Source organism: Rhizobium phaseoli (genome assembly GCF_010668805.1).
Taxonomy (GTDB): Bacteria; Pseudomonadota; Alphaproteobacteria; order Rhizobiales; family Rhizobiaceae; genus Rhizobium; species Rhizobium phaseoli_A.
This window is the reverse complement of record NZ_WUFT01000002.1, coordinates 344172-401485: the sequence shown is the minus strand read 5'-3', so window position 1 is coordinate 401485 and position 57314 is coordinate 344172. Positions and strand designations below refer to the sequence as shown.

Annotated in this window: 57 protein-coding genes and 1 pseudogene (2 of these 58 cut by a window edge); 26 read left to right on the top strand and 32 right to left on the bottom strand. The window is 59.6% G+C overall.

Translation table 11 applies throughout. The features are described 5' to 3' along the window. The 15 genes from GR197_RS05015 to ltnD all read right to left on the bottom strand — a co-directional run. Positions 1-335 carry the start of an alpha/beta hydrolase gene (locus GR197_RS05015; RefSeq protein ID WP_164007165.1) on the bottom strand. 679 nt of this gene lie to the left of the window's left edge, so 335 of the gene's 1014 nt are visible here — the first part of the coding sequence; its start codon is at positions 333-335; the stop codon falls past the left edge of the window. Between the two features lie 133 nt (positions 336-468). Then, on the bottom strand, positions 469-864 hold the full coding sequence (locus GR197_RS05010) for a hypothetical protein (protein WP_164007163.1): 396 nt from the start codon (positions 862-864) through the stop codon (positions 469-471). Next, positions 864-2063, bottom strand: coding sequence for a trypsin-like serine peptidase (locus GR197_RS05005; RefSeq protein ID WP_164007161.1), 1200 nt, complete (start codon positions 2061-2063; stop codon positions 864-866). The genes GR197_RS05010 and GR197_RS05005 overlap by 1 nt, the downstream gene beginning before the upstream one ends. After that, entirely contained in the window at positions 2060-3760 is a 1701-nt protein-coding gene (locus GR197_RS05000) for a hypothetical protein (protein ID WP_164007159.1), read from the bottom strand. Before GR197_RS05000 ends, GR197_RS05005 begins: the two co-directional genes overlap by 4 nt. Positions 3761-4097: 337 nt before the next feature. Beyond that, positions 4098-5933, bottom strand: coding sequence for a cell wall hydrolase (locus GR197_RS04995; RefSeq protein ID WP_164007157.1), 1836 nt, complete (start codon positions 5931-5933; stop codon positions 4098-4100). Further along, positions 5930-7129, bottom strand: coding sequence for a hypothetical protein (locus GR197_RS04990; RefSeq protein ID WP_164007155.1), 1200 nt, complete (start codon positions 7127-7129; stop codon positions 5930-5932). Before GR197_RS04990 ends, GR197_RS04995 begins: the two co-directional genes overlap by 4 nt. 1053 nt (positions 7130-8182) lie before the next feature. Then, positions 8183-9508, bottom strand: a complete 1326-nt coding sequence (locus GR197_RS04985) for an NAD(P)/FAD-dependent oxidoreductase (RefSeq protein WP_164007153.1) — start codon at positions 9506-9508, stop codon at positions 8183-8185. A 64-nt stretch (positions 9509-9572) separates the two neighbouring features. Then, positions 9573-11228: an ABC transporter ATP-binding protein gene (locus GR197_RS04980; protein WP_164007151.1), complete on the bottom strand. Its 1656-nt coding sequence runs from the start codon at positions 11226-11228 to the stop codon at positions 9573-9575. Continuing rightward, a complete protein-coding gene (locus GR197_RS04975) occupies positions 11225-12091 on the bottom strand; it encodes an ABC transporter permease (RefSeq protein WP_164007149.1) in 867 nt (288 codons plus the stop codon). The genes GR197_RS04980 and GR197_RS04975 overlap by 4 nt, the downstream gene beginning before the upstream one ends. Then, complete coding sequence (locus GR197_RS04970) at positions 12088-13038, bottom strand: ABC transporter permease subunit (RefSeq protein ID WP_164007147.1); 951 nt, start codon at positions 13036-13038, stop codon at positions 12088-12090. Before GR197_RS04970 ends, GR197_RS04975 begins: the two co-directional genes overlap by 4 nt. A 91-nt stretch (positions 13039-13129) precedes the next feature. Next, positions 13130-14740 carry an ABC transporter substrate-binding protein gene (locus GR197_RS04965; RefSeq protein WP_164007145.1) on the bottom strand — a complete coding sequence of 537 codons (1611 nt, stop codon included), beginning with the start codon at positions 14738-14740 and terminating at the stop codon, positions 13130-13132. 62 nt (positions 14741-14802) lie between these two features. Further along, the gene (locus tag GR197_RS04960; protein WP_164007143.1) at positions 14803-15516 is read right to left on the bottom strand and encodes an HAD-IA family hydrolase; all 714 of its coding nucleotides are present in this window, start codon (positions 15514-15516) and stop codon (positions 14803-14805) included. Positions 15517-15946: 430 nt separating this feature from the next. Further along, positions 15947-17227 carry a 3-oxo-tetronate kinase gene (gene otnK, locus GR197_RS04955; protein ID WP_164007141.1) on the bottom strand — a complete coding sequence of 427 codons (1281 nt, stop codon included), beginning with the start codon at positions 17225-17227 and terminating at the stop codon, positions 15947-15949. A 3-nt stretch (positions 17228-17230) separates the two neighbouring features. Further along, the gene (gene otnI / locus GR197_RS04950; protein ID WP_164007139.1) at positions 17231-18007 is read right to left on the bottom strand and encodes a 2-oxo-tetronate isomerase; all 777 of its coding nucleotides are present in this window, start codon (positions 18005-18007) and stop codon (positions 17231-17233) included. A gap of 15 nt (positions 18008-18022) precedes the next feature. Further along, entirely contained in the window at positions 18023-18967 is a 945-nt protein-coding gene (gene ltnD, locus GR197_RS04945; RefSeq protein ID WP_164007137.1) for an L-threonate dehydrogenase, read from the bottom strand. 297 nt (positions 18968-19264) lie between these two features. Between ltnD and GR197_RS04940 the strand changes: the two genes are divergently transcribed. Then, positions 19265-20263, top strand: coding sequence for a LacI family DNA-binding transcriptional regulator (locus GR197_RS04940; protein ID WP_164007135.1), 999 nt, complete (start codon positions 19265-19267; stop codon positions 20261-20263). 16 nt (positions 20264-20279) lie between these two features. After that, positions 20280-20948 (top strand): aldolase, encoded by a 669-nt coding sequence (locus GR197_RS04935; protein ID WP_164007133.1) that lies wholly within the window; start codon positions 20280-20282, stop codon positions 20946-20948. 59 nt (positions 20949-21007) lie between these two features. On the opposite strand, the gene GR197_RS04930 is transcribed toward GR197_RS04935, so the two are convergent. Then, positions 21008-22051, bottom strand: coding sequence for a tartrate dehydrogenase (locus GR197_RS04930; RefSeq protein ID WP_164007131.1), 1044 nt, complete (start codon positions 22049-22051; stop codon positions 21008-21010). A 402-nt stretch (positions 22052-22453) separates the two neighbouring features. Here GR197_RS04930 and GR197_RS04925 point away from each other — a divergent pair, with 402 nt between their 5' ends. Next, positions 22454-22675 (top strand): hypothetical protein, encoded by a 222-nt coding sequence (locus tag GR197_RS04925; protein ID WP_164007129.1) that lies wholly within the window; start codon positions 22454-22456, stop codon positions 22673-22675. 51 nt (positions 22676-22726) lie between these two features. Here GR197_RS04925 and GR197_RS04920 read toward each other — a convergent pair whose 3' ends face one another. Beyond that, positions 22727-23038 (bottom strand): hypothetical protein, encoded by a 312-nt coding sequence (locus GR197_RS04920; protein ID WP_164007127.1) that lies wholly within the window; start codon positions 23036-23038, stop codon positions 22727-22729. Between the two features lie 215 nt (positions 23039-23253). On the opposite strand from GR197_RS04920, the gene GR197_RS04915 reads away from it, so the two are divergent. The 12 genes from GR197_RS04915 (at position 23254) to GR197_RS04860 (ending at position 33877) form a co-directional block, all read left to right on the top strand. Further along, a complete protein-coding gene (locus tag GR197_RS04915; RefSeq protein ID WP_348643243.1) occupies positions 23254-23709 on the top strand; it encodes a helix-turn-helix domain-containing protein in 456 nt (151 codons plus the stop codon). Between the two features lie 201 nt (positions 23710-23910). Then, positions 23911-25041: an HPP family protein gene (locus GR197_RS04910; protein ID WP_164007125.1), complete on the top strand. Its 1131-nt coding sequence runs from the start codon at positions 23911-23913 to the stop codon at positions 25039-25041. A 116-nt stretch (positions 25042-25157) separates the two neighbouring features. Continuing rightward, a complete protein-coding gene (locus tag GR197_RS04905; protein ID WP_164007123.1) occupies positions 25158-25820 on the top strand; it encodes a response regulator transcription factor in 663 nt (220 codons plus the stop codon). Next, entirely contained in the window at positions 25817-27184 is a 1368-nt protein-coding gene (locus GR197_RS04900) for an ATP-binding protein (RefSeq protein WP_164007121.1), read from the top strand. Before GR197_RS04905 ends, GR197_RS04900 begins: the two co-directional genes overlap by 4 nt. Positions 27185-27274: 90 nt before the next feature. After that, the gene (locus tag GR197_RS04895) at positions 27275-27955 is read left to right on the top strand and encodes an MtnX-like HAD-IB family phosphatase (RefSeq protein ID WP_164007119.1); all 681 of its coding nucleotides are present in this window, start codon (positions 27275-27277) and stop codon (positions 27953-27955) included. 12 nt (positions 27956-27967) lie between these two features. After that, complete coding sequence (locus GR197_RS04890) at positions 27968-29380, top strand: aspartate aminotransferase family protein (protein WP_164007117.1); 1413 nt, start codon at positions 27968-27970, stop codon at positions 29378-29380. Between the two features lie 4 nt (positions 29381-29384). After that, positions 29385-30338 (top strand): arginase family protein, encoded by a 954-nt coding sequence (locus GR197_RS04885; protein WP_164007115.1) that lies wholly within the window; start codon positions 29385-29387, stop codon positions 30336-30338. Continuing rightward, complete coding sequence (locus tag GR197_RS04880) at positions 30338-30685, top strand: permease (protein ID WP_164007251.1); 348 nt, start codon at positions 30338-30340, stop codon at positions 30683-30685. Before GR197_RS04885 ends, GR197_RS04880 begins: the two co-directional genes overlap by 1 nt. Beyond that, positions 30682-31557 carry a fatty acid desaturase family protein gene (locus tag GR197_RS04875; protein WP_164007113.1) on the top strand — a complete coding sequence of 292 codons (876 nt, stop codon included), beginning with the start codon at positions 30682-30684 and terminating at the stop codon, positions 31555-31557. The genes GR197_RS04880 and GR197_RS04875 overlap by 4 nt, the downstream gene beginning before the upstream one ends. After that, positions 31547-32362, top strand: coding sequence for an alpha/beta hydrolase (locus GR197_RS04870; protein WP_164007111.1), 816 nt, complete (start codon positions 31547-31549; stop codon positions 32360-32362). Before GR197_RS04875 ends, GR197_RS04870 begins: the two co-directional genes overlap by 11 nt. A gap of 70 nt (positions 32363-32432) precedes the next feature. Further along, positions 32433-33515 carry a GNAT family N-acetyltransferase gene (locus GR197_RS04865; protein ID WP_246724474.1) on the top strand — a complete coding sequence of 361 codons (1083 nt, stop codon included), beginning with the start codon at positions 32433-32435 and terminating at the stop codon, positions 33513-33515. Further along, on the top strand, positions 33512-33877 hold the full coding sequence (locus GR197_RS04860) for an EamA family transporter (RefSeq protein ID WP_348643242.1): 366 nt from the start codon (positions 33512-33514) through the stop codon (positions 33875-33877). Before GR197_RS04865 ends, GR197_RS04860 begins: the two co-directional genes overlap by 4 nt. An 18-nt stretch (positions 33878-33895) precedes the next feature. On the opposite strand, the gene GR197_RS04855 is transcribed toward GR197_RS04860, so the two are convergent. After that, positions 33896-34723 (bottom strand): MipA/OmpV family protein, encoded by an 828-nt coding sequence (locus GR197_RS04855; protein ID WP_348643241.1) that lies wholly within the window; start codon positions 34721-34723, stop codon positions 33896-33898. A 128-nt stretch (positions 34724-34851) separates the two neighbouring features. Between GR197_RS04855 and GR197_RS04850 the strand changes: the two genes are divergently transcribed. The 4 genes from GR197_RS04850 (at position 34852) to GR197_RS04835 (ending at position 36189) form a co-directional block, all read left to right on the top strand. Continuing rightward, positions 34852-34992 (top strand): hypothetical protein, encoded by a 141-nt coding sequence (locus GR197_RS04850; RefSeq protein ID WP_164007107.1) that lies wholly within the window; start codon positions 34852-34854, stop codon positions 34990-34992. Positions 34993-35144: 152 nt separating this feature from the next. Continuing rightward, positions 35145-35435 carry a hypothetical protein gene (locus GR197_RS04845; RefSeq protein WP_164007105.1) on the top strand — a complete coding sequence of 97 codons (291 nt, stop codon included), beginning with the start codon at positions 35145-35147 and terminating at the stop codon, positions 35433-35435. Positions 35436-35504: 69 nt separating this feature from the next. After that, positions 35505-35858, top strand: coding sequence for a hypothetical protein (locus tag GR197_RS04840; protein ID WP_164007104.1), 354 nt, complete (start codon positions 35505-35507; stop codon positions 35856-35858). A gap of 55 nt (positions 35859-35913) precedes the next feature. Further along, a complete protein-coding gene (locus GR197_RS04835; protein ID WP_246724470.1) occupies positions 35914-36189 on the top strand; it encodes a DUF2934 domain-containing protein in 276 nt (91 codons plus the stop codon). A gap of 47 nt (positions 36190-36236) precedes the next feature. Here GR197_RS04835 and GR197_RS04830 read toward each other — a convergent pair whose 3' ends face one another. Next, positions 36237-36506: a cyclase gene (locus tag GR197_RS04830; protein WP_164007101.1), complete on the bottom strand. Its 270-nt coding sequence runs from the start codon at positions 36504-36506 to the stop codon at positions 36237-36239. 45 nt (positions 36507-36551) lie between these two features. Further along, entirely contained in the window at positions 36552-36815 is a 264-nt protein-coding gene (locus tag GR197_RS04825) for a hypothetical protein (RefSeq protein WP_164007099.1), read from the bottom strand. Between the two features lie 250 nt (positions 36816-37065). Between GR197_RS04825 and GR197_RS04820 the strand changes: the two genes are divergently transcribed. Next, positions 37066-37575: an HIT family protein gene (locus GR197_RS04820; RefSeq protein WP_164007098.1), complete on the top strand. Its 510-nt coding sequence runs from the start codon at positions 37066-37068 to the stop codon at positions 37573-37575. Here the strand turns inward: GR197_RS04820 and GR197_RS04815 are convergent. The 7 genes from GR197_RS04815 to GR197_RS04785 all read right to left on the bottom strand — a co-directional run bounded on the left by GR197_RS04815 (position 37562) and on the right by GR197_RS04785 (position 45673). Then, complete coding sequence (locus tag GR197_RS04815) at positions 37562-39421, bottom strand: DUF2264 domain-containing protein (protein ID WP_164007097.1); 1860 nt, start codon at positions 39419-39421, stop codon at positions 37562-37564. The genes GR197_RS04820 and GR197_RS04815 overlap by 14 nt on opposite strands. 78 nt (positions 39422-39499) lie before the next feature. Next, entirely contained in the window at positions 39500-40774 is a 1275-nt protein-coding gene (locus GR197_RS04810) for an ABC transporter substrate-binding protein (protein ID WP_164007095.1), read from the bottom strand. A 40-nt stretch (positions 40775-40814) separates the two neighbouring features. Continuing rightward, positions 40815-41540, bottom strand: coding sequence for a YesL family protein (locus GR197_RS04805; RefSeq protein WP_164007093.1), 726 nt, complete (start codon positions 41538-41540; stop codon positions 40815-40817). Positions 41541-41558: 18 nt separating this feature from the next. Further along, positions 41559-42668, bottom strand: coding sequence for an ABC transporter ATP-binding protein (locus tag GR197_RS04800; RefSeq protein ID WP_164007092.1), 1110 nt, complete (start codon positions 42666-42668; stop codon positions 41559-41561). Between the two features lie 15 nt (positions 42669-42683). Then, a complete protein-coding gene (locus GR197_RS04795) occupies positions 42684-43856 on the bottom strand; it encodes a glycoside hydrolase family 88 protein (protein WP_164007089.1) in 1173 nt (390 codons plus the stop codon). 3 nt (positions 43857-43859) lie between these two features. Continuing rightward, positions 43860-44696 carry a carbohydrate ABC transporter permease gene (locus GR197_RS04790; protein WP_164007087.1) on the bottom strand — a complete coding sequence of 279 codons (837 nt, stop codon included), beginning with the start codon at positions 44694-44696 and terminating at the stop codon, positions 43860-43862. After that, positions 44693-45673, bottom strand: a complete 981-nt coding sequence (locus GR197_RS04785; protein ID WP_246724466.1) for a carbohydrate ABC transporter permease — start codon at positions 45671-45673, stop codon at positions 44693-44695. The genes GR197_RS04790 and GR197_RS04785 overlap by 4 nt, the downstream gene beginning before the upstream one ends. A 221-nt stretch (positions 45674-45894) precedes the next feature. Here GR197_RS04785 and GR197_RS04780 point away from each other — a divergent pair, with 221 nt between their 5' ends. Genes GR197_RS04780 through GR197_RS04765 form a run of 4 tightly spaced genes read left to right on the top strand, consistent with a single transcriptional unit; the run spans position 45895 to position 50659 of the window. After that, positions 45895-47685: a heparinase II/III domain-containing protein gene (locus tag GR197_RS04780; protein ID WP_164007085.1), complete on the top strand. Its 1791-nt coding sequence runs from the start codon at positions 45895-45897 to the stop codon at positions 47683-47685. 16 nt (positions 47686-47701) lie between these two features. Next, positions 47702-48547, top strand: a complete 846-nt coding sequence (locus GR197_RS04775; protein ID WP_164007083.1) for a carbohydrate-binding protein — start codon at positions 47702-47704, stop codon at positions 48545-48547. A 53-nt stretch (positions 48548-48600) separates the two neighbouring features. Beyond that, positions 48601-49269: a response regulator gene (locus GR197_RS04770; RefSeq protein ID WP_164007081.1), complete on the top strand. Its 669-nt coding sequence runs from the start codon at positions 48601-48603 to the stop codon at positions 49267-49269. Beyond that, positions 49259-50659, top strand: a complete 1401-nt coding sequence (locus GR197_RS04765) for a sensor histidine kinase (protein WP_164007079.1) — start codon at positions 49259-49261, stop codon at positions 50657-50659. Before GR197_RS04770 ends, GR197_RS04765 begins: the two co-directional genes overlap by 11 nt. Positions 50660-50909: 250 nt before the next feature. On the opposite strand, the gene GR197_RS04760 is transcribed toward GR197_RS04765, so the two are convergent. The 4 genes from GR197_RS04760 to GR197_RS04745 all read right to left on the bottom strand — a co-directional run bounded on the left by GR197_RS04760 (position 50910) and on the right by GR197_RS04745 (position 54744). Further along, a complete protein-coding gene (locus GR197_RS04760; RefSeq protein ID WP_164007077.1) occupies positions 50910-51791 on the bottom strand; it encodes an ABC transporter permease in 882 nt (293 codons plus the stop codon). Between the two features lie 11 nt (positions 51792-51802). After that, on the bottom strand, positions 51803-52621 hold the full coding sequence (locus GR197_RS04755) for an ABC transporter ATP-binding protein (protein ID WP_164007075.1): 819 nt from the start codon (positions 52619-52621) through the stop codon (positions 51803-51805). A 95-nt stretch (positions 52622-52716) separates the two neighbouring features. Next, complete coding sequence (locus GR197_RS04750) at positions 52717-53730, bottom strand: ABC transporter substrate-binding protein (RefSeq protein ID WP_164007073.1); 1014 nt, start codon at positions 53728-53730, stop codon at positions 52717-52719. A 285-nt stretch (positions 53731-54015) separates the two neighbouring features. Further along, on the bottom strand, positions 54016-54744 hold the full coding sequence (locus GR197_RS04745) for a FadR/GntR family transcriptional regulator (RefSeq protein ID WP_164007071.1): 729 nt from the start codon (positions 54742-54744) through the stop codon (positions 54016-54018). Between the two features lie 260 nt (positions 54745-55004). Between GR197_RS04745 and GR197_RS04740 the strand changes: the two are divergent. Beyond that, positions 55005-55139: pseudogene (locus tag GR197_RS04740) on the top strand (CopG family transcriptional regulator); the annotation flags it as partial. A 6-nt stretch (positions 55140-55145) separates the two neighbouring features. Here the strand turns inward: GR197_RS04740 and GR197_RS04735 are convergent. Further along, on the bottom strand, positions 55146-56153 hold the full coding sequence (locus tag GR197_RS04735; RefSeq protein WP_164007069.1) for a LacI family DNA-binding transcriptional regulator: 1008 nt from the start codon (positions 56151-56153) through the stop codon (positions 55146-55148). 205 nt (positions 56154-56358) lie between these two features. Between GR197_RS04735 and GR197_RS04730 the strand changes: the two genes are divergently transcribed. Beyond that, positions 56359-57314, top strand: the 5' portion of a protein-coding gene (locus GR197_RS04730) for an alpha-L-fucosidase (RefSeq protein ID WP_164007067.1). Its footprint extends 373 nt past the window's final position; only the first 956 of its 1329 coding nucleotides appear in the window; the start codon lies at positions 56359-56361; its stop codon lies beyond the right edge, outside the window.

Below are 57314 nucleotides of genomic sequence, written 5' to 3'. Positions count from 1 at the left end.
GGGACGACTATTACGGCTCGTTCCCGAGAATGTCCCCGCGAATACACATCGACATGCACGCTGTCGTTTGCGGACCCGTCCGCAAAGACGCTCTTGTATGTCAGGCGTGTTCCTTCGACACGAAAGCTGGCCTCATCGCTGATCCCGGCATAGAATTCGTCGGCTCGATCGACCGCATGCTGCACGGCTGCCGACATGCTTTCGATGCTGTCGAATTCATCGTCGCCAATTCCGGTAAATGCGCCCAGACGGAACCGCCCGCAATCTTTCTGGTCTTCATCGACCAGGGCAAGCTCCTCTTCCTTTCTGCGTAAGTACCTCTCCAAAAGAAACACGATCCCGCTCCAATCGTCGTCTGACGTCCGATCGACCTAATGTTCCGGATTGTAGGCTCATGGGCATTCGGGCCTCATCGGGCGATGAAGCGGGCCGATCGATCGTCGACCATACCGAAGGCTCGTTCATCGTTTAATGAGGGTCGATCAGACCGACGACCAGGGTATAGGCGATCAAAAGGAGCGATCCGTAGAGCGGGGTGAAGCCGTCAAATGGCGGACTGTTCAAGGCTATCGTCCACACGACAAAGGCAGCCGTCGCGATAGCGATCTGGCGCTTTACGGGCGGAGCGCCTGCTAAGGACGTCTGTTTCCATGTCCATAACGGAGTCAGGATCACGCCTACCGCGAAGGCAATCCACATCACCATCTGCACGTTGACGCCTGCCGCCCCTTTGACCAGCCCGACCACCGTCACCCAGGCTGCAATTATATCTGCAGGAATATATTTGACGACCTTATCGAAGTAAGTATCAACCGGTGCGTTGATAGGCCCCATTAATTGTACTGTTACAACACGTCTGCCCATTATTCTCCCCCATCAAGATATTGTTTTACCTGTTCATCTTCGTAGAGAGCAGAGATAAGAATCCCTTCTCCAGCCACACCCCATAGCTTCGAACGTGCGGCGTGATGGATGGCAATCACGGCAAAGTCGTCGTTGAAGCAAGGGGATCCGCTCGAACCGCCGGTCGTGCGGCTGGCATATTGAAGCTTTCCCTGCGGCTCCATGACCGTGGAAACGCCACTCGGGCTGAACTGAAGCCGCATGGCCTGGCCGCCCGAATGGTGAATGACGCTGAGATTCGAATCCTGCGCCGGAGCCGTCTTTTGCAATGTTACCGGCTTCGTGCCCTTGCATTTTGAGGTATCGGTCCTCAGCACGACGAAATCGTGCTTTTCGACAGGGCTCCTCGATAATACCGGCGACGCAGCATCCAGCGCTGCCAGCTGCCCTTCATCCTCTTGTGCTGCTTCGTTGGTCAAGGCGCCGAAGCGCAGCTTGACGTTCGGTGCCGTGGCGTCGATCTCGGCATCTGTTTTTCCGAGAACGTGATAATTGGTGACCACGAGATCCGGTGAGATAAGGAAGCCGGTTCCTCCGGGTGCACCGTTGATCTCGATGCGGCAGACGCCGGACGAGGCGGTGATCGCGCGCGTAAGAAATCCAACATCCCAGTCAAGCGGATCGGGGTGAAAGAGTTTTTGGAGTTGCAGGGCATCGTTGCTGCCGCTCCAGGAGAAATCCGGGCCGACCGCGAGGTCGCTCGCGGCAGAATCCTCTCCAGTCACAGGCACCTGGACAGGCACCTGAAATCTGGCTGTAAAAAGCCGGCGCTCCCCTGGGTCAACGATGAGCTTGTACTTCACGATGAGAGCGGCAGTTAATCGCGCCTGTTCCACCCCGAAGCTGAAGAGGGTTGGATACATGATGCTCCCGAGCGTTGTGTATTTTGGATTTGCCGGGTTCACTCCCTTTCCCTGAGCCCAGACGAACAATGTTCTCGCGTCGTCCCTGGCACCGCCCTTGAACGGGTTGGCCATCTCCGCTCGAAAATCGTCGTTTAATTCGGCGGCATCAACCATCGCCCTAAAAAAAGGAATCCCTTTCTGCTCAGGGGGCGCTTTGATGGCCGCGCTCATCCACAAATCGATCAGCCCTTCTTTGTCGCTGTGCTTCCATTCCATGCTTTTGATCAGGTCCCTGATTGATAAATCCATATTCATGGGTATGGCCTTGGTAACAAACCGCAGGTTTGCTGGTTCAGTTGGTAAAGCCAAAGTTGATTGGCGATTAGACTGCATTTTTGGAGTTTTTCAACAACAATACATTGAAAATCTAGCCCAATTTGCTCCTTGAGTGCGATAAGTATGCTTCCCAATATGGTGGAATTCTTTTTATCGACATCCAACTGCGGAATATTCTGCCCTTGATCGATGGTTGCGTCTACCAATGCAACGGCAGGATCTTGGCTTTTCTTCAATTTCATCTTTATGTTGTTTTTGTATTCGGCGGGTATGTCTGCCCTGTCGACAACGTTGACATAGAAGCCGTCTGACAATGGGATTGTGGAAGCCTGATGCTGCAGCAGAAGAATGATATCTTCCCGGTCGTTGTCGCTTATATCCAGCGGCTTGAAATGCGGGGAATCTTCGGGCTCCGCTTCCGGCAGTGCGCGATTCCATTGGTTGGGGTTGCCGCGCACCAGGGTCACCGCGGCATATAAAACGGCGAGGACGAACAGGGTGCCCACGTTGGGAAACACGATCGCGGCAATCATAAGGATGATCGGTATTGCCAGGTGAGGGTAGTGGGGAATGACCGCCCTCAGGAAGCTCTCTTTTTTCAAATCGGAAATAAATTCCGCATCATACCTGATCCGCATCGTCCGGCGCCACGCGGGGTCGCCTATCTTCTGCAGGTAATAGCGCTTCGACCGCGAATATGTCCTGGCGAGTTCCATGATGCAAACCGCCAGCATGATAAGCGTGTACGTGGCCTCCAGCAGGCTTGTGAAAGAAGAAGCTGTTATTTGAAGTCCCGATATTGAATTGCATTGCGTGTAAAGGACACAACGAACATCGGAAAACCAATAACGAACAATGGTCGTTCGGTCTGAACTCAGATACGACGCCTGAAGCCGCATGAAATAGCCGGCACACAGGCCTAAAAAGGCAAGCGTGTATACATAGGTAAAAAATTCCGCGAGGAAATTCGTCGGCTCTGTCCCGCGAATGACCAGACGCAATCTATCCGTATCGTCAGCCAAGCGCGAAATGAACGATGCAAAATAAGCGCAATAAGCCAGGATGGCCAGATAGATAAACAGTGCGAGAGCCATGTAAAAATAGGCTATGCCGGTAAAGATAACTGTCGCTTCGGGGGTCGCCTGAGTTTTGCGCTGATAGGGCACCGTCGACCAGTCCCAAACCTCACCGCCAAGAAAGTCGGGGACACCGTGCCTCGCTTTCCAAAACGGCTCGAAACAGGCGTAGAACCACTGCAGCCCCGAGGAGACTGTCACTCCAAGGAAAAGCACCAAGACAAGAATTGACAGCCTTTTCAGCTGAATGTCCCAAGCGCCCGCAACCGTTTCGGCATCGACAGCTACCCCTCCCGGACCGGTAATGACGCGTAACTCGGGATAGGCGACAGAATTATTGAAAAATGCCTTTATAGAAGAAATGATTGTAGAGAAAAAGGCCAAGTATAATGGGAACAGGACCATATATACGATGGTCCAGTTTGGTGCGGAAAGAAATCCCACTTCCTTATTAGGAATATCTGGGTTGTAGACGTAAATTCCAATCTTAATGAAAAAGCTGAATAGGCATAGAAGAAAGCTTATCGTGAGGGCTATACCTACCGCTCCGACAAGCGTTAATTTATCGATCGCCCTTTCCAGGTGTTGAGCCAAATTCATTTATGGCTCCCCCAAAAAAGCCGGAATTACCATTTGGCAAGCACATTAGAAGCGTACTTCTTCATCTAGTCAAGTAAAAGTTGTTATAGCTATATCGTCGACGAGGTAATGCCTTACGCGAAACCGTTACATTCGTGACGTTTATCCCTCATTCTGCACCATCTGCGCTCTTCTCAACCAGAGAGCGGAGGTTCATCATGTCATTGGTCATCGGTGGCCCATCAGGTGTACTTGAACAACCCGACCCCAGCGGAAAAAGCCGATGACCGCCGCCATCGAGCTACACCCTTACGCCACCCCTCCATGCTGACTATTCGACTGGTATTGCGGACCGCGGCTACGAAATTCCGCTATAGAACAGGTGATGCCCGATTTTCCTCTCCATCACCGCATGGGGTGAGTCGATCACCCAACTGGGCTTGCTGATATAATCGGCGTGGTAGTGTAAGACGCCATCGGTGAAGTGATGGATCGTTCCACTCAGGGCGCGGCCGGCTACATCGAAACAGACGTCGAAAGCCCTATTCCCGTTACCGGGAGACAGGGACAATATCTTCCTCCGATTCGTATCGTTGGCGTTCCAACAGGAGAATTGATACGGTTGCAGACAGACGGACGAAACTGACTTAGGATATCGTCCGGAGGCTGCCCTATTCACAACGACTTCGGCAACGGCCTCTTTGCCTTCTACGGGTTCACCTGCAGCTTCGCCGAAAATCGTCCGGGCCAAAATGAGCTGGTCGTCGCCGGTTGGAGGAACGATCGGGACCAGCAACCTGATCGATGCGATGCGGCTGATATCCAACGAGTCGGTACGGACCGTGTTCCTCTGGTTGCCGCCTACACACTTTATCTTGTCGGACGTCTCCAGGCGATTGATAGCGAAGCATACATGCCCCGTTGTTCCTGTGTCCTTGCTGGCATGCAAGATCACAACTGCGCCAGCCAATGTCTTCTGGATTCCCTGCTCGTAAAGCGAGCCTTTGCGTAGTTCCAACGTTCCCCAATTCTTCCAGTTCGCTGCCGTGGCCGCGCCTTCCACCGACGGTGCTTGGTTTTGCGACATGCACCAAGCGGCAAACGCGCCACACCACGGTTCAACGGAATCCGGATGATAAGACGTTGCACTGAAGTACTCTTTGATCCGCTTCTTGCCGGCCGCCGTATCTTCGGTGAGCTGACTGTCTTTCCATAGAAGTTCCTCAGCTTGGGCCGTTGCAAGCCACGGCTTATCGTCGCTGGCCGTCGGCAGCGCGACAAACTCCGGAAAATGAATTTTCAGTAGTCCGAAGGCTGACTTGAAGGCGTCCGCAAGGATATTGGCGGTCTTTTCCACGAACTCGTCGACCGTTGTGACAACATCAATCGAACCTTGATTCAGAAATCTGCGGCGTCTCTTGATCAAAGCACCGAGATCGGCGGCGTCCGGGTAGAACTTAGCCAACGCATCTTCGAGGGGCTGGTGCAACTCATCGCTCGCGTGGATCTTGTTGATAGCAAAGGCAGCTTTCGCTCCGACTAAACGAGATTGAAACAATAAAAGGAAGCTAGGTATGTACTCCTGTTGGGGCTCTTCGATAGCCGCGGTGCTGGCTTCCTGTTGGAGAAGTTTCCAATCTCGTTGGGTCAGGTAAGCGGCACACTGCACCTGCGCTAAGGCTTGAAAGCGCTGAAAGGGAGAGAAGTCGCCATCGGGGTTCGCCTGCAGGAATTCTGTCCATTCTTCTTCCGATATCTGAAAGGGGCCGACTGCCGATGTTCCGGCTAGGCGATTCTCGAATTTCGTAAATTCGGATTCGATTTCCGCAAGGGCTAGTAGATAATCGGCCAGGATCGCGGGCGCACCATGTGCCCCGCCAGCGTTGGCCGCAATTTCGGCACGTCCGCACCGACGTACGAAATCGGCGATGGCCACCGGAGGCACCGCCATCACCGCAGGGGAACCTATAAATTTCGTCTGCAGCCAGCCGGGTGAGCCCAGCGCCGTAGGTGTCGGTCGGTATTCTGCTTCCCTCCATCCGGAGGGAGTTGTTGCCTCAGATTCAATGGTCTCTTCGATGTATACAAGGTCGCCTGCGGTGAGTACGTCGATCGGATCGGCATCCACTCTGGCTTCCGACAAGGTGCAGGGCGAGTCGGCGTCCGGCACTATCACGACAAATGCCTGTTTCATTGTGCCCCCTGAGCTGAGCTGCTCGCTGTTCGTGCCGCCTGATTAATCCGTCTTTCGAGATCGCGGGACATAAGACCATCACGTGTCGCATCTCCCGTTTTCAGATGATATGCCACGCGTGCTAGTTTGATTTTTTCCCTGAGAGCTTGCGAGGTGAGATCAGTAGCGTCTTGGTCCAAGAGCGGCGAGGGCTGCAATGTGTTCAAGCTCTTCACCAGCAGCTTCAGTCTGTCTGGCTTGTCACGATAGCTAACCGCCTCGAAGAAGTTGCCGATGCCCTTAGCCAAGTCTCCAGGTTGGCAACCGTAGGTGACGATGTCGGAATATTCCGCTTCGGTAATCGGCCCGGTCCGATCGCGCCCTTGCGTTTGCCGATAATTTTCAACTCCCGCCAGCGTGCTTTGTCCTGGCTTTCCGTCGTCTGGAACGCAGACGCCCGCCTGCACAGCTTTGACGTCCGTCAAAGTGAAGCCAGCATCATCCGGAAACAAGCCCTTACATTCAGAGCATTTTACCGCTTGGCGACCGACCCGCTGGTTTCCCGGACTATAAGGTGAGACCGGTTTTTTGCCGGTTGAAATGTTGAGCGCGTCGACCTCTTGGCCGATAGTTTCTTTCAGCGATGGAGATTGCGTACCAGTGGCTGCCGACAGCGCGTAAGTATTGGCGTCCAAGACGATCGTTTGAGGGGTGCAAATGCGGAGGTAGCCGCGCAGCGCGAAAACCATCTCTGGTGTCCGTTGATAATTCAATCCGGAGAATTGGCGACGGTACTCGAGCCGGCGCTGGTACACGATCTGCTTGATCGTGGTACTCTCGAGCCCGATAAGAAGCGAGTTATTGTAGTTGTCATAAAGGGAGACCGCGAGCCCGAGAGCTGCCGCGACGTAACCGATCGTGTCCAATCCGGCATTCGCGATAGTGAGTACCGTGGTGGAGGTGAAAGCGAGCGATGCGATGCCGGATTTGACGCGCAATGCTTCGGTTCGCTTGATATCTATCCAAGCAAGATAGCGATCGCACCTTTGGTCAATGTCATTAAATCCTGTCTGAACAATTTCTCCATAGTCGGAACACGTTTCGGACGAGTTGCTTCCAGTCAAACGCGCTTGCGCGCACAATTGATGGAAGTAAGATGATAGATTGTTTGTATCCAAAGGCGTCTGCCTTGAATACAAATCTTGTCCGACGCCCACATCTTTGCTCCCGAAGGTGCATCCGGTAACAAGCAGTATAATAGACAATAAAAATGCGGCCACCCTCAACACGATAACTACCCCTCTATCGCGCAGACCGAAGGAGAATTTGCATTCATCCTATACGCGTGTCAACAATAAAAAAAACTATTGCTTGTCTCGCTTGGAGAGTATTGGCTTCAGGGTGCTCGATCACGGTAAACAGTATCAATCGACGTCCAAAATTGGCTCTTAGTTAGTTTTTTGACGCAGTTGTAACGGTGCTGCTTGCTGGTTCCACAAAGGAATCAGCCTGATGCACCACGTGTCGCCCCTCTGATTGGTGCCGGCTGGTTTCATCGCCGAACGCATCACCCACATTGACGATGGGGCCTGCATCTTGCTTTCCCGAGCCGGCCACGTGCGGACGAATGTCGCGAACGGTTCGAAGCCGCTATTTCCGCCAGATTGCGGACTTCCCCTTTTCGGGAAGGCGCTCAGGCTTCTCGTGCGCACGGGAAGTTCACCTGTGACGCGGTGCTCTGCGGCAGGCAGATATTCGCTGAGCGGTTTGGAGATGTGCTACCTCCCTACCCAGAAACCGGGCGTATCAAGCATCTCGTCCATCATCTGGCCTCGCGCTTGGAGGACGCCGGGCGGCGCGTTTTGCATAGCGACTCATGCCTCCCGTCAGCAACGACACCTTGCTCCGCGTCATCCGCAGGCAGGGATTGCCCCGTCGATCACGCCCTCGGTGATTGGCATCGACGACTAGGCCCGGCGCCGCAATCATCGCTATGGCACAATCGTGTGTGACCTGGAGCATCGGCGACCGATCCGTCTGCTGCCCGACCGTGAGCCAGCGACGGCAGAGGCCCGGTTGCGGGGAAATCCCCAAATCCAGATCAATCCAGCCCGGCCTCCTTACTGGCCAGAAGCATGAATCTGATTTGTGCCAAAAAGGGAATCCTAATTGCGATCCCACCAAAAATCATCCCGCACTAAAGCGGCAAGCGCGTTATCGCCGGTACGGAATTTGTCGGCGTTTCCATGAAGTTCTCTTGCGAGCCGCGTTTAGAAATCCGCCACTTTGCCCCAGGCCGACGTTCCGAAACGGGCGGGATGATAGGGCCGGGGATCGACGATCGGCTCGTCGCCCGTGACGATATCGGCAATCAGATGACCGGCACCCGGCCCGATGCCGAAGCCGTGGCCGCTGAAGCCCGCAGCGATGATGAAACCCGGAAGCGTGGCGATCTCGCCGATCCCCGGCACGCCGTCTGGCGTGCTGTCGATATAACCCGCCCAGGCCGCGCTGATGCTCGTTTTCTTCAAGGCGGGCAAAAGCGCGAGTGCCCGCGAATGCGTAAGCGCAATGGTGGCCTGATTGACCGCAGGGTCGAGGATGCGCATGCGCTCCATCGGCGTCGGCCTGTCGAGCCGCCAGCGTGCCAGAGACTCGTGACCGGAGCGAAACCCCTCCAAGCCGCCGGGTGCGAGACTGCGCCAGCGCCGGGCAAACATCGGCAGAAATTGCGGCGCGAAGCGGAACTGCTGCGCGGTGGGATCGACGCGGCCGCGGCCGCTGATCGCCAGCGTGTAGCCGCCATCGCTGCGACGCGTGACGGAAACCGCAGATGTGTGCAGCGCATCCGGCAGGCCGCTCGCGCCTGGTGAAACGGAAAGGATCGACGAACGGATCGATGCCTGCGGAAATCGAATACCCATCTGGCGGCAGAAGGAGGAGGCCCAGGCGCCGCCGGCCAGAATCGCGATTTTTGTCCGGATGGTCCCATGCTCGGTGACGACGCCGGAGAGCCTGCCGCCTTCGACGGCAATGCCGCGGGCCGCACAGGACTGATGCACCGTGCCGCCGAGCTTCAGGATCGTCCGCGCGACGGCCGGCGCGGCACGGGCCGGATCGGCGGTGCCGTCGGTCGGCGAAAACACCCCGCCTTTCCACGAGGTGCCGGTGGTGCGCCCGCGTTCGGTCGCTTCTGCGCCGCTCAGCATATGCGTCGTGACCCCGACCGAACGGGCGAAATCGCGCCAACGTGCCCAGCCGGCCAGTTCCTCGTCGCTATTGCTGAGATAGAAGAGGCCGCAGCGGCGAAAGCCGGTGTCCTCCCCGGTCTCGGCGGCAAAGCGCTCCCACAGATCGAGGCTCTTTGTCGACATCGGCAGTTCACGGGTGTCCCGGTTCTGCTGCCGGCACCAGCCCCAATTGCGGCTCGATTGTTCGGCACCGATCAGGCCCTTCTCGACGAGGGCGACTTTCAATCCGCGCCGGGCCAGATAATAGGCCGCGAAAACACCGACGATGCCGCCGCCGATCACCACCGCATCGGCGGCAGCAGGCAGCTCCGGCGTGGTGTCCACGCGATCGAGCGGTGCAGGCATGGCAGGGTCTCCATTTTATACTTTAGGTGGGCCGGGTCACGAAGGCGGATCGCTACGCCGACCCTCATTGCCGACAATAGGCCCGCACCAGTTCGGGATCCTGCTGGAGCCCATCGAGCCAGGCCGGATCGAGCGTCGGCACAGATGAGAACAGCAGTTGCGAATAGGGGTGCGTCGGCGCCTTCACCGTCGAATGGGTGATTTCCTCGACCTTCCGGCCCCCATACATCACCACGATCTCGTCGCAGATCGCCTCCACGACCGAGAGATCATGGCTGATGAAGATGTAGGAGAGGCCGAGTTCGCGCTGCAATTCCTTGAGCAGGTCGATGACCGCGGCGGCAACCACCGTGTCGAGCGCGGAGGTAATCTCGTCGCAGAGGATCAGCTTCGGATCGGCGGCGAGCGCCCGGGCGAAGTTGACGCGCTGCTTCTGCCCGCCCGAGAGTTCTCCCGGCCGGCGATGGCGCAGGTTGCGGGGCAGGCGAACCATGTCGAGCAGTTGATCGATCCTGATGTTTCGGGCCTGCCGATCCATGCGGTGGTAAAAAACCAGGGGTCTGGCGAGGATGTCCTCAACCGATTTTGCCGGGTTGAGAGCGGTATCCGCATATTGGAAAACGATCTGCATCTCGCGCAATTGGTCGCGCGAGCGCTCGCGAGCGCTGCGGCGCAGTTCCGTTCCGTCGAAGACAATCTTGCCGACTGCGGCCGGCAGGATGCCGGCGATAGTGCGGGCGAGCGTTGACTTGCCGCAACCGGATTCTCCGATGATGCCGAGATTGCGCCCTTTTTCAACTTTCAGGCTGACGTGCTCGACCGCGCGAACGAGGGGCAGGCCGTCGGCCTGGCGCTGTCCATAGCCCGCAACGAGATCGTCGATCTTCAAAAGCGGTGCTGCCGCGCTCCCCATAGCACCTGCTACGCCGCGCGATTTCGGCTCGAAGGCTGCGAGCAGCTCTCTGGTATAGGGATGCTTCGCATTGTTGAGGATTTCCTTGGTGGTGCCGGTTTCCTGGGTCTCTCCGCCTTTCAACACGACGATGCGATCGGCGATCTGCGCGACCACGGCAAGGTCGTGCGAGACGTAGACGCCTGATATGGCGCCCTTTTTCATCACCGACTTGAAAGCGCGCAGCACTTCGATCTGGGTCGTCACGTCGAGCGCCGTCGTCGGCTCATCGAAGATGACCAGGCTCGGGTCGCCGATCAGCGCCATGGCCGCCGCCAGACGCTGCAGCTGGCCGCCGGAAACCTGGTGCGGATAACGGCTGCCGATCGTCTCAGGTTCGGGAAGCGACAGCGCCCGAAAGAGCTCGACCGCGCGGACACGCGCCTCGTCCGGCGACATCAACTGATGAATGCGCGTGACTTCGATCACCTGGTCCATGATCGATATGGCCGGGTTGAAGGCGGCGGCGGCCGATTGCGGGACATAGGCGACTTCGGTGCCGCGCACCTTGGCGCGCTCCTTCTCGCTGAGCGTAACCATGTCCTTGCCGCCGACCGAAACACTGCCGCCGCTGATGCGACAGCCCGCACGGGTATGGCCCATCAGGGTCAGGGCGATGGTTGTTTTGCCCGAGCCGCTCTCGCCGATCAGCGCAACGATCTCGCCCTTAGCAACGTCGAGGCTGACACCCTTGATGATCTCGACGCGTCGGCCGGAATCGGTGGTGGCCTCGATCTTCAGGTCACGGATTTCAATGAAATTGCTCATGACACGCTCCGGTCGCGAATTTTATGCGGCAGGTTGTCTATCAGCAAGTTGACGCTGATCGTCAGGCTGGCGATGGCAAGTGAGGGAAACATCACCGCCGGCGCACCGAACGGCAGGCCGCCGATGTTCTCGCGCACGAGCGCACCCCAGTCGGCATAGGGCGGCTGGACGCCGAGGCCGAGGAAGGAAAGCCCGGAAAGCAGCAGAACGATGAACACAAAGCGGATACCGAGATCGGCAAGCACTGGTCCGACGATGTTGGGCAGGATTTCGGAACGAATGAGATAGAGGGTGCTTTCTCCACGGATGCGCGCAACCGTAATAAAATCCATCGCGTTGATGTTGACGGCGAGCGCCCGGGCGAAGCGATAGGCGCCGGGGATGTAGATCACCGATAGCGTCATGACCAGAACCGGCACCGAGGAGCCGACGGCCGCGACGACGACTAGGCCGAACAGCTTGCTCGGGATGGAATTGAGGGCGTCGAGGAGGCGACTGAGGATCGTGTCCAGCCAGCCGCCGGCAACCGCCGCGATCATGCCGAGCACGACGCCGCTGAAGCAGGCGATCGTTACCGCCGCCAGCGAGATGCCGACCGTGTAGCGCGCGCCCATGAGTATCCGCGAGAGCATGTCGCGGCCGAGATAGTCGGAGCCGAGCCAGAGTTCCCGGCTCATCGGGCCGAAATAGTCGAGATCGATAATCTCGCCGACGGGGTAGGGGATGATCAACGGCGCGAAGATCGCGATGAGCGCCCAGGAGAGGATGACAGCAAGGCCGATCGCTCCGACGATATTGAAGCGGTAGCCAAACCGGGTTCCGGACAGCCGGCCGGACGTGGTTTCGGAACTGGTCATGGTCATCGGAGCCTCGGATTGGAAAGGATGGCGATGATATCGGCGATGGTGATCAGCAGCAGATAGCCCAGGCAGAAGATCATCGCGCAGCTCTGGATCAGCGGCAGGTCGCGGGTGGCTACCGCGTCCAGCATCAGCTTGGCGATACCGGGATAATTGAAAATGGTCTCGACGATGATGACGCCTCCGAGCAGATAGGACAGTGAAAGTGCAACGGCATTGACGATCGGACCCAGCGCATTGGGCAGTGCATGGCGAAAAACGATGCGCGGCCGGGAGGCCCCCTTGAGCAACGCCATCTCGACATAGGGTGTGTTGAGGGTCTCGATAACAGCCGCGCGCGTCATGCGGATCATCTGCGCCGAGACGACGAAGGTGAGGGTGATCACCGGCATGGCATAGACCCGCAACATGTCGGCCAGGCTGTGAATTTCATTGGCGAATGACAGCGCCGGCAGCCATTTCAGATAGACGGCGAAGATCAGCGCGGCGGAGGTCGCGACCATGAACTCCGGCACGGAGATGACGCCGATGGTGATTACGGTGACGATCCGGTCGTAAACCGTGCCGCGCAGCATCGCCGCGGTGATCCCGAGCGTCAACGCAATCGGCACGGAGAAAAGCGCGGTAACGCCGGCGAGTTTCAGCGTGTTGACGAAGCGGCCGGCAATGAGGTCGGCGATCGGCATTTGGTTGGCATAGGACGTGCCAAGGTCGCCCTGCAACAGCCCGACGGACCAGCGCAGGAAACGAAAGAGCGCCGGCTCGTCGAGATGCATGGCCGTGCGAAGACCTGCGACGGCTTCCGGCGTGGCCGCCTGACCGAGCAGGATCGTCGCCGTGTCTCCCGGCAAGAGCGTTGTCGCGAAGAACACGGCGAAGGAGACGATCACCAGGGTGATCAGGGCGATGAGCAATCTGCTCAGCACAAGGGATAAGACCTGGTTGTTCACGCGCGGCTCCCTTTGGCGTTCGAGTTGAGTTTAATCAATGAAAATGGAAGCCGGGGGCGCGATTGCAGCCCCGGCCCCCCCGGGTACTTTGTCAGGCTTCGAGCCAGACATATTCGGCAAATGCGTATCCCATCTGGCCGCCGAACGGGCTGGGTTCCAAACCCTTGAGCTTGGCGGTGGTGGCATCGACATTTGATATGTAGGCTGGAATGATGGTGCCAGCTTCCTGGGCGACCATGACCTGCATCTCATTGTAGATCGCCTTGCGCTTCTCCTGGTCGAGCGTACCGCGGGCCTCGATCAGCATCTTGTCGAATTTCTCCGACTTGTATTGGCTTTCGTTCCATGGAGCGTCCGAGGTGTAGAGCAGCGAGAATAGGATATCAGGGGTCGGCCGTGGGTTGATATTGCCGAAGTGGATCGGCGCCTTGAGCCAGTAATTGTCCCAGTAACCGTCGGACGGCACGCGCTGGACATCGAGCTTCATGCCGATTTCAGCGCCGGCGGCCTGGATGATCATGGCCATGTCGATCGACGAGCTCGCTGCATCGGAAGCAATGATCGGAATGGATTGGCCGAGGACGCCTGCCTTTTCGAAGTGAAACTTCGCCTTCTCGGGATCGAAGTCCCGAGCTTTCAGGTCGGCATTGTGATAGAAGTTCGCCGGTGAAATGGGTTGGTCGTTGCCAACCTCGCCGAGACCGCGCAACGCCGACTTGACGATCTGTTCGCGGTTGACGAGAGACTTCATGCCTTCGATGAAGTCCCGCTTGTTGCCGGGCTCCATATCCAGCCGCATATTGAGGTTGGTATAGTTGCCGGAGGTCGTCTTCGACAATGTGAACCCGTCGCCCTGAGCCTCGATGAGGCGCATGGAGCGCGGATTGATCGTGGCTGCGAGGTGGATATCGCCTGCAAGCAGGGCGTTGACGCGGGCATTGTCGTCGCTGATCGCGAAATATTCGAAGGAATCGACGTTCGGGCCCGATTTCCAGTAGTTCTTGTTCTTGATCCCGACCGAGCGCACGCCGGGTTCGAAGACCTCCTTGACGAAAGCGCCGGTGCCATTCGCCTTCGAAAAGTCGGTCGTCCCATCGGCAACGATCATGAAGTGATGGATCGACAGGATGGTCGGCAAGTCCGCATTTGCGCTGGCGAGCGTGATCTCGACGGTCTGTTTGTCGACTGCCTTGAAGCCCGTCATTTGGGCGGCGATCTTGGCGACCTTCGAACCGACGGAGGGGTCGAGATGGCGCTTCAGAGAGAAGACCACATCGTCGGCGGTCAGCGGCTTGCCGTCGTGAAATGTGACGCCGCTCTTCAGCTTCACCGTCCAGGTCTTCGCATCCTTGGAATCGATCGCCTCGGCAAGCTCCATCTGCGGCTTGCCGCTTTTGTCGAGGATGGTAAGGCGGTTATAGAAGGAGCAGCACCGGACATAATCGGTGGAGAGCGACGCCTTGGCGGGATCGAGCGTATCGGCGGTGGAGGACGACCAGCCAGCCGCCTTGAGCGCGCCGCCTGAAACGGGCGTCGCCGCAAGCGCCTTGCCGGCGCGGCCAAGCACCAGCCCGCCGGCGGACATGGCTACGCCGCCCGCGAGCATCATATGCAGCAGCTCGCGACGGGTCGCGCCACGACGGATGGCGGTTTCGACCATGGCGTCGTCAGAGCTGGTCCAATTGGTAATTTTGTTGTTCATCTCATTCCCCTTTTCTTCTGTGGCGAGCTGCCGTTTCGGGCAGGCCCGATCCGGTTTTAAAGTCAGGCGCGTGCAGCAGCCACGGCATCTGAAAGGCCTGCCATGGACGTGAAATGGAAATCGGGTTTGGTGAACTCGACCGGCTCGATCGTGCCGCCGTAACCCTTTTGGGCATGTCGCCGCTCGATCCAGCAATTGGCCAGCCCGAGTTCCCGGGAAATCCCGATATCGTGGTACTGGCTCTGGGCGACATGCAGGATGTCGTCCTTCGAATGCCCTTCCGCGGCAACGTAGGCAAAGACCGTCTCGAAGAATGTAGGATCGGGTTTTTCGGTGCCCGTATCGTCGGCCGTGAAGGCAGCATAAAACGGATTGCCGAGTTCCTTCTCGAACAAATCGAATGCCCAGCGGCGGGCATTGGTCATCACAATGAGGCGGTAATCCTTCGCAAGTTTAGTCAGCGCTGCGGCGCTGTCTGCAAAACCCTTCCAGCTCTTCACAGAGTCCCGTAGCCGTTCGCCATATTTTCGATCCACAGGCAGGCCGAGCTTCGGCGCGATCGCGAGGTAAACGCGCACGAGGTCGTCGGGAAATAGGCCGGCATCCTCGGAGTAGCGGGCTGCGCGATAGAGGCTCAGCGCCTGCTCGCCGTCGACGGTCGTTCCCGCCTCGGCGGCGATCTCGGCGAAACAGGTCTTGAGGCCGCTCTCGAAGTCGATGAGCGTACCGACGACATCGAATGTCATATATTTGAATTCCGGAAGGCTCTTGCTCACGTGAATTCCCCAGTGTTCGGCTCCAGTGGGAGCACGGTGAAGAAGAATATTCTGTTCCCGCTGGCGAGATCGTTGCCCCGCTCTTCTATGGAAGGCCTCGCATTTGCCGGGATCCGAGCCCTTCAGTGACCGTAGTGTGTCACCTGCACCGCGCCGGATTCTCCTGAAAGGCGTCGTATGGCGGCACAAAATACCGAATCTGACCGTTTCGCGATATTCTGAGGCTTGCATCGCCCGCGCGCCGGTCTGCGTTGTTCATTGTTTGTTCCTTGGCGGAAGCGGCGCGCGGCAGCGCATGGCAAGGACGCCATTGCCGAAGGCGGTAGATAATGAGGTCGAATACCGCGCGTTCAAGCGCCGTGCTGGTAGGGAGATCGGCGGTGCCGGCGGGTTCTGTTTCCGCTGGCACTTCTGTCAAGCTGGCGACAGGTCAGTGCATCATCGCCAGCGCTGCCGCAAAGAAATCCTCGCCTCCGAAGTTGCCTGATTTCAAAGCGAGAAGCATATCGCCCTGGGCATTGCCGACCGTGCGCAGCACCGGCACGCCGGCCGCAATCTCCGGTCCGATCAGAAATGCCGGAATGGCGAGCCTGTCGACCGCTGCGCCCGACGTTTCGCCGCCTGCGACCACGAGCCGGCGCACGCCTCTCGCCACCAGTTCGGCGGCGATGATCGAGGTTGCGGTCTCGATCGCGTGGCCGGAGGCCTCTCGTCCATAAAGGGATTGCAGCCGGGCCACGGTTTCGGGTGCAGCGCTTGCGGCGATCACGACGGGGCCGGCGGCGATGCGGTCTCCGGCCCAGGAAATCGCCGCGGCGATCTCATCCGGACCGGCGAGCAGCCGCTCCGGGTCGAGCCGCAGGACGGGCATCGACCGTTCGGCGATGTCGAGCTGGCGCAGCGTTGCCTTGGAACAACTGCCGGCAACGATCGCTGAAAGCCCGCCGACCGGGCGAATGGCATCCGCCGGCGCTGCGCCGCTGGACGATATCCGACCGGAGCGGACGAGCGCGCGGGCAAGGCCTAGGCCGAGCCCGGAGGCGCCGGTGGACACCGGCGTTTCGAGCGCGATCTCGCCGAGCGTTTCAAGATCCCGCTCGAGAATCGCATCGGCGACGGCAGCGGTGACGCCGGCTGCGCTGAGGGCCTCGAGCCTCGTTTTGACGGTGCCGGGTCCGGCGGCGATGGCGGTGAGATCGATCAGCCCGACAGCGCCATGCGATTGCCGGGTGAGAACCCGCACGAGATTGGCGTCATGCATCGGGTTGAGGGGGTGGTCCTTGAGCGGGCTTTCGTTCAACGGCTGTCCGCCGACGAAGAGATGGCCGAGATAGACGGTGCGGCCCGTTTCCGGGAAGGCTGGTGTAACCAGCACGATGCCGCCGCCCGCAGCATCGCTCAATGCCTCGGTGACCGGCCCGATATTGCCGACATCGGTGGAATCGAAGGTCGAACAGATCTTGTAGAGAACGTGGCTCGCGCCCCGCTGGCGCAGCCATCGATCGGCGCTGGTTGCGGCCGTCACGGCGTCCGAAGGCGGGACGGAGCGGATCTTCAGAGAAACGACGACGGCGTCCACGTCAGGCAGAGCGAGCGACGGATCGGGGATGCCGACCGTCTGCACCGTGCGCAGACCGTTCTTCGTCAGCGTATTGGCGAGGTCGGACGCGCCCGTATAGTCGTCGGCGATTGATCCGAGCAAAATGGCCATTGTCTAGCTCCGTGCAAAAGGTCTGAACCAGCCGAGGCCGTCCAGTGTGTGGCCGCGCGGGATGTATTCGCAGCCGATGAAACCGTCGTAACCCAGGCGGTCGATTTCGCCGAAAAGGTAGGGATAGTTCAGCTCCTCCCCGTCTGGTTCGTTGCGGGACGGCACGCTGGCGATCTGGATGTGGCCGGTGATCGGCAGCAGGCGCCGCAACGCCATCGTCACGTCGCCATGGATGATCTGGCGATGATAGATGTCGAACTGGAGTTTCAGGTTGGCCAGGCCGGATTCGGCAATCAGCTTTTCGGCGACGCCGAAGTCGTTGAGGAAATAGCCCGGCATGTTTCGCCAGTTGATCGGCTCGAGCACGAGATCGATGCCTTTTTCCGCAAGCCGCCCGGCAGCATAAGCGACGGAGCGCCGGTACGATGAGGAGGCGTCTTCGTCACGAGGGTCGGCAATGCCCGCCATTAGGTGCAGCCGCCTGACGCCGGTCGCCGCCGCATAGTCGAGTGCCCGCTCGACATCGGCTTTCAGCGCATCGAACCGTCCGGGAAGAGCCGCGATGCCGCGCTCGCCGGCCGCCCAGTCGCCCGGCGGCAGGTTGAACAAGGCCTGCTGCAGATTGTTGCGGGCAAGCCTTTCGGCGATTGCCTCCGGCGCAGCTTCGTAGGGAAAAAGATATTCGACGGCGGCAAAGCCGGCATCGGCTGCGGCGTCGAAGCGATCGAGGAATGTCCATTCGTTGAACATCATCGTCAGGTTGGCGGCGAAAACCGGCATGGTGGCGTTTCCTTTTTAAAGCGTCTGCGGCTCTTTGCCGGAACCGGGCAATTGCGCGCCGGAAAGCTTGGCATAGAGCCGCGCGAGCGAGGAATCGTCATCGCGGCCCATGCCGGCGCCGGCGGCGGCCAGATACATCTGCAGCGCCGCTGCCGCGAGCGGCACCGGATAACGCTCGGAGCGGGCCATGTCCTGGACGATACCGAGATCCTTGACGAAAATCTCGATGCTGCTGAGCGGCGTATAGTCTCCGGCCAGCACATGCGGCACGCGGTTTTCGAACATCCACGAGTTGCCGGCCGAGGCGGTGATCACCTCATAGACCTTGTCGAGGTCGAGACCTTGTTTGGCGGCAAATGTTATGGCCTCGCAGGCGGCCGCGATGTGCACGCCGGCGAGAAGCTGGTTGATCATCTTGAAGGCGGCACCTGCTCCGGCGGCGTCGCCGAGCTCGTAGACTTTGCCGGCCATGGCGTCGAGACCCGGACGGGCGGTGTCGAATGCATGTCTGGAACCGGACGCCATGATCGTCAGCTGGCCCAGCGCAGCCTTGGCCGCGCCGCCTGAAATCGGCGCGTCGAGATAATGCAGGCCGAGAGCCTCCACCCTGCGTGCCAGGTCGCGGGCGACGGCGGGATCCATGGTTGCCGAGGAGATGAAGACGGCCCCGGGCTTCATCGTGTTCGCGACGCCTTCCGGCCCGAATAACACGGCCTCGGTCTGCGCGCCGTTGACGACCACGGAGACGACGATGTCTGCGTGCTCAGCCGCGCCGGCGGGGGTCGCTGCGCCACGTCCGCCATCGGCGATGAAGCGGTCAACCGCGGCCGGCGTGATGTCATATCCAACGACATCCAGTCCCGCGCGCTTCATCGACCGGGCCATTCCGAGCCCCATGGAACCGAGACCGATCACGGCCGCGACGACGGCATTCCCGAAGTTTTCAGCAAATGGCGACATCAGGAAGTTCTCCAGTCCTGTGAGAAAAGTCTGCGCCCCTCCGGGTGCGATCCCGGAGGTGCTTTAGAGCGCCGTGCGTCTGTAAGACGCGCCAAGTACGCAGATTGCGGCACGTCAAGCCATTTGTGGCAGCGCTGCCATTTTCTCTAAACCATTTTGGCAGCGCTGCCAACGGTAAATTGGTAGCGCTGCCAAAAAAACCTTGCTTCTCGGCAGGAGCAGTGAAAAATGGTGCCAGCGCGGTGGTTGCCGGCCGACATGTAGCAGCCATCCCAAAAGCGTGGGTTCAGACATACCATGGAATTCAAACATCAGGTGACGGTAACGCTTGCCGAGGTCGCGGAAGCTGCCGGTGTCGGCGAGAGCACGGTGTCGCGTGTGCTGCGTGATCACGGCTCGTTTTCCGGCAAGACGCGGGAACGGGTGATGGCTGCCGTCGAGCGGCTGGGCTATGTGCCGAACCGGATCGCCGGGACGCTGGCCTCCACCGGCTCGCGTCTCGTCGCCTTCGTCATCCCCTCGCTGTCCAACATCGTCTTCCCCGATGTGCTGCGCGGCGCCAGCGCCGTCCTGGAGGAAAACCGCTATCAGGCGGTGTTCTCAGTCACCGACTATGATCCGGGCAAGGAGGAAGCGCTCGTCGCCGCGATGCTGGCCTGGCGGCCGGCGGCGGTCATGCTGGCGGGATATGAGCATACTGACGGGACAGTGAAGATGCTGCGCGCCAGCGGGTGCCGGGTTGTGGAACTGCTCGATCTCGACGGTGATGCGCTCGATATCGCGGTCGGCTTCTCGAACCGCGCGGCCGGGCGGGAGAGCGCTACCTTCCTGCTAAAGCGGGGCTATCGCCGGATCGGCTATGTCGGTCACGATCTCAATCGTGATACCCGCGCCGGCAAGCGGTTTTCAAGTTTTTGCGAGACGCTCGATGTCCGTGGTCCATCCCTCGTCGCCCACGAGATTCTCGCCGGCGCTTCATCCGTGGAAAACGGCAGGCTGGGGCTGGAGCGGCTGCTTGCCCGGACGGCCGATCTCGATGCGGTTTATTTCTCCAACGACGATATGGCGCTGGGCGGCTATTTTCACTGTCTGGCTAAGGGGATCGCCATCCCCTCGAAGCTCGCCATTTTCGGCTATAACGGCCTCGATATCGGCCGGGTGATGCCGCAGTCCCTGTCGACCATCCGAACGCCGCGCGTGGCAACGGGAGAAATAGCCGCAGAGCTGGTCGTCGCCAACGCGCCGTCTCAGGCCGTCGATCTCGGTTTTGAACTGATCGAAGGGGCAACGGCTTAATATGCGAGGAAGTGTCATGTCCGACGCGCTCCAGCGTGAAGAAATCTGCCGATACGGCCGCTCGCTGTTCGAGCGCGGGCTGACGCCCGGTTCGTCGGGCAACATATCGTTGCGGCTCGAGGATGGCGGCTGGCTGGTGACGCCCACCAACGCCTCGCTCGGTTTTCTCGACCCGGCGCGGATCTCCAGGCTCGATGCCGAAGGCCGGCTCTTGTCCGGCGACAAGCCGACCAAGGAAATTCCGCTGCATACCGCCCTCTACGACACACGCGGCAGCGCCCGCGCCATCGTCCACCTTCACTCGACGCACGCGGTGGCGCTGACCATGCTGCCGGAGATCGATCCGCGCGCCGCCCTGCCGCCGATGACGCCCTATTATCTCATGCGCGCCGGCGAAACCGCTCTGGTGCCGTATTATCGACCCGGCGATCCGGCCGTGGCCGACGCCATCCGCGGGCTGGCAGGCAAATATTCGTCGGTGCTTCTGGCCAACCACGGACCTGTCGTTGCCGGTGACAGTCTGGAGGCGGCGGTCTTTGCAACTGAGGAACTGGAGGAAACGGCGAAGCTCTATCTGCTGTTGCGCAACCTCAATCCCCGTTACCTCAGCCCGGGGCAGGTGGCCGACCTGGTCAACACGTTTGGCCTCGACCTTCCATCGCATCACGATCACGACGACCACTAACGGCCAAAACAGGAATCGGGTCGGGCGGTCGACCCCGCTCACTTCGTCGGCATCATGGTCTAATCGAGCGCCGAAAGCACCGATACCGTGATCGCGTCCGTCTTGTCCTTGCCGGGACTTGCGCCGATGCCGCGCGCCGTCGTCGCCTCGATTGCGGCCATCACCTTTCCGGCGGCAGCCGTTTCTCCCAGATGCTCCAGCATCATTGCGCCCGACCAGATGGCGGCAATCGGATTGGCGATGCCGAGATGTGCGATATCCGGGGCCGAGCCGTGCACCGGTTCGAACATCGACGGCGCTGAGCGATCGGGATTGATATTGGCGGAGGCTGCAAAGCCGAGCCCGCCCTGAATGGCGGCGCCAAGGTCGGTCAGGATGTCGCCGAACAGGTTGGACGCGACAACCACATCGAGGCTTTCCGGCGCCATGACCATGCGGGCGGCCATGGCGTCGATATGGTAGCTGGTCACTTCGACATCGGGATAGTCGGCGGAAAGCCTCTCGGTGATCTCGTCCCAGAAAACCATCGAATACTTCTGCGCGTTGGACTTCGTCACCGAGGCAAGCTTGCCGCGTCGCGCCCGCGCTTGCTCAAAGCCGAAACGCAGGATGCGCTCGACCCCTTTGCGGGTGAAGATCGAAGTCTCCACCGCCACCTCGCTGTCGGTGCCCTGATGGACGCGGCCGCCGGCGCCGGAATATTCGCCTTCGGTATTTTCGCGGATGCAAAGGATGTCGAAGTTCTCCGACCGCAACGGTCCCTGCACACCCGGCAGCAGCCGGTGTGGGCGGATATTGGCATATTGGACGAAAGCCTTGCGAATCGGCAGCAGAAGTCCGTGCAGTGACACGGAATCCGGCACTTTGCGAGGCCATCCGACCGCCCCGAGCAGGATGGCATCGAAGGACCTCAGCGTTTCGATGCCATTGTCGGGCATCATGCTGCCGTTCTCCAGATAGTAATCGCAGGACCAGGGATAGCTTGATGTCGCAAGCGAAAATCCGTTTCGTGCAGCCGCCTTTTCGAGCACTGCCATGGCTGCCTCAGTCACATCGCGGCCGATGCCGTCTCCTGGCAGAAGGGCGATCTTGTAGGTCTTCATGGCAGGTCCTCACAGGCTGATGAGCAAGATCTTGCTCATGCGTTTGGATAGGCTTCTCGTCCGAATCTTGTCGACACAGGACTGCGTGTTGCGCCCCGCGGCAATGACTTTAGAGGGAGACTCGGAGTTTATTTGCCGAAAGCGGCCAGGATTTGGTCGATTGTTGTGTTTGCACCGGCCTCACCGGTGAATTGTATCGAGCGATCTGTTCTGGTCTCGACCAGGACATTTCCCGGCGCGCCCACCTTCACTGCGACCCGGCGAAATGCGCAGGCTGGCGAGAGTGTTCAAGTCGGCAAGCACATGCCGGAATCGGTTGAGCGAGATCCTCTGCCTGCGTATCTTGAAAATATATCGTAATACGATATATGTGAGCGACGTCGATCGTTGAGGAGTGGCTTAATGGAAAGCCGATTGCATCCCGCCTTGCACCGCCCCGCGCCTTATCCCGCTGATGAGGCGTTTGAAAATCTCAGGCAAAGGCTTCGTGCCCTGCTTGATAGTGGAGAAGCAAGCCGCTGGGAGCTTTTACGGGCGGAGTGGCTGTATGATGTGGCCCTGCTCATGCATGATTTTCGTCTTTGGATACAGCATCTTGACCGAGGCTTCGATGCCGCCAAATAGGCTGCAATCTCGATCATCGTTGAGCGCGCATAGTTGGGAAAGCTGGATGGTTCAGCTGATCGAACGCAAACTCAAATAGGCCGCCAGGCTTATGGCGGAGAGGGCGATCGTCAGCCTTGGGCGCCGATCGTCGAACGTGGCCGCCAGGAACAGGCCAAGCGTCAGAATGGCGGATTTCGCCCAAAGGTCCTGATCGGAGACGGTGAAAGCCAGTGTCGCCAGGAAGACAGCGCTTGCAACGACCGTCACTGGCGCGGACGTCTCGGCGAGATCGCCGCCTGGGAAATACGGCAGAAGAAAGCGCCGCATGCTCAAGCCGGAAGCGATGCTCAGAAGAAGACAGGTCAAGACGAGGTGCAACATGGGTCGGCGCCGATCGATCTGCAGATGGAATTGCAGACGCAAACCTCGTGCCAGCCTCAAGCTATTGAATCGTCACGCTGCAGAGACAATGTCGCGGCATGCTTGGCTATTTCATCGGCGTCGCGACCTTTTTTTCGGCAACCGCTCTGGCTTGCTTGAGCGACCGAAACGCATCGCGATCACGAACGTGAAGCACTGCAAAGCTGGAGGTGATAATGGCGATGAAGCAGCAGGAGCGTCTGCATGACGGAGATTACGAAGCATTGGCCAACTTGCGCTACCGCATCCGCCGGTTCCGGCAATTCAGCGCGAAGGAGGCACGGAGGCTTGGCCTCACGTCGCAACAACATCAAGCGCTGCTCGCAATAAAAGGACAGCCGACTGCAAAGAAAATGAGCGCTCGAATGCTGGCCGAGCGCCTCCTTATGGACAGGAAGGCGGCGGATGACCTCGTTCAAGAGCTCATCGACAAGGCTTATATAGAAGTAGGCCCTGGGGCAGCGGGCCCTGGCAAGCAGTTCATTCGCCTGACTGATAAGGCTGAGGGTGTCCTCGACCGGCTGGCAAGCGCCCATCTGTTCGAGATCCGCAAAATGGCGCCTGAGCTGATGCAGGCGCTCCGCGTCCTGCAGGATCGCCAGAACATGCAGCGTATCGCCTGGATGCAGTGACAAGTGGTTTTTCGATGTCGAAACCGGCTTGAGCTGGGGCAATGATTTTTATAAGAATGATCGCCCGAGTGCGTTCAATGCATTCCATGAAGTCCTCAACGCGACAAAAGGCAGAGATATCAGGCTGATAACTCATTAGCCCGCCCCTCTTCTTCTTCCCTCAGTCCGCCAGATAATCCTCGCTTAAAAATTGGTGTTGTCATGCCTTATCCCGTTTCCCCGAAGGTGGGATTAAGCCGCCTCCGCCGCTTCCGGTTGTTTTCACCAATTCTGGCCGGCGCGACCTTACGAGAGCGTTTGATTGCATGTGTCGGCGCTTTGCTGGCCATTGGTTTCACCGGCGTCATCAGCGGTTATCTGTTCGGGCAGGGGCCGCATCTTCCGCTGATCGTCGCGCCGATGGGGGCGTCCGCCGTGCTGCTTTTCGCGGTGCCTTCAAGCCCGCTTGCACAACCTTGGTCGATCATCGGCGGCAATACGATTTCCGCCCTCATGGGCATCATTGCCGCCTACTTCATTCGTGATCCGATCATCGCGACCGGTGTCGGCGTTTCGCTTGCCATCGGCGCGATGTCCTTTACGCGCTGCCTTCATCCGCCAGGCGGAGCGGCGGCGCTGACCGCCGTGCTCGGCGGTCCTGTCGTTGCCGGCTGGGGGTTCCTCTTTCCCTTCGTGCCTGTCGCTTTGAACTCCTGCATTCTTGTCGGCCTCGGCCTGCTGTTCCACAAGCTTTCCAAGCGGAATTATCCGCATGTCGTTCCGAAACCGGCGGAGAACACCCATCAGACGATCGATCTGCCATCGGCCGTGCGGGTGGGTTTTCGCGAGGAGGACGTCGATGCCGCCCTCGAAGCGCTCGACGAAACCTTCGATATCGATCGGGCGGACCTCAGCCGGCTGCTGCAGCAGGTCGAGCTGCAGGCAGCCATCCGCTCCAACGACAAGATCAGTTGCGCCGATATCATGTCGCGAGATGTAATCGCTATTGGTGAAGCTGCAGAACCGGCTGCCGCGCGGCATCTTCTGCTGAAGCACAATATTCGTACCCTGCCGGTGAAGGATCCCGAGGGTCGTCTCGTCGGCACCGTCGGCTTGCGGGAATTATCCGAAGGCACGGAGACCATCGCGCACGCGATCTCGAGACCGGCGGTAGCGAGACCTTCGGATGCCGCTTTGTCGCTATTGCCCGTTCTGACCGACGGCCGTACGCATGCCGTCATCATTGTCGATGACGACTACCGCATCCTTGGCCTGATATCGCAGACGGACCTGCTCAGCGCCGTGGCGCGGCTGCTACCGAAGGACAGCGCACCGATCTCGGCAGTGGCCTGAGTGGTGGCGCAAACTTTATGCGCTTTCGAGCAGCAGTCCGTGGCCCTCGTAGCGGACTGATTAAGGCCTCAATCGCGGAGATAGATGAGTGCGTTGCCAGAACTGAGGGAATCGTGTTGCGCATACTTTTGGTCGAAGACGACTATATTCTCGGCTCATCGCTCAAGAAGGCATTCGAGAAACATGCTTATGGCGTCGACTGGTTCCGCGATGCCGAGACGGCGTTGGATGCGTTGCGTGACAGCGAATACGGATCGGTGGTCCTTGATGTCAATCTTCCGAAGGCGAGCGGCTTCGATGTGGTGCGCACGTTGAGGCAGGGTGGAAATGACGTGCCGATCCTGATGCTGACGGCGCTCGACAGTGTGCGGGATCGCGTGACCGGTCTTGACGAAGGCGCCGACGATTATTTGATCAAGCCGTTCGACCTTGACGAATTGCTTGCCCGGCTGCGCGCTCTGCTCCGCCGGCGCCAGGGGCGTAACGAGACCATCATACGCTGCGCCGATGTCGAGATCGACCCTGCCGCGATGGTCGCTCGTCGCAATGGCGTCCAACTGCACATGGCGGCCAAGGAGTTTCACCTGCTTCGACTGCTGATGGAGCGCAGCGGGCGCTATGTTACAAAGACTGACATCGAATATGCGCTCTACGACACGGATGTCTCGGTCGAGAGCAACACGATCGAGGTAACGGTCTACAATTTGCGCAAGAAGCTGGGGACCAACTTCATCCGATCGATCCGCGGCGTCGGCTATATGGTCGAGCGGCAGCAGTGACACTCAGCCAACGCCTTTTCCTGCGCATCCTGCCGACGCTGATCATCACCATCGCGGTTGTCGGCTTTTTTGCCTATCGCAGTGCGACGCGCGAGATCGACAATATCTACGATGCCCAGCTGATCAACGATGCCAATGTTTTATGGTCGTTGATGAAACATCCGCTGACGCGGCCCTTTGCCAAGCCGACGGTGCGGGTTCCAGACCTCGACTTTAACATGGACAACCAGCTTGCCCTGAATGATGATGCCGACGACTATGCCGATGCGCACTCGTTTCGCGCCTGGAAGGATGGGGCGCTGGCCTTTGCCAGCAGCAATGCATTTCCAGCCGACGTCAAGCGTTTCCGAGCAGGTTTCTCCGACGTGTCCTATCGGGAGGAACTCTGGCGGATCTATTCCCTCCCGATCCCGAACAGCGACATCACCATTGAAGTCGCCGAGAAGATCGTGCTTCGCGAGGGGTTGGTCGAGAATATCCTTCTCAACCTCGCCTTTCCGCTCATGGTGCTGGTTCCCGTTATCGCCATTATCATCTGGCTTGCCATCAATAACGGCCTCATCAACATTCGCGAGCTGGTATCGCAGATAAGGGCCCGTACGCCGGACGACCTGTCGATAATCGCGACAAGAGGCCTGCCGCGGGATCTGGCGCCGCTTGTTCATTCGCTCAACAATCTCCTCAGAAAGCTTGGCCGATCGCTGACTATGGAGCGGCGCTTTTCCGATCTGGCTGCCCATCAGCTGCGCACGCCGCAGGCCGGTATCAAGCTGCTGCTGCAGCTTTTCGACCGGGCCGATTCCGATGACGAGCGCCGAGCCCTGCTGAAGGATCTCGTCGTCAGCAACGACCGCGCCATGCATCTGATCGAGCAGCTGCTGCGGCTCGCGCGGGTGAGCCATCAGCCGCTGCAGCTCGAACCGCTGCCGTTGCCGGAAATTGCTGCCGCAGCACTGGGCGATTTCGGCGCCATGCTGCACAGCCGCAGCTTCGATGCCGGGCTTGTCGGCGTGAAGGATGCCATTGTCCTCACCGACCGCGCGCTGCTGCGTGTCATGATCGACAATCTGCTCGACAATGCGATCAAATATTCGCCTGACGCCGGCAGGATTGAGGTGCGCATCGAGCCGAGCCCACGCGGTTGGCGGCTCTCCATTATGGATAGCGGCCCCGGCATCCCGCTCGAACAGCGCGACGTAGCGTTCCAACGGTTCAACCGTCTCGATGCCCGCGCCGGCGAGGGAGCGGGATTGGGATTGCCGATCGTCGCCGATATCGGCAACAGGCTCGATATCGCCATCACGCTCGGATTACCCGCCTGGGGCCGAGGTCTGAGGGTCGATCTGGATATTCCTGGCATTTGAGCTGCGAATTCAGTTTCGCTTCATCTTTACCTCATTCTGCCTTCAGTTCGCGGCGCTAAACGCTTCGTCACAATGCTGACGGAGCATGCGATGCAGGTGTTTTGCGATTTCGACGGGACCATTTCGAAAGAGGACGTGACCGATCGCGTCCTCGAGCGTTTCGCGCTTCCCGAATGGCACGAGATCGAAGACCAGTGGACTCAAGGCAAGATTACTTCGGCCCAGTGCATGGAGCGCCAGATCCGATTGATCGAGGCAACACGCGAAGAGCTGGATGCATTTCTCGATACGGTCGCGATCGACAGCGCCTTCGTGGCCTTTAAGGAATTCTGCGACAGGAAGGGGCTGAGCCTCACCATCATCAGCGACGGCGTCGATTATTTCATCAGGCGCGTGCTTGTCCGGCATGGCCTATCCGGCATTCCGATCGTTGCAAACAGGTTGGTCTGTGGCGCGGATGTGGGCAAACCGAGATTCGATCTCGATTTTCCCTTCCTGAGTGCTGCCTGCGTCGCCGGTTCCGGCGTCTGCAAATGCGGTGTCGTCAGCCGCTCGGGCGAGCACATCTATGTTGGCGATGGCCGCAGCGATTTCTGCGTTTCGAACGAGGCGATGCTGGTCTTTGCCAAGGCGAAACTTGCCGACTACTGCCACGCGCAGCGCATCCCTTTCATTCCCTATGCCAGCTTTGCCGATGTTCAGGCCTCGGTCGCAGGCATGCTTTCCAGCCCACGGCAGCCATTCGGGCTGTCCGCGGCAAAATCTGCGTGAGAAGAGGACTTCATGCGTTCCAATCTGAAACTTGCCGACACCACGGATCTCGTCAGCTCCGAGGACGAGCTGCGTCTGCTCGAAGAGACCTATTGCTCGCACGGCGATACGGTTCACTACTCGGAAAAGCCGAAATTCTTCGACAGCTGCGAGGGTTCCTTCGTTTATGACACAGCGGAGACGCCCTTCCTCGATCTGCAGATGTGGTACTCGGCCGTCAATTTCGGCTATCGCAACGAGCGCTTGAACAATGTCGCCCACCGCCAGCTCGATCGCCTGCCGCAGGTCGCCTCGCAATATCTCCACCGCGAGAAGGTCGAACTCGCGGCGATGATCGCCAAGGATGCCGAGCAGAAATTTGGGTCCAAGGGCCGCGTGCATTTCAACGTCGGCGGCTCGCAGGCGGTCGAGGATTCGCTGAAGATCGTACGCAATTACACAGGCGGCAAAAGCCTGATGTTCGCGTTCGAAGGAGGCTATCACGGGCGCACGTTGGGTGCGACATCAATCACGTCGAGCTACCGCTACCGTCGTCGCTACGGCCACTTCGGCGAGCGCGCCCAGTTCATCGAGTTTCCATACCATTTCCGCGGCCCCAAGGGCATGTCGAAGGAGGAATACGGGCATTATTGCGTGCAGAAATTCGCCCGGCTTTTTGAGAGCGAATATAATGGTGTCTGGGATCCGAAGGTCGGAAAGTCAGAATATGCCGCCTTCTATGTCGAGCCGATTCAAGGCACCGGCGGTTATGTCATTCCACCGATGAATTTCTTCACGGAGTTGAAGAAGGTGCTCGACGATCATGGCATCCTGCTCGTCGTCGACGAAATCCAAATGGGCGTCTACCGGACCGGCAAGCTCTGGTCGATCGAGCATTTCGGTGTCTCGCCCGACGTGCTGGTGTTCGGCAAGGCCATCACCAACGGCCTCAATCCGCTTTCCGGCATTTGGGCAAAAGAAGAGATGATCAATCCGACCATCTTCCCGCCGGGCTCCACCCATTCGACCTTTGCCAGCAATCCGATGGGCACATCGGTCGCGCTTGAAGCGCTGAAGATGGTTTCCGAAGACGATTTCGGTGCCAGCGTCATGAAGAAGGGTGCCCATTTCCTGGACGGTCTCAAGGACCTGCAGTCGCAGCACGCCATCATCGGCGAAGTCGACGGTCTCGGCCTGGCGCTGCGCATGGAGATTTGCGGGCCGGATGGGTTCACACCAGACAAGGCGACGCTCGACTGGATGTGCGACGAGGGCATGAAGGGCGATCTTATTGTCGACGGCAGGAAATACGGGCTCGTGCTCGATGTCGGCGGCTACCACAAGAACGTCATCACTTTCGCTCCGAACCTGATGATCAGCGACGACGAGATCAAGCTTGCGATCTCGCTTCTCGGTCAGCTGCTGACCCGCGCAGAACGGAGATAGTTTCGTGCAACTCCTTCTTCTTCATCTCGATGATGCATTGGAGTTGCAACCCGACTTCGTGCACTCCTGCGTGATGGCAGGGGCGCGCGAAGTCGACGACAAGAAAAGCGGTCGCGCTATTCGACTTTGGGCGCGCCCGCAGGCGCTCGATGAGGTCTGGCGCAATCTCGTAAAAGCGGCGCCGCTTTCCAATGACGGATCGCGCCTCTGCTTCATGGGCTCTGGCGATTTTCATCACGTCACCGCGCTGTTGCTGTCGCTTGCGCTTGAGAAAAACCGCCGGCCGGTGACCGTTATCCATATTGATAACCATCCCGACTGGGTGCATTTCGACAACGGCATGCATTGCGGTTCCTGGGTCAACAAGGCGCTGGAGCTGCCGCTCGTCGAGAAGGTGATAACGCTTGGGGTCTGCAGCCACGACCTTAAATCGCCAGAGCGCAAGGGCGCCAATCTCGTGCCTCTGTCCAACGGTCGGCTCGAACTCTACCCCTATGAGCATCCGCCTAGCAAGGTGAAGTCGGATTATGGCACCGGACCGAGCTTCAGCCAGATCGGCGGCGCGCTGCATTGGCAATCGATATGTGAACTCGGCGAGAGCAACTTCGTCGACCGGCTGCTTGGCCGCATCCAGACCGAGGCGGTCTATGTCACCATCGACAAGGATGTTCTGTCCGACGCCGATGCCGTAACCAACTGGGATCAGGGCTCCATGCGGCTGCCCTATGTTCTTTGGCTGCTGAGCGAGATCGGCGAGCGCCACCGCGTCATTGGTGCTGACGTGACGGGAGACTATTCGACGCCGAATTACGGCGGCGATTTCTACACACGTACAATGAAGAAGGCCGAGGTGCTGATCGACCAGCCTTTCCGGCGCCGCGACGTGATGGCGACGCGCAATATCAACAGCGCGGCAAATCATGCTCTGCTGGAAGTACTGTCGGAGCTGATGCCATGATGACCGGAGTGACCGGATGGACGCTCGCGCTCATCCTCCTCTGCATTCTTACGGAGACCGGGCGCGAGCTATGCTTCAAGCACGGCGCGACGAGCGTGCTTTTTGAGACACTGCAGAAACCGGTGATCTGGCTTGGCATCATTTTCTGGGCCTTCGAGTTGGTAATGTGGACGCGGGTGCTGGAGGAGGTGGCGCTGTCGGTGGCTTTTCCGCTGATGGCGCTGAGTTATGCGGCGATCGCTTTTGCCGGCGCGGTCATTTTCAAGGAAACCATCAATTTTCGCCACGCGCTCGGCATTGTCCTGGTGACGCTCGGCGTAATCTGTGTCGGAGCGACCGGACTATGAAAATCTTCGCACATTCGAAATGGGATATCGTGCCGGTGCTTGCCGCCGTCGCACATCTGGCGTTCAACATCTATCTGATCGTCGGTTTCGAAAGCCGGCCACTCTGGCTGTCGGGGGTCCTCGGTGCGGTCTATGCCGTGTCGATATCCTGGAACATCAACAGCATCTCGCACAACTTCATCCACACGCCGTATTTCAAGCCAAAATGGATGAACTACGCGTTCAGCCTGCTTGAATCGGTAACGATCGGCTTTTCGCAGGTCTATTACCACTGGGTGCATATGCGTCATCATTCCGGCAACAGCGACCGTCCGGACGAAAACGGCCACACGGTCGATCTGCTGTCGATCTACAAGCACGGAAAGAATGGCGAGCCGGAGAACGTCTTCTCCTATACCTTCCTCAGTTTTTTCCGGGACGATATCGGGGACATCCATAAGGCCATCGCCGGCAAGAGGCCGTTTGAGGCGAAATGGGGCCGAATAGAGCTGATCTCCTTCATCGCCTTCGTGTTTCTTGCCCTTTTCTATGATTGGAAGGCGGCATTTTTCTTCCTGCCGTTTTATTATCTCGGCAACTGCTTCTCTTCCCTCAACGGCTATTACGAGCATCTGAACGGCGATCCCGATGAGCCGATCGCCTGGGGCGTCAGCAGCCATAACAGTTTCTATAACTGGCTCTGGTTCGGCAACGGCTATCACGCCGAGCATCATTATCGGCCGAAGACCCATTGGACGAAGCTCAGCAATTTCCACGAGCAGATCAAGCAGGAGCAGGAGGCCGCGGGTACGCATGTGATCAGCACCTGCCATGCGCTTGGCTTCATGGCGAAGGAGAACCGGCATCAGGGAGAATTTCCGCATGCCGGCTGACAGGTTTTCCTTTTTTCTGGAAGGCACCAACGGCAAGGGTGTCGTCCTCGTTCACGGATTGACCGGCGCCCCCGCAGAGATGCGGCTGGTGGCAAGGCAATTCCACCGCCGTGGCTTCAGCGTGCTTGCACCGCTTCTCGCCGGCCATGGCGAGAGCGAGGCGGTGTTGCGCCGCTCACGCTGGGAAGACTGGCTCGGCAGCGTCGAGGCGGCGGCCGAGTGGCTTTCCGAACGTACCGGTACGGTCTTTGCCGCCGGCATTTGCGTCGGCGGCAAATTGGCGATGATGGCGGCGGATCGGAACCCGCTGACAATCCGTGCCGTCGCCCTCTATTCGCCCTGCTTTCATTACGATGGCTGGGACGTGCCGCGCTATTATTCGCTTTTCTCCCCGCATATCCGCTGGATCTCGCTTATCCCCTTCATCGATAGGCTGAATTTCCGCGAGACGCCTTCGCTTGGCATCAAGGACGAGCGCATGCGTCGGATGGTGGCTGGCATGACAGGCGAAGGCATGTTGGAAACATTCCCGGGACGCGGATTGATCGAGATGCACGAGCTTGGTCGGGTGTTGAAAGCGCGCCTTCCAGAGATGCGCACGCCGACGCTGATCCTGCATTCGCGCGAAGACGATCTCAGTAGCCCCGCGCACGCGCAATATATCGCGGCGCATATCGGCGGACGCCGTGAGCTTCGCTGGCTCGACGACAGCTATCACATGATCCACGTTGACCGGCAACATAAGCATGTTGCGGACACGACGGCAGAATTTTTCGAGGCGGAATATGCAGCAGCAGGCGCTTAAAGTGCGGCCACCCCAGGACGCGGCCTCAATCAATACAACAACAGGTGCCGCAGTCGTTCCGAGCATTCGCATGCTGGGTCGTGACGCCTGGAATGCCTGCTTTCCCGATGATATCGAGACCTATGACTATCTGCTGACGGTCGAGGACGCCGGTATCGACGGCTTCGACTGGCGCTATGTCGTCGTGCGCGAAGACGGCGAGATCGTCGCCGCCATGCCGGCATTCCTTTGTCGCTATGCGCTCGAGACGACACTTGAAGCCGGCGGCATCAAGCGAACGGTCGAAAGGATCCGTAGCAGTTTTAGCGGATTCCTGACGCTCCGTCTTGCCTGCCTGGGCTCTCCCTGCACAGAGACCGGCGCGATCGGCTTTCACCCCGAAACCGCCCCGGCCAGCCGACCTGAGCTCTTTGCGCAGTTGCTGGATGCCTTCGAGGCGCATGCGCGCGCGGAAGGATGCTCGCTGATGGCGTTGAAGGACCTGCCACGGCCCATCCCGCCGCATATCGAGCCGGTCCTTTCGTCGACAGGCTATGCCGAGATCGGCGGCATGCCGACCGCATGGCTGGATATCGGGTTCGCCACGATCGACGAGTATCTCGCGACGCTCTCATCCTCGACACGCAAGGATATCCGCCGCAAGCTCAGAGGCCGGCAGCAGGTAAGGGTCGAGCACCGCGCGGAATTCGGCGATCTCCTGCCGCGGGTCATGCAGCTCTATCTCGCAACGCGCGAGCGCAGCGACTGGCAGTTCGAAGAGCTGACGCCAGCCTATTTCGACGGCATTCTGCGGAACATGCCGGGACATTCCTTCTGCACGATGTATTTCGTCGACGAAGAATTGCTAGCTGCCAATTTGCTGGTCCACGACGGCAACAGACTGATCGACAAGTTCTTCTGCATGGATGCGGAGAGGGGTCGGCCCTATAACCTCTATTATCTCAGCTGGTTCAACAATATCGAATATTGCCTGCGCCACGGGATCGGCTGCTATCAGAGCGGCCAAGCCTATTATCACAATAAGGTGCGGCTCGGCAGCCAACTGACAGAAAATGCGATGTATTTCCGCCATCGCAATCCAATATTGCAGTTCATCTTGAAGACGATATCGCCATTGCTTGCCGCCGGCGACAAAGGCAGGGTCGAGGCGTGAAGAGGATACGGCTGATCTGGTTGGCTGTACCGCTGCTGAACACGGCGCAGCAGATATTGCTGAAGCGCGGTGCCGAGGACGCAGGCAGTGTCGGTGGAGACAGACTGGTCCAGATCCTCTCCTCGCACTGGTTTTTGGCGGCGATCGTGGCGGAGATCATCTGCTTTGCCATCTGGATGACGGTGCTTTCCGACCTCGATCTGAGCAGGGCCTTCCCGCTCTCGGCGATCAGCTATGTCTTTATCATGGTGATCGCCTGGTTCGGTTTCGGCGAGCCTTTGCCGCTGCTTCAGCTTGCTGGCAGCGGTCTGATCCTGATCGGCATCTGGTGCATTGCCACCGCCTCGAAATCGGCCACGTAGCGTGCTGCCTCGGGGCGATCAGAAGCTGACGTTGAAGGCCTTGCTTAGCGAAATGCCGGTCACATTCTGGTTCTTGCTGCCGAGCTTCGAGGTGATCGGACTGCCGGCCGCGTCGCCGGTGAGGCGGTCGAAGCGGTCATAGAGCTGCAGCGTCCAGGTCGGCGATACATCATAGGCGGCCGAAGCGGTGAAGCCGATCGATTTCAAACCGCTCTGGGCATCGAAGGCGGGCAATGCGCCGTTTCGCGCAGCCTCGGTCGACGAAATGCCGAAATATTTCTGCATATAGACGCCGTTGCCGACTGAGAGCCGTGGGCCGGCGGAGAACAGCAATTTGTCGCCGAGCGGTTTGAACCAGTCGGCGCCGAAGTCGACGACCAAGCCGCTGCCGTTCGATACCGCTTGGCGGGTTTCAGAACGGAACCGCAGATGGTCCGGGATCGCCCAATATTGCATGAAGACGCCGGCATCAACACCCCAATGTACAGGATGCATGCCTTCTAGTCTGGCGTCATCGGATTGGGAACGACTGTCGCGCAAGCCGAGCACTGGCCCGATTTCGAAGCCGCCGATATCGATGAGGCCGTAATCGATATTGTCGTCCGGCGCGCTGTTTTCATCTGGCGTGTCGAACCGTCTGACATCGAAAGACGGCATGGCGCTGAGGCCGTCATGTTTGGAGCCTGGAAATTTCGGGCCGTGCTCGACGCTTCCACCAAGTGTTACGATCCAGGTCGTGGACGTGCCCGTATTTATTGGCGTCTCGCTTGCCTGCGCGACCGATGCCGTGAATTGGAGTACCGAAATAACAGTCAGAAGCCCAGTTATTCCGTCACAGTTTCTCAACAAAGATGATTTCCTCGACAAAACTCTGCTTCGAGGCGAGATGAAGCTGCCCAAGAATGGATGGCAACGGTTGACCCGTCAATAGCAAGCCTCCTTAGCTTAATCGGCATGACAACGCTATTCTTCGGGTGCCGCCTAGGTCCTTTGCCCAGGAACGCGCCAAGGATCAGATCCTTGTCAGCGAGATCGACATCAACCTCGAGGCGCCGATGCATGTGACCGGCGTATTCCTGCCGGGCATGGTCGAACTGAAACGCAGGAATCAGTAAGCCTCCCGCTGCAGTATTTCGGCTATCCAGCGCCTCGATCGGGGCAATCGATACCGACATCGAGGCGCTGGTCTCGCTCATCCAGGGAACCGAAGCTCTGTTCCGGCGTTCGAATAAGGCGACGGTGTCCACGTCTTTTTGGAGTGTGCAATATGGAAGAGAAGACCAATCTGATCAAAGACCTCAGCATTGAGGAACGCGAGGAAGTCTTCGTCGATATCGCTCGTACGCTGGAAGACACGGCACGTGAGGCCCTTGTCGAGGGCGATGCGCAGTTTGCGGAACTTTCCATCAACATGGCTGAAGCGATCTGGGGCAACGCCGATGAATTGGCCCGTGACGATCCCGACAATGCCGAGTGCGTGCTGCTGCAGGCAACGGCGATGATCTCGCAGTTCGAGGCCGTGCACCCCTATCGGATGGTGAGCATGGCCGTTCATTGATGGCGGGAACTATCGCTGACCGCGATTTCGGATTGCAACATCCTTTGAACGAATGGAAGGACAAGTGGTATGACATCCAGATCCGCTGTGCCGCCGGAAAGCGGCACTGACGACGCGCGCTCCGCCGATACGCTGCAGGCCGCGAACGATCGTCGCAGGACAATGGAGAATGCCCGCAGCAATGTAAGCGCGGTGATAGACGAAGACAGCGACACCGAAACCCCGAGCCTGAAGCTTGCGAAGGAATATCTCAGCCTCGGCGGTCGCCGCCGGTCAAAGATTGACGACAACATCACCGATGTCCGCCAGTGGGATGAGGATCCGCCGGAGGCTGAGCGTTTCTGGACGGAAAGGGTGGAAACCCTTTCAAAGGATGAGCGCAAACAGGTGGAGGATTTTCTTCCAACCATCAACACGCCCTGAGCGGCGGTCCGACCGTATATTCGAACGGCACACTCGAATGTGCTTGGAGGAAGCTATGGCTACAGACAAGCACGAGCAGATACGTCGCCGCGCCTACGAAATCTGGGAGGCCGAGGGCCGGCCAGATGGCGCGGACCAGCGCCATTGGCTGCAAGCAAGCGACGAACTGGCAGGCGAGGATGAGCATGAGACGCTGCAGGATCTGCTCGATGAAGACGACAGGGATGATGCGGCGCTGCTTCAAGGTGCCGGCGAGAGCGGCGACAGGCAAGGGCGGGACAAATACCAGCGCGGCCTGGATCTCCTGCGCGATCCGAAAAGCGGGCAATAAATCGCCTGGTTCGATAGCAATCGCCCCGGAGCTCGGCACGAGTGATTTCACGTTTTCTTGGTAAACCACACCGTCGGAGCGCCGAGCACGCCTCCGGTGCGCATCGCCGTTTTCAGCTCGTCGAGCTTGCTGAATGCCTGAGCCGCCTCCAGGGTGGCAAACTCATGGGTGACGGTAATATCGTTCGGATTGTCGATCGCGCGATAAACGGCTTGCGCCGTCACCCCGTTGGCCTTCTGCACCGGAGAAAACCCATCATATATCTTTCGCCAGGCGGCGTAGTCGGAGACTTCATGCCGCACGAATAAAGTCGTCACATCATCCTCCCGCGTTGAATTTTTCAGGTTTGGTCGGGGCGCGTGTTACGATTGAATGAGCAACACCAGGTTCTCGGGCAAGACACCGTCATGCGCCATCGCATCGGCAGCTGCCTTGGTCTGCATGAAGGCCATCAACTTTTCCATATCGGCGACATCCATGACCAGGCCGACGCGGTTAGACGTTTGCGGGTCTATAAACGTGCGAATGTTGGTGACGCCTATCGGTTCGAATACCTGTTTACGCATAGGTGAAGCGAGCCAGTGTTTTGTGTCTTTGACATTGTGATAGGCCATGATTGTAGGCATTGCGTTCTCCTCTGGCATTGGAAAATGAAAGCCGAGTACATCACTACGCTTTGCTGAGTTTTAGTTCAATAATATTGCGTTGACTGGATGTTTGCGATCGGTACGTCAAATATATAAGTATAATTATCTGGGGTAATCCGAATATACTATGGTCGGCGGGTTTGGCCACTGCTGCAGTTTCCCGAGAACGGCTTCTTTGATAGTTCGGGGTCCGCGACCGCAGCCGCACGTGAGATGGCAGAGGTTCAGAATGATCGAACGCGAACCATTTGATCTCAAAGCCTATGTGCACGACATCGGAACAAGGCCATGCTTTGTCTGCGGCTTGGTTAGGAACGACCCTGCTTTTTTTCACCATCGCGTTTTTGAAGACGATGAAACGATCATTTTCCTGAGCAAGTACCCCACCTTGCCCGGCTATTGCCTTGTCTGTCCGCGGGAGCACCGCGAGGATCTGACGCGAGACATGTCGACTGATGAATATTTGCGACTACAGGAGAAGGTGCATGTCTTATCTCGCGCCCTCAAAAGTGTGTTCGATGCCGAGCGAGTTTATGTGCTTTCGCTAGGCAGTCAGCAAGCCAATAGCCATTTACATTTTCACGTCGTTCCCTTGCCTTCGGGCGTGCCCCTTGAGGAGCAGCAATATCACGCGTTGATGGCCGAACATGGCGTTCTGCAGATACCCGACGATCAAATGGCAGAACTGGCGCAGCAGATCGCTGAAGCTTACTATTCCGAGTGGACTAATCGCGGTTAGGCAGGAGAGCAAAGGCCGGCACACGCACGCCGTTCTCACGGAAGTGACGCTCCACCTCGTCAAGATCCGGACGAGCGGGTCGATTGCGCAGCGCCCCTGCCCAGTTCTCGCGGCCTGGAAGAGCCATCGCCGCGGTGACGAGCACGGTAGTTCCCGGGTCGATTGCGCCGCGCAGTTGCGGCAGCAGGGTCTTGGCATGGATAAGGTTGGTGTTCGGGATCGGGCTCATCGCATGGCCGGCCCTCGGGCTGAGCGACAGATCCACGATCGCGCTGACATCCGTTTGTCCGTACCAGACCGCCCGGCCTTCGCCCTGTTCGGAGCGATCGGCATTGAAATCGGCTCGTTCGATCGCAAAACCGCCCTCGATGGCGCTCAGCGCCCGCGGCGTGGCGATGCGATGAATGCGGAGGTGCCAAGGGTTTGCGGGAATGAGCCAGGTCTCGATGACGACATCGTTCCAGGGGCGCCAACGGGAATAGAGCCGGTCGCCTGCTATCAGCGCCTCTTCGAGGGTTTCCCGCGTCCGGAAATGAACGCCGTCGTCGGAGAGGCCGAGCATGCCGTCAAAGCTTGCGGCGGTAAAATTCCGGTCGTCGGCCTCGATGTTGAAGGCGTAGCGGGTGGAATAGACGAATTTCGAATATTTCTCGTTGGCGCCGCGCATCTTGTCGTGCTGCTGGCCGGAGGAGAGCACGACCACGTTTCCCGGCGTGTGCATGGCGACCATTCCCGCTTGCTTCAACGCCACCGGCTCCGGAAATTCCGGCTGCGGCGCTTCCTCGGCGGTCCAGAACGGATGATCCGCCGCAAGTGCGAGCGGCAGGAAGAATTTCAGCGCCCAATAGGGTGAGCCCGGAGAGTTGTAGCTCTCGCTCATCAGCAGGTTCGGATAGCCATAGCCGATGGAGAGAATGCCGTCGCGCTCGGCAATCGGCATGGCCGACCACCAGCGGATATGGCGCATGTAGTAGCCCTTGATCTCGGCCCAGGGCAGCGCCTCGATGCCGGCAAAGGCAAGTGCGCCCCAGAAACCACCGGCCGCGAAGCGGTAGGTCTGGCTGCGGCCGAAGGCAAGGCATGCGCCATCCGGACTGAACCAATGGCGGATATCCCCGGCGAAGGTCCGGGCGCGATCGCGGAAGCGGTCCTTGCGTGCCTCGTCGCCAAGCGCCAGCACAGCATAGATCAGGCCATAAAAATGCATGGCGAAGGGGATGTAATGATCGACCCGCCGCACCGGCCCGTCGCGATACCAGCCTTCGCCGAGATCGAAAGCCTCGAGCTCGTCGAGATAGGTCAGGGTTTTCCCACGGTCGAACGCGACACCCACGCGCTCCAGCCCGAGATCGATGAGGACGCGGAAGAATTTCCAGTTGTTGTCGATGAATTCGAGCTCTCGTGCGGCGACGAGATAGGCGGCGACCGTCTTCTTCTGGCTATCGCTCAACGGCTCCCAAATATGTTCGGGCACGAGCGCCAATGCGAAGCCGACGGCCGCCAGCTCGACCAGCCGCTGATTGCGGTCGGCAAGATCGCCCCAATATTCGGGATGATCAGGATTGGTCCCGTTCGCCAGCCCGCGTCGATAGAGATCCCAATGCGGGAAATGGCCGCCGCCGGCGGCGAGTGGGACGATGCCCCACAGTGGCCGCGCAAATCCTTCCAGGTCCGCCGCCGCCCGGTCGAAGATCGCGCCGGTAGCACCCAGGCGCACACGGGCGCCGCCTTCGGAAAAATAGGGCAGAAGCGGTGCGAAGAGGTCGTTGACGGCCTTCGCCAGGTCGTCGCGTGTCTTCACGGGATTGCCGAAAAGTGGGTTGGCTTTGGTGGGATCATATATCATCGTCAGCTCAAAATTTTCCTGAAACAGGATCGGCCGCGGGCCATGTTCTGGTCCGCGGCCGTCGGCATCTCGTGAAGTCTACTTGATGGCCTTCACGCCGTCGGTCATTTCCTTCAAGCCGTCGTCGACGGAGGTGTTGTCGGTCATCATCGCGTCATGGACGCGGTTGAGTACGACCTCGATCTTGGCGGCGTTCGGGTTGACCGCCATCTCCAGATAGGCTTTCGACGGTATCAGCGCCTCCTTGCTGGCCGCGTCTTCCGGGAAGCCGGGTGTTGCCGCGATCTTTGCGCTGACGTCGGCGGTCTTGAGCGCCGGGAAGGTGCCCGTCGACGCGATGACGGCAGCGCCCTCCGGACCGGTGACGAACTTGATGAAGTCGAGCGCCGCATCCTTGTGCTCGGAGTTGGCGTTGACGGCGAGGCCCGAGATCTGCGCAGCAGTCGTGCCGGCTGCCACGCCGTCCGGATGCGGGAACTTCACGATGCCCCAGTTCTTGCTCTTCGATTCACCCGATTTCACCTTGGCGATCTGGGTGCCGACGAACCAGGTTCCCATGGGCAGCATGCCGATCGTGCCGTTGAAGAACAGCGCCGAATAATGCGTGTTCGACGTCTTCAGGAAGGCATAGGAGGGAATTGCGCCATCCTTCTGCAGGGTGAGCGCCCGCTCGTACCACGGCTTCAGGAAGGCGTAGTCGCCGTCGACAAGCGTGTGTTGTCCGTCGAGGATGCCGGGCAGCTGAACGGTCGAACGCCAGGTGTGCAGCAGCGCGCCATAGGTCTTGTTGGTGCCCATGCCGCCGGTCAGCTTCTCGGCGGTCGCGTCGAACTGCGCCCAGGTCATGTCATTGGTGGGGTAGGGGACGCCGGCTTTGTCGAAGATGTCCTTGTTGTAATAGACGATCCAGAAGTCGGAGCGGAACGGTAGAGAATAGACCTTGCCGTCGATCGTCAATTCCTCGATCAAGCCGCCATAGGGTGCCGGATCGATTTTCTGATCCTTCACGAAGCCGCTCAGATCGGCGATATTGCCGGCGCGCACCAGATTGGTATAGCCCGGCACGTCTTTGATGGTGACGATGTCGATGTCTTTCGAGCCGCCGGTCAGCTGCGTCGAAATCATCTGCTGGTAGTCCTGCGAGCCGAGATCCATCGGCTCGAACTTCACGTTCGGATGCTTGGCCTGATAGGCCTCGATCAGCGGCTTGTAATAGGCGGTCTTATCCCAGTCCCACAAGGCCCATTTGAGCGTCACGGCGTCTTGGGCAAACGCTGCGCCTGATGTCGTTGCTGCCAAGGTAAAACCTGCCACGGCAAGTTTCACCGTCCTCCCGAATTTTTCCAAATACATGCCTGTTCTCCTTCCCTGGATCGTCTCTGGATCAGTTATTTTATGAAGCGTTTCCTGCATGCGGTTTACAGGGCGGCTGCATTGCCTCTGGCAGGTCCAGGACCAACACCACCGCCCGATGGACGCCGAATGCAACGGCGAACATTCCGAGTGAGAAATTGAAGGTTGCCGGCATGAAGACGGAAACCGGATAGAAGAGGATATGCGCCAGCCACAGGGTGGCGTTGAACGCGAGCGCGCCAAGTGCCGGAAGCGGGCGGACGACGGAGGCGAGCGCGGCCAGGCGCAAGAGCCGCAGAGCCGGCAGATCGCGCATCACCATCAGCATGACGAGATGGCAGGTAAACACAGCGATGAAGGTGGTCGCGACGAGGGCGATCGCCAGCGGTGCGGCAAGCATCAAATTGTCCCGCGCGCCGGCGGCATAGGTCAGGATCGCTTGGAGGCAGATGGCGAACGCACCCGCCAGTGCGAGACCCCAGGCGGTGGCGCGCCAGAAGTAGCGCAGGAACGCTTCCGTAAAGTCACGCAGGAGATAGGTGTTGCGATCTTCCGCCAATGCCACCGAGACCCGGGCCAAGGCGGCGATTGCTGCCGGCAGCGTCACGACGAAGAGGGAGGCCAGGATGAACAGGATGTTGAGCTTGACCATCTCCCACCATTCGCGGGCGAGGATTTCCGCGAACAGGGCAAGGCCGGTCCTTTTCGGAGCATCCTTGGGAATGCCCGGCCCCTCCTTCGTCCACATCTCCCGCAACCGCTGCATGGCAGTCTCCCCAGGCGCTCAGTAAAGAATCGAGCGTTCCGTTTCCCTGTCGAACAGCTGCGCATTGCTCATGTCGGCGGTGAGCGTCGCCTCGTCGCCGATCGCAGGCCGGAAGCGCGGCGACACGCGGGCGATGAGATTGCGCCCGCCGGCCACCATGTTCAGATGCACCTCCGAGCCCATCGGTTCGGCAAGTTCGACCACTGCCTTGAGGGGCGCCAGGTTCTCGGCCGGGATGTCGGCCGGCGGCAGTTCGTGGAAATTTTCCGGACGGATGCCGAGCACCAGTTCGCGGCCCTCATAGAGTGCGATCCTGCTCTTGTCGAAATGATCGGGCAGCGGCAGTTCCCGACCGTCGAAGACGGCGACATAACGCTCGCCGCGGCGCTGAATGGTCGAGGGCAGCATGTTCATCTGCGGCGCGCCGATGAAGCCGGCGACGAACATGTTGACGGGGCGGTCATAGAGGTTCTGCGGCGTGTCGACCTGCTGGATGTGGCCGTCCTTCATGACGACGATCCGGTCGGCCATGGTCATGGCCTCCACCTGGTCGTGGGTGACATAGATGAAGGTGGCGTTGAGGCGCTTGTGCAGCTTGGTGATTTCGGAGCGCATCGTGCCGCGCAGCTTGGCGTCGAGGTTGGAAAGCGGCTCGTCGAGGAGGAAGACGGCCGGATTGCGCACCATGGCGCGACCGAGCGCCACGCGCTGGCGCTGTCCGCCCGACAGTGCCTTCGGCTTGCGGTTCAAGAGGTGGCTGATATCGAGGATCTTGGCGGCGTCCTGCACTTGGGCATCGATGAAGTCGCGCGACACCTTTCTGAGCTGCAGGCCGAAGGCCATGTTCTTGTAGACGGTCATATGTGGATAGAGCGCATAGTTCTGGAAGACCATGGCGATATCCCGGTCCTTGGAGGGGACGTCGTTCATGACGTCGCCGCCGATCTTGAGTTCTCCGCCGGAGATCTCCTCGAGGCCGGCGATCATCCTGAGAGTCGTCGATTTTCCGCAGCCTGACGGGCCGACCAGGATGATGAATTCCTTATCGGCGATCTCAAGATCGATATCGTGGACGACGGTGAGCGCGCCGTAGGATTTGTTCAGCTCTTTAAGCGAAATGCTGGCCATCGGGTTCTCCTGAGGTCACCAATAGGAAGACCAGCGACGCGAAAGGCGCGTCAAAGCTTCCATGTAATAATAGTCTCCCCAGGAGACGCACTCATCGACGCCCTCGCCGCGGCAGGTGTTGAAGGGCGATTTCTTCGAATAGGTGGCGTGCAGCACCAGGCCGTTGGAAACGGTGGGATCCTTGACCGCATAGTGGTCGGCCAGGCTCTTGATCATGCGGCGCGCCAGCGTGCGATAGCGCTCGGCTTGTTCGGCTTCGACGAGCTCGGCCATTTCAAGCAGGCCGCAGGCGGTGATCGAGGCCGACGAACTGTCGCGCGGTTCGCCGACGCCATCGGAAAAGACGAGGTCCCAATAAGGCACCATGTCGGCCGGCAGCCGGTTGAGATAGAAGGCGAGCAGCCGGTCGAAGGTCAGGCGATATTCCTCGATCCGCTCGTAGCGGTAGGAGAGCGCCATGCCCGCGATGCCCCAGGCCTGCCCGCGCGCCCAGGCGCTGTCGTCCCTGTAGCCCTGTTTGGTGGCGCCGCGCACCGGCGCACCGGTCACCGGGTCCATGTAGAAGGTGTGATAGGTGGAATCATCCGGCCGCACCGAATTGGCGAGCGTGGTGCGGGCGTGGGCGAGCGCGATCTCGCGGTATTTCGGATCGCCGGTCTCGCGGCTTGCCCAATAGAGCAGCGGCAGGTTCAAAAGGCAGTCGATGATATAGCGATATTCCTCCGCCTTGCCCTTATGGCCCCAGGCCTGGATGAACTGGCCGATCGGCTGGAAGCGCTCGATCAGCTGGTCGGCGGCCAGGATCGCGGCCCTGCGGCCATCAGCGTCTCCGACGAGCTTCCAGGCGGCGATGCAGGAGGGCGAATAGAGAAAGCCCATATCGTGATGATCGGTCTCGATGCGGTTGACGATCCGATGCAGGAACGACTGGACCTGGATCTGCGCAGCATCCCGGAAGGCCGCCTCACCGCTGTGTTCGAAGGCGAGCCACAGCTCCCCCGGCCAGAAGCCCGCGGTCCATTGGTCGTTCGCAACGGCGGGATAGAAATTGTTGACGCTCGAATGGTTCTGCGCGGCATGGGTGAATTCGGGAAGGTTGCGCCGGATCTGCTCGACGGCGATATCGAGCGCGGCGTTTACTTCCTCATCGGTAATCGGCTGCGGGGCGACGGAGGAAACGGCGTTCATGGCTTAACCCTTCAATCCAGTCGAGGCGATGCCCTCGACGAAGAAGCGCTGGAGAACAAGGAAGACGACGAGGACCGGAATGAGCGCGACGACGGAGGCCGCCATGATCAACCCGTATTCGGCCGAATATTGCGAGATGAACATGCGCAGGCCGATCTGGACCGTCTTCAGCTCGGTCTTGGTGAGATAGATCATCGGTCCGAGGAAGTCGTTCCAGGTGGTGACGAAGGTGAAGATCGTCAGCGTCGAGAGCGCGGGCTTCGACAGCGGCAGCATGATGCGTGCCCAGATCTGGTACTCGTTCATGCCGTCGATGCGGGCCGCCTCGCAAAGCTCGGTCGGGATCGACATGTAGAACTGCCGCATCAGGAAGACGCCGAAGGCGGTGAAGGCCTGGAGGCAGATCAGCGCCAGATGCGTGTTGTTGAGGCCGAATTCGCGCATCAGCAGGAACTGCGGCACCATGTAGACCTGCCAGGGCATGGCGATGGTGGCGATATAGCCGAGGAACAGCGTGTTCTTGTAGGGGAAATTCAGCTTGGCGAAAGCGTACGCCGCAAAGCTTGAGGTCAATAGCTGCAGCAGCGTGACGATGATCGTCAGCTTCGAGGTGTTGTAGATGAAGAGGGCGAGCGGGATCTTCGTCCAGATGTCGACGTAGTTTTGCCATTGCGGCACGGACGGTATCCACTCGATCGGGAAGGCGAACACATCGCGGCTGAGCTTCAGCGATGCCGAAAGCATCCAGGCGAAGGGCATCAGCATGATCAGCGTGACGGCGATGACGATGGCATAGATCGCGATCGTCCCGATGGTGACTTTGCGTCCGGCGATCCTCATGCCTCGTCCTCCCTCTGGCGGCGGAACTGGAAGACGGTGACCGCGAGAACGAGGAAGAACAGCACCAGCGAAACCATGCTGGAATAGCCGAGATCCCAGGAAATGAAGGCCTCGTTATAGATGTGGTAGACGAGGACGAGTGTCGAGGTGCCGGGTCCGCCTTGGGTGATCATGTAGATCTGATCGAACACCTTGAAGGACTGGATGGTCAGCATGACGGTGACGAAAAAAGTCGTCGGGCCGAGCTGCGGCACCGTGACATGGATGAATTTCTGCCAGGAATTGGCGCCATCGAGATCGGCGGCCTCATAGAGTTCGGCATTGATGCCCTGCAGGCCGGCCAGATAGATGACCATGTAATAACCCATGTTCTTCCAGATGCCGAAGAGGATCACCGTCACCATCGCCCAGTGGCGATCGGCCGCCCATCCCGGCATGTTCTTCGGGTCGAGGCCGAGCGTATAGAGGAGCATGTTCACCGGTCCCATCTCAGGATTGAAGATCATGTTCCAGACGACGGCGACGGCCACCAGCGAGGCGACATAGGGGAAGAACATCGCCGTGCGGAAGAAATTCCGTCCCACGATCTTCTGATTGAGAAGAACGGCGAGGCCGAGCGCGCAAAGGAGCGTCGCCGGCACCGAGGCGACCGTATAGATGATCGTGTTCCAGAACGCCGCGATGAAGGCCTTGTCGTCGAAGAGCCGCCAGAAATTATCGAGGCCTGCGAATGTAATCGCATTCGAGCCGTCCCAATGCATGAAGGCAAGCGCGAAGGCGAACAGGATCGGGCCGAGCGTAAAGACGGCGAAGCCGAGAAAATTCGGCGCGATGAACGAATAGGCGACAAGCGCATTGCGGATCTTGCGCTGGCGCTTGGACAGGACGGTGACCTTCCGGCGGGGCACGGCCGGGGCGCCATCTGTCGCGATGACCGAATTCGATATGGACAGCGATGCTTCCTCCTGGGCGGGCATTCTGCGGCTGGCGGCTTTCGGGATTCTCCAACTTAAATCCAGAGCCGTTTGGGCGGATGGGCGCCCCTGTCTTCCTCCCGCCAAGGACATAGCACATCTCCGGTATTGGTCAAACAAGTTCTGAATAGATCATACAAATTTTTATGGCGAGCGCGAAAAACATATGATAGGTGAGCTTTAAGCCGATGCGCGGTCGAGGCTTTTCCAACGCGAGGAGGGACATGTTCAGCGAGATTTCAGAGGAGCTGCCGGACGTCTTCAGCGACTTCACGCCGGGATCTGCCTACGCCGATCGCGAGAGCTGGAACGCGGTGCCGCAGGCGGTGCGGGATGTGGTCGTGCGCGATGCCGAAGCCACATTTGCGCGCGCCTGGCCTTTCATGACGGCCTCCGATTACCGGGAGTACACGGAGAACGGCAACCGCGCGCACTTCGAGGCGCTTTATTTCACCCGCCGGCGGATGCTCAATGATCTGGTGCTGGGCGAACTGGTGGAAGCGGGTGGGCGGTTCCTGCCGAAGATCGTCGACGGCATCTTCCTGATTGCCGAGGAGAGTGGCTGGCAGCTTCCTGCGCATAACGCCTATGGGCGCGGTGGCCTTCGTCTGCCGCTCCCCGACACTTCGCAGCCGGTTGTCGATCTCTTCGCCGCCGAAACGGCGGCCCTTCTGGCGACGATCGTCGCCCTGCTCGGCGACGCGCTTGACGGCATCAGCCCGGAAATTACGGCGCGTGTGAAACGCGAGATCGAGGTCCGCATCCTGACGCCCTATCTCGGCCGGCATTTCTGGTGGATGGGCAGCGGCGATGAGCGGATGAACAACTGGACGGCCTGGATAACCCAGAACGTCTTGTTGACGGTCTTTTCGCTGAAAACAGATCAGACCACGCGCCACGCCGTCGTCAGAAAGGCACTCGGCAGTCTTGATGCCTTTCTGAAGGACTATGCCGAGGACGGCGCTTGCGAAGAGGGCGTGGTCTATTATCGCCACGCCGCGCTCTGCCTCCATGGTGCATTGACCATCCTCGATACGGTGGCCCCGGGCCCGTTTGCCAGGTTCTGGCAGCAGCCGAAGATCCGCAACATGGCCGAATATATCGCCAACATGCATGTTGCCGGCCGCCATTATTTCAACTTCGCGGATTCCTCCGCGGTGGTCGAGCCTTGCAGCGCACGCGAATACCTGTTCGGCAAGTCTGTTGGCTCTGAGATGCTTGCGACATTCGCCGCAGCCGACCGGGCGGCAGCCGAGAGCCCGCACCTGCCCGGTGAATGGAACCTCTGGTACCGCGTGCAGGAGCTGCTGGTCGGTCATACGATCCCCGCCGAACTGCAGCCGGCATCCGGCCGGGATATCTTTTATCCCGGCATCGGCGTGTTCATCGCCCGCGACGGGCAATTTTCCCTCGCGGTCAAGGCCGGCAACAACGGCGAGGGCCACAATCACAACGATGTCGGCAGCGTCACGCTCTACAAGAACGGCAGTCCTTTGCTGATCGACGTCGGCGTCGAGACCTATACCGCAAAGACCTTTTCGCCGCGGCGCTACGAGATATGGACGATGCAATCGGCCTATCACAACCTGCCGACCTTCGAAGGCGTCATGCAGTCCGCCGGCGAAGCTTTCGGCGCCCGTGATGTCGAGGTCGAATTCGGCAACAGCGAGGCGCGCATATCCTTCGATATATCAGGCGCCTATCCCCCGGAAGCAGATGTGCGCAGCTATCGGCGCGCGGTCTCCCTCCAACGGGGCCGCCGTGTCGAGATCGTCGATACCTATGACGGGGACCGACCGGCGGTCCTGTCGCTCATGACCTGCGTGGCGCCGACCATCGCCCCCGGTCGGATCGATCTCGCCGATCTCGGCAGCATTGCCGTCGACGGCACCGGGTCGATCGAAATCGACGAGATCGAGGTTGATGACAGCAGGCTGCGATCGGCCTGGCCCGAGAAGCTCTACCGGCTGCGCCTGTCGTTTGCCGACAAGCTTCTGAGATTACGGATCGTCTAGCCTGAGGAGGGCGAGCATGGAATTGACGCTGAAGATCATGGATGCCGATGGCTTCGTGCTGGCAAGCGCCACGGGACAGGACGAAACGTTTCTGGTCTATCGGCAGAGTTATCGCGAGGGTGACTGCGTCGTCGTGGAGGCTTCCGAACCCGGGCATATCTTCCTGGCACTGGACAGCGCGAATCAACCCGGCCCGGTCTATATGAAGGAATGCGATTATTGCCTCGCCGTGCCGTTCGGCGACAAGCATAAACCCTATTCGCCCGACGCCTTCAGCGGCGATATGCATCGGCTTTCAGTGCGAAGCGCGCGGCCCGACGAGATTGCCCAGCGGCGTAATCTGGCCCTGAACCCTTGGGACGATCACGCCAATCGGACGCTGTTTCCGCATGCGCGCGCCAATGTCGAAACCCGGGGCGAAGCGGTCTTTGCCGCGCGCAACGCCATCGACGGCGAAAAGGCCAATGATGATCACGGCTTCTGGCCCTACACCAGCTGGGGCATCAATCGAGATCCTGACGCCGCCCTGACGGTGGAGTTCGGCCGGCCTGTCCGGATCGATGAGATCGTCTTCTACCTCCGGGCCGACTTCCCGCATGATTCCTGGTGGGAGAAAGCCAGCGTCACCTTCTCGAACGGCAGGACCTCCTCCTTTCCGCTAGTGAAATCGGGTGCTGCGCAAGGCTTTTCGATAGAGCCCTGCATCGTCGAATGGGTGGAGCTGCACGGCCTGATCAAGGCGCAGGACGGCTCGCCCTTTCCGGCGCTGACGCAGATCGAAATCTGGGGAACGGAGGTGCCGATGGCCGGAGACCGAGAGGTCGCAGCCGTTGATGCCGAGGACGAGGCTGAAGACGCCTAGAGTCAACCGTGTCGCGCTTCCGCCAGACCATCTGCCCGTGCTAAGGGGGATGGATGAGACTGCTTGTAGTGGAGGACAACAAGGATCTGGCGGCCTGGCTGGGGAAAGCCCTGCGACAGGCGCAATATGCTATCGATATCGCCCATGACGGCGAGGACGCCGAGCATATGCTCAAGGTGGCCGAGTATTCGGCAATGATCCTCGACCTTGCGCTGCCCAAGCTTGACGGATTGACGCTTTTGAAGCGGCTGAGGCAGTCGGGAAGCAAGCTGCCGGTCATTATCTTGACCGCGAATGCGAGCCTGGATGGGCGTGTGGCGGGGCTCGACAGCGGCGCCGACGATTATCTCGCCAAGCCTTTCGAAATCGCCGAGCTCGAAGCGAGAATCCGCGCTGTGGTGCGCCGCGGGCAGGATCGCGCATCGTCGGAAATCACCGTCGGCAACCTGCGGTTTTCCGGTGGGACACGGCAATTTTTCGTCGCGGACGAGCTGCTGCAGCTGACGCCGCGAGAATATGCCGTCCTTGAACGGCTTGTCATGAAGCTTGGCAAGACGGTCTCGAAAGCCACGCTTTCTGAAAGCGTATTCGGTTTCGACGACGAGGCGGATCCGAGCGCCATCGAAATCTACGTCCATCGGCTGCGAAAAAAGCTCGAGAACAGCTCGGTTCAGATCGCGACGTTGCGTGGGCTCGGTTATCTCCTCAGACATGTCCAGTAGCCTCGTTAAAAAAGTGGGGGCGACGATCGCGCGGCTCAGCCGGAGCTTGAGGGTGCAGCTGCTCTGCTGGGTGCTGCTGACCCTGCTCGGCGCCATCGGCTTCAATCTCTACGACAGCTTCTGGACGGCGGACGCGACGGCAAAGCTAGTGACGGATCGAACACTTCTGGCCTCGGCCCGCGTCATTGCCGAGGCCGTCCGCGTCGACGAAGGCGGCAATGTTCAGGTGGATGTGCCGCCTGCAGCACTTGAGATGTTCGATACAGGCTTCGGTGACCGGGTGTCCTATCAGGTGATCACTGCGTGGGGCAGTCTTGTGAGCGGAGTTCCCGACTTGCCGTTGCCGGCCATCCATCGCGCAGGTGAGGATCGCGCGTTTCATGGCGCCGATGTGCGCGTCATGATACTTGACCATCCTGTCGTCGGGCTGCCCGATAACGGGGCGATCTCCGTGGCGGTCGCCGTGACCCATAACAGCCAGTACGCGATGCGACGGCAGCTGTGGCTCTCGGACTTTTCGAAGCAGTTCGTGCTCCTCTTCGTCGCAAGCCTGGTGACCATTCTCGGGCTTCAACGGGGTCTGGCGCCCGCTCTGCGACTGCGGGACGCTGTGCGACAGCGCGGTCGCAACCGTCTCGATCCGCTGCCGCCGGAGATGGTGCAGAGCGAACTGCAACCGCTCGTTCATGCACTCAACGACTACATGGAGCGCGTCCAGAGCCAGATGGCTGCGCAACGGCGGTTCGTATCGAATGCTGCCCATCAGTTGCGAACGCCCCTGGCGCTGATTTCGACCCAGGCAAGCGTGGCGGCCCGCGAAGACGATGCAGCTCGCCGCGACGAGGCGCTTTTTGCGCTTCGCGCCAGCACGAAGCAGATTTCGCGTCTCGCCAGCCAGCTTCTTACCTTGTCACGGGACGAGCCCGGAAGCCGGCGCCCGCGCAGCGACGCCGCCGACCTCTGCAAGGCAGCCCGCGAGATCCTGGAGGCGCATGCTGAAGAGGCGCTGAGGCGCAACATCGACGTCGGTCTGGAAGCGGACGGTCCCGTCATCGTCGAAGGCGACGGGACGATGTTGCGCGAGATGCTTGTCAACCTCATAGACAACGCGATCCGCTATACCAGCCCGAATGGACGGGTGACCGTTGCGGTCGGGCAGGCGGACGGCAACGCCGTCGTCACCGTCGAGGACAACGGGCCGGGGATTCCCCGCGGGGAGCGCGAGCAGGTTTTCGAACGGTTCTACCGGGTCATGGGGACGGAAGCAGAGGGCAGCGGTCTGGGGCTTGCGATCGTCCGGGAGGTCGTCGAAGGTGCCGGAGGCTCAGTCGTGCTCGACGGCGCGAAAGGTGGCGGCCTTATCGTGACCGTGCGGCTTCCGCTTGCTTAGACGCGAAGCACCTCAAATGGAAAAGGCGGGCCTCGTGCCCGGCCCCGGTTTGATGACGCTCTTGGCTCTCTATCCAGCGTCATCCTCGGCCTTGTGCCGAGGATCTGCTGCCCTATCGAACGGAAGCAGATGCTCGGCACAAGGCCGAGCACGACGAAAGGGGAGTTGGCCGACTTTGCGATCAAAAACACGAAAGCCGGGCATGCTGCCCGGCCATCGATGCGATCCGCCTTGGGAGGAGCGGATTTGATTACTGCGTATCCATGTGCTGCTGCGGACGCCATTTCGCCAGACGGTTCTCGACCAGCGTCATGATGTATTCGGCAACAAGCGTGACGACCATGACGAGCAAGATTGCCGCAAACATGCCGGCCGCGTCGAACGTGCCCTTGGCGATCGAGATGAGCTGGCCGATGCCATATCTGGCGCCGACGAATTCGCCGACGATTGCGCCGATGATCGCAAATCCGAAAGAGACGTGCAGGCTGGCGAAGATCCAGCTCATCGCCGAAGGAATGACCACGGTCCGGGTCACCTGCCAGTCCGAGGCGCCGAGGATGCGGGCATTGGCAATCATGTTGCGGTCGGCCTCGCGCACGCCCTGGAAGGCGTTTGCAAACACCACGAAGAACACCATGATGAAGGCAAGCGCCACTTTGGAGGGCAGGCCGAGGCCCATGATCATGATGAAGATCGGGGCGAGAACGACGCGCGGGATCGAGTTGATCGCCTTGATGTAGACCGAGAAGATGTCCGACAGAAAGCGGTTGCGGCCGAGGCCGATGCCGACGAAAACGCCGGTGATTGAGCCTGCGAAGAAGCCGATCAGCGCCTCTTCCATTGTCACCCAGAGATTGTACCAGAGCGACCCTTCCGTGGTGCCTTCCGTTGCCCATTCGTAGAGACGCTGAACGACGCCACTCGGGCTCGAATAGAAGAAGGGGTCAATCCACTGCATGTTGGAGGAGAGTTCCCACATGCCGATCGCGAAGACCAGGATGGCGATCTGCCAGAAGCGCACCAGCAGTTTGCGCCGACGCATCGCCTTCAGCGCCGATGCCTCGATTTCTGTATCAGACGTGCCCGGCCGAAACATGGTGGCCGAACCGGCCTCAAGAGTGGTGTGTGCCATGATATCCTCCCTCAGGCCGCTTCGCTTGCGCGGCGGTAGCTGGTCTCGACCTCTTCGCGGAGGTCCTCCCAGATCGTCTTGCAATAGTCGATGAAGCTCTGCTCGTAGCGGATTTCCGACACGACGCGCGGGCGGGGAAGATCGATCGTGTAGACCGATTTGACCGTCGCTGGGCCGGCGGTGAGCACATAGACCTTGTCGGCGAGCGCCACCGCCTCTTCGAGATCGTGGGTCACAAACACCACCGAGGCCTTTCGCTCGGCCCACAGCTTCAAGAGCTCTTCATGCATGACGGTGCGGGTCTGCACGTCGAGCGCCGAAAACGGCTCATCCATCAGCAGGATTTCTGGTTCATTGATGAAGGTCTGCGCCAGCGAGACGCGCTTGCGCATGCCGCCCGAAAGCTGGTGGGGATAGTGATGGAGAAATTTCGAAAGACCGACACGGGCGATCCAGTCGCGGGCGCTCTTTTCCGCCTCGGCGCGCGACTTTCCGCGGAACAGTGGACCGGCCATGACATTGTCGATGACGTTCTTCCAGGGAAAGAGCGCGTCGGTCTGGAATGCGAAGCCGACACGCGGATCAATGCCGGTGATCGGCCCGCCCATCAACCGGACTTCGCCGGCACTGGGGCGTGCGAGACCCGTCACGAGGTTGAGAGTCGTCGACTTCCCGCATCCGGTAGGACCGACGACGGCGACAAACTCGCCGCGGGCAACCGTCATATTGAAATCGCGCAAGGCTGTGAGGGATTTTCCGGTCGGCGAGACGAAACGCCGGCTGACGTTGATCAGCTCGATCGCCGGGATTTGCTTGTTGTCATGTTGCATGATGATACCTGAGGCGTGCCTTAGGGCGCGTGCACGCAATGCCCATGGATCGATCGGAGGCCGCTTCCGGCCGAAGCCGGAAGCGATATCACCCGTTACTTGACGTTCTTGACGAATTCCGTCGTGTAGGTCTTGGAAAGGTCGATCTGCTTGCCTTTGACGTTCTTGGAGAACTCCGAGAGCACGGCAAGCACGGTCTTCGGACCGTCTTCCGGCATGACGCCGTCAGTGGTGAACATGCCCTTGCCGTCGTTCAAAGCCTTGATGTAGCCGTCCTTGTCGCCGACGTAGAAATCCTTCGGCATCTTGTCTGCGATCTCGGCGGCAGAATGCGTGTTGATGAAGCGCAGAGTCTTGACGAAAGCGTTGGCGAGCTTCTGGGCCTCGTCCTTATGCGCGTCGACCCAGGAGGCTTCCATATAGAGCGAGGCGGCCGGATAAGTGCCGCCGAGCGCCTGGCGGGTCGACTCGACCGTGCGCATATCGACGAGCACGCTCGCCTCGCCCGTTTTGACCAAGCGCGAGATCGTCGGCTCGGTCGTCATGCCGGCCTGGATCTGATCCTGTTGCATGGCCGCGATGAATGTGCCGCCGGCGCCGACTGGAACCGTGACGACGTCGCCGGGCTTCAAGCCGGCCTTCGATGCCATGAAGAGGGTCAGGAAGTTCGTAGACGAGCCGAGACCGGTGACGCCGAGGGTCTTGCCCTTGAAATCGGCCGGCGATTTGATGTCAGGATGCTTGCTCGAAACCATCTCGACTTCACCAGGCGCCTGGCTGAACTGGACGATGGATTCGACAAATTTGCCCTTGGCCTGCAGGTCGACGCAGTGGTCGTAGAAGCCGACCACGCCCTGGACCGCGCCGGCCAGAAGCTGGTTTTCAGCATCGACGCCGGCAGCTTCGTTCAGGAGTTCGACGTCGAGACCCTCGTCCTTGAAGTACCCGAGCGATTCGGCGAGCTTGGCCGGCAGATAGATCTGCTTTTCATAACCGCCGACCATGATGGTGATTTTGTCGGCCGCGTTTGCGGCGCTCGCAGCGAAAGATGCTGCAGCAAAAAGCGTGGAAAGGGCTACGGTTTGAAAAAGGCTGCGTGAAGAACGCATGGAAATCTCCTCCTGGTGCTTGCATCGTCGTCTGGCCACCTTGACCGTGCTCCTCCACGATGCTGCCCTTTCCTATGACGTCGAAGCTTTCAACTAGCTTTCAGCCGCAGAAGGGTCAAATAGCGCGTCCAATCCATGCGTCACGCCGAAAAACGCGTTGCGCGCGCTTCCTTACAATGCAGGAGCCTGCTCAAATTGCCGGGAAAGTCGCTTTCGACGTCGATTCTTGGATGGGTTGCTGTGACTGTCGAAAAGCCTGTCGTGCGGCGGAGCTTTTCGTTGAGCTCACGTCGCAAAACTCCGCAGGTCCTTCAGCAGGTTGCGGTACCTGGTCTGACTGCCGACCAGGTGCTCGCGCATGGCGTTGCGGGCAGCCTGATCGTCCCTGTCGGAGATCGCAACGATGATCGCTTCATGTTCCCTGTGGATCAGCTTTCGGTAGGCGGTCTGCTCGGCCGTCCTGGTTTCCGGGACAAGCCTCGATTGCGGGATGATCGCCGACCCCTGAGATTGAAGGAAGTGCCTGAACAGTGGATTGTTGGTCGCCTCGGCGATCGCGACATGGAGTTTGAGATCCGCCTCGCGGATGGATTGATCCGTCTCGATGCACTGGAGGATCTTCCGGTGGCATTCGAAGATCGCTTCCTCCTGTGCCGGCGAGCGGCGCAAGGCGGCAAGCCCGGCCGCCTCGATTTCGACCGGGGTTCGGATTTCGAGCACTTCCAAGTCGGAGGCGACGCGGGCCTTGTCCACCCTCCGACCTGACAGTGTCGGGTCAGGGCCGATCACGAAAATTCCCGCGCCTTGGCGCACCTCGACCAGTCCGTCGGAACGAAGTGCGGCGACCGCCTCGCGCACCACGGTTCGACTGACACTATGCGTCTCGGTCAGTTCATGCTCGCTTGGAAGCTTGTCGCCGGCGGAATACTGGCCGCTGAGGATCGCTTGCCGAAGGCTTTCGCCGACCCGTGAGACCAGCGACCCCGAGCTTCTGCTGCGATCCTTCATATGCATACCCACGCCTTGACCCTCGCATCGGCTTTGATCGGATGCGGCCAAGATTGGCGGCATCAGAAATCTCGATTCATCACACATGTATGACAAATTTCTCCGCGTTTCAATCGACGTCCACAACTGCTTCTCTTATAACCTGTTTTGTCGACTGGAGCTGTGGTGGGTATTACCGGAGTTAATAGCTATGATCGCTAACAATCGAGTAGGAGGTTTCGATGAAAGCCAAGGATCCGATAGGGCAAGTCCCGTTGCTGCTTTCGCAGAAAGAGAAGCGTCGGCACTTGACGCTCGAGGCGCTGGTGAGCGTTGACGAGGGCAATACTGTCGACCATCGGTTCGTACAGGCCTGGGCCGATAGCCTCGATGGCGATAAGCCGGTTTTGTTGCCTCCGTGATAGAAGTCACAGCCGCCTGGTCGATTCCCCGCGCACGAATCTCGGCGTCAGGATGATATCCCGTGGCGGCTCCGCGGCAGCCTCGGGGCTTGCGATCCTGGCCAGCAGCCGCTGTGCCGCCAGTTCGCCGAGCTTCTGCGCATCCTGCACGACCATGGTGATGCGCGGCGTGATAACGTTGCTCCAGGGCACGTCGTCGACCATCGCCAGCGACACGTCGTCGGGACAGCGGAAGCCCATCTCCTGCATCACCTGCAGAGCTGCAAGTCCGGTCATGTTGTTGGCGCCGATGATGGCGGTCGGGCGGTCGCGGCGGGTGAGCAGCCGCATCGCCTGCGCGTGGCCGCCGGTTCGGGTGAAGCCGCCTTCGACCACAAGCGAAGGATCGACCTCGACGCCGGCGCCGGCCATCGTATTCAAAAAACCCTTCAGGCGCTCGGCGGCGGTATGCAGGTCGCTCGGGCCGGAGATGAAGCCGATGCGGCGGTGACCGAGCTGCAGCAGGTGCTCGGTCAGGATGGTCGTCATCAGTGGATTGTCGGAGCCGATGAAATCGCGCGCGGCACCCTCCACCTTCTGGTCGAACATCACGATCGGCGTCTTGAAATCGCGCAGGAAGGCTGCGTATTCCTCGCCGTGCCCGTTTGACGCCAACGCGATGCCGGCAATCTTCTGCGCCTCGAGCCGTTCCAGCAGCGCCCGTTCGAGATCGGCCCGGCCGGAAGAATCCGCGATCAGGACGAAATAGCCGGTGTCGAGCCCCTGGCGCTCGATCTCGCGGCGGATGTCGCCGAAAAACATGTTGCCGAGATTGGCCGCAACGAAGCCGATCAGCGAACTTCGCCCGCGCGCCAGCGTCTGGGCCACCGGATCGATGCGGTAGCCCGTCGATTTTATCGCCTGCTGGATGCGGTCGAGCGTCTCGGCGCCGACCCGCTGGGGGCTATTGAGCGCCAGCGAGACGGTCGAGATCGAAACCCCCGCAAGGCGCGCGACATCTCGTATGGTCGTCATGTCTATCGAACCGGTTCTAAAGCTTTCTTTTGTCAGATTTTATGCGTTGTTGCAATCAGTCGTGCTGAATTGCCCCATATGAAGGGATTTTCCCCAAGTTTTGCGATTTATGAATTTCGGCTTGACAGGCGTAGGTTGAGACAAGAAGATCAGCCACCGAACCGGTTCGACATGATGTGAACCGGAAACAGGGAGGAGAAAACCTGTGACGAGTTCGGAACGCCAGCCGGAGAATCCGGCATTGAGAGGGGCGGGTAAGCACGCCTGGTTCAGCCATGATCGCCTCGGCATGTTCATCCACTGGGGTCTCTATGCCCTGGGAGCCCGGCATGAGTGGTTGAAGAACCGCGAAGAGCTGACCGACGAGCACTATCAGCGCTATTTCGACAATTTCGATCCCGATCTCTACGATCCCAAGGAGTGGGCGCGCCGCGCGCGTCTCGCCGGCATGAAATATGTCGTGGTGACGACCAAGCATCACGAGGGTTTCTGCCTCTGGGACAGTAAGCTCACCAATTACAAGGCGCCGAACACGCCTTGTGGCAAGGACCTTCTGACGCCGCTGGTCGAGGCCTTCCGCGCCGAGGGATTGAAGATCGGCTTCTATTATTCACTGCTCGACTGGCACCATCCGGACTTTCCGATCGACCTGCACCATCCCTTGCGCAACCATCCCGAGGCCAAGGCGCTGAATGCCGGTCGCAACGTCGCCAACTATGCGGCCTATATGCGCGAACAGGTGCGCGAGCTCCTGACCGGCTTCGGCCGCGTCGACATCATCTGGTTCGATTTTAGCTATCCCGGGCCTGCGCGGGAATATCGCGGCCTGCCCGGTAAGGGGCGTGCCGACTGGGACAGCGAGCGGCTTGTCGAGCTGGCGCGCGAGTTGCAGCCCGAAATCATCATCAACAACCGGCTCGATCTGCCGCCGGGAACCTTGCCCGACATAACCACGCCGGAGCAATATACGCCGCGCGTTGCACCTGCCGTCGCCAGCCAGGGGGTGCTCTGGGAAGCCTGCCACACCTTCAGCGGCTCCTGGGGTTATCACCGCGACGAGGCTAGCTGGAAGAGCCCGGAACAGATCATCCAGCTGCTGATCGATTCCGTTGCACTCGGCGGCAACCTGCTGATGAATGTCGGGCCGACCGGGCGGGGCAC

Bases quoted from the DNA above. Each gene is read 5' to 3' on its own strand.
- GR197_RS05010 (WP_164007163.1), bottom strand. From the start codon at position 864: ATGGGCAGACGTGTTGTAACAGTACAATTAATGGGGCCTATCAACGCA.
- GR197_RS05005 (WP_164007161.1), bottom strand. From the start codon at position 2,063: ATGAATATGGATTTATCAATCAGGGACCTGATCAAAAGCATGGAATGG.
- GR197_RS05000 (WP_164007159.1), bottom strand. From the start codon at position 3,760: ATGAATTTGGCTCAACACCTGGAAAGGGCGATCGATAAATTAACGCTT.
- GR197_RS04995 (WP_164007157.1), bottom strand. From the start codon at position 5,933: ATGAAACAGGCATTTGTCGTGATAGTGCCGGACGCCGACTCGCCCTGC.
- GR197_RS04985 (WP_164007153.1), bottom strand. From the start codon at position 9,508: ATGCCTGCACCGCTCGATCGCGTGGACACCACGCCGGAGCTGCCTGCT.
- GR197_RS04980 (WP_164007151.1), bottom strand. From the start codon at position 11,228: ATGAGCAATTTCATTGAAATCCGTGACCTGAAGATCGAGGCCACCACC.
- GR197_RS04975 (WP_164007149.1), bottom strand. From the start codon at position 12,091: ATGACCATGACCAGTTCCGAAACCACGTCCGGCCGGCTGTCCGGAACC.
- GR197_RS04965 (WP_164007145.1), bottom strand. From the start codon at position 14,740: ATGAACAACAAAATTACCAATTGGACCAGCTCTGACGACGCCATGGTC.
- otnK (WP_164007141.1), bottom strand. From the start codon at position 17,227: ATGGCCATTTTGCTCGGATCAATCGCCGACGACTATACGGGCGCGTCC.
- otnI (WP_164007139.1), bottom strand. From the start codon at position 18,007: ATGCCGGTTTTCGCCGCCAACCTGACGATGATGTTCAACGAATGGACA.
- ltnD (WP_164007137.1), bottom strand. From the start codon at position 18,967: ATGTCGCCATTTGCTGAAAACTTCGGGAATGCCGTCGTCGCGGCCGTG.
- GR197_RS04940 (WP_164007135.1), top strand. From the start codon at position 19,265: ATGGAATTCAAACATCAGGTGACGGTAACGCTTGCCGAGGTCGCGGAA.
- GR197_RS04935 (WP_164007133.1), top strand. From the start codon at position 20,280: ATGTCCGACGCGCTCCAGCGTGAAGAAATCTGCCGATACGGCCGCTCG.
- GR197_RS04930 (WP_164007131.1), bottom strand. From the start codon at position 22,051: ATGAAGACCTACAAGATCGCCCTTCTGCCAGGAGACGGCATCGGCCGC.
- GR197_RS04925 (WP_164007129.1), top strand. From the start codon at position 22,454: ATGGAAAGCCGATTGCATCCCGCCTTGCACCGCCCCGCGCCTTATCCC.
- GR197_RS04920 (WP_164007127.1), bottom strand. From the start codon at position 23,038: ATGTTGCACCTCGTCTTGACCTGTCTTCTTCTGAGCATCGCTTCCGGC.
- GR197_RS04915 (WP_348643243.1), top strand. From the start codon at position 23,254: ATGGCGATGAAGCAGCAGGAGCGTCTGCATGACGGAGATTACGAAGCA.
- GR197_RS04910 (WP_164007125.1), top strand. From the start codon at position 23,911: ATGCCTTATCCCGTTTCCCCGAAGGTGGGATTAAGCCGCCTCCGCCGC.
- GR197_RS04895 (WP_164007119.1), top strand. From the start codon at position 27,275: ATGCAGGTGTTTTGCGATTTCGACGGGACCATTTCGAAAGAGGACGTG.
- GR197_RS04890 (WP_164007117.1), top strand. From the start codon at position 27,968: ATGCGTTCCAATCTGAAACTTGCCGACACCACGGATCTCGTCAGCTCC.
- GR197_RS04880 (WP_164007251.1), top strand. From the start codon at position 30,338: ATGACCGGAGTGACCGGATGGACGCTCGCGCTCATCCTCCTCTGCATT.
- GR197_RS04875 (WP_164007113.1), top strand. From the start codon at position 30,682: ATGAAAATCTTCGCACATTCGAAATGGGATATCGTGCCGGTGCTTGCC.
- GR197_RS04870 (WP_164007111.1), top strand. From the start codon at position 31,547: ATGCCGGCTGACAGGTTTTCCTTTTTTCTGGAAGGCACCAACGGCAAG.
- GR197_RS04865 (WP_246724474.1), top strand. From the start codon at position 32,433: ATGCTGGGTCGTGACGCCTGGAATGCCTGCTTTCCCGATGATATCGAG.
- GR197_RS04845 (WP_164007105.1), top strand. From the start codon at position 35,145: ATGGAAGAGAAGACCAATCTGATCAAAGACCTCAGCATTGAGGAACGC.
- GR197_RS04840 (WP_164007104.1), top strand. From the start codon at position 35,505: ATGACATCCAGATCCGCTGTGCCGCCGGAAAGCGGCACTGACGACGCG.
- GR197_RS04835 (WP_246724470.1), top strand. From the start codon at position 35,914: ATGGCTACAGACAAGCACGAGCAGATACGTCGCCGCGCCTACGAAATC.
- GR197_RS04825 (WP_164007099.1), bottom strand. From the start codon at position 36,815: ATGCCTACAATCATGGCCTATCACAATGTCAAAGACACAAAACACTGG.
- GR197_RS04820 (WP_164007098.1), top strand. From the start codon at position 37,066: ATGATCGAACGCGAACCATTTGATCTCAAAGCCTATGTGCACGACATC.
- GR197_RS04815 (WP_164007097.1), bottom strand. From the start codon at position 39,421: ATGATATATGATCCCACCAAAGCCAACCCACTTTTCGGCAATCCCGTG.
- GR197_RS04810 (WP_164007095.1), bottom strand. From the start codon at position 40,774: ATGTATTTGGAAAAATTCGGGAGGACGGTGAAACTTGCCGTGGCAGGT.
- GR197_RS04805 (WP_164007093.1), bottom strand. From the start codon at position 41,540: ATGCAGCGGTTGCGGGAGATGTGGACGAAGGAGGGGCCGGGCATTCCC.
- GR197_RS04800 (WP_164007092.1), bottom strand. From the start codon at position 42,668: ATGGCCAGCATTTCGCTTAAAGAGCTGAACAAATCCTACGGCGCGCTC.
- GR197_RS04795 (WP_164007089.1), bottom strand. From the start codon at position 43,856: ATGAACGCCGTTTCCTCCGTCGCCCCGCAGCCGATTACCGATGAGGAA.
- GR197_RS04790 (WP_164007087.1), bottom strand. From the start codon at position 44,696: ATGAGGATCGCCGGACGCAAAGTCACCATCGGGACGATCGCGATCTAT.
- GR197_RS04785 (WP_246724466.1), bottom strand. From the start codon at position 45,673: ATGCCCGCCCAGGAGGAAGCATCGCTGTCCATATCGAATTCGGTCATC.
- GR197_RS04780 (WP_164007085.1), top strand. From the start codon at position 45,895: ATGTTCAGCGAGATTTCAGAGGAGCTGCCGGACGTCTTCAGCGACTTC.
- GR197_RS04775 (WP_164007083.1), top strand. From the start codon at position 47,702: ATGGAATTGACGCTGAAGATCATGGATGCCGATGGCTTCGTGCTGGCA.
- GR197_RS04770 (WP_164007081.1), top strand. From the start codon at position 48,601: ATGAGACTGCTTGTAGTGGAGGACAACAAGGATCTGGCGGCCTGGCTG.
- GR197_RS04765 (WP_164007079.1), top strand. From the start codon at position 49,259: ATGTCCAGTAGCCTCGTTAAAAAAGTGGGGGCGACGATCGCGCGGCTC.
- GR197_RS04760 (WP_164007077.1), bottom strand. From the start codon at position 51,791: ATGGCACACACCACTCTTGAGGCCGGTTCGGCCACCATGTTTCGGCCG.
- GR197_RS04755 (WP_164007075.1), bottom strand. From the start codon at position 52,621: ATGCAACATGACAACAAGCAAATCCCGGCGATCGAGCTGATCAACGTC.
- GR197_RS04750 (WP_164007073.1), bottom strand. From the start codon at position 53,730: ATGCGTTCTTCACGCAGCCTTTTTCAAACCGTAGCCCTTTCCACGCTT.
- GR197_RS04745 (WP_164007071.1), bottom strand. From the start codon at position 54,744: ATGCATATGAAGGATCGCAGCAGAAGCTCGGGGTCGCTGGTCTCACGG.
- GR197_RS04735 (WP_164007069.1), bottom strand. From the start codon at position 56,153: ATGACGACCATACGAGATGTCGCGCGCCTTGCGGGGGTTTCGATCTCG.